54 protein-coding genes (2 of these 54 running past the window's edge) are annotated in these 55633 nt (G+C 73.7%); 27 read left to right on the top strand and 27 right to left on the bottom strand.

Annotation, left to right across the window (positions count from 1 at the left end):
- The 4 genes in view from D1J63_RS02565 to D1J63_RS02550 are tightly spaced (at most 55 nt apart) and all read left to right on the top strand, a layout consistent with a single transcriptional unit that may run on beyond the window.
- Positions 1 to 660 carry the 3' portion of an alpha/beta fold hydrolase gene (locus D1J63_RS02565; RefSeq protein ID WP_125627535.1) on the top strand. It extends 642 nt beyond the left edge of the window, so 660 of the gene's 1302 nt are visible here — the last part of the coding sequence; its start codon lies off the left edge, out of view; its stop codon occupies positions 658 to 660.
- Positions 661 to 715: 55 nt separating this feature from the next.
- Complete coding sequence (locus tag D1J63_RS02560) at positions 716 to 1459, top strand: PIG-L deacetylase family protein (protein WP_125627534.1); 744 nt, start codon at positions 716 to 718, stop codon at positions 1457 to 1459.
- A gap of 4 nt (positions 1460 to 1463) precedes the next feature.
- Positions 1464 to 2411: an RNA polymerase sigma factor SigJ gene (gene sigJ, locus D1J63_RS02555; RefSeq protein WP_125627533.1), complete on the top strand. Its 948-nt coding sequence runs from the start codon at positions 1464 to 1466 to the stop codon at positions 2409 to 2411.
- A 55-nt stretch (positions 2412 to 2466) separates the two neighbouring features.
- Complete coding sequence (locus D1J63_RS02550) at positions 2467 to 3309, top strand: pentapeptide repeat-containing protein (protein ID WP_125627532.1); 843 nt, start codon at positions 2467 to 2469, stop codon at positions 3307 to 3309.
- Here the strand turns inward: D1J63_RS02550 and D1J63_RS02545 are convergent.
- Positions 3277 to 4869, bottom strand: coding sequence for a cytochrome P450 (locus D1J63_RS02545; RefSeq protein WP_125627531.1), 1593 nt, complete (start codon positions 4867 to 4869; stop codon positions 3277 to 3279). The genes D1J63_RS02550 and D1J63_RS02545 overlap by 33 nt on opposite strands.
- Positions 4870 to 4990: 121 nt before the next feature.
- On the opposite strand from D1J63_RS02545, the gene D1J63_RS02540 reads away from it, so the two are divergent.
- Positions 4991 to 5599, top strand: coding sequence for a TetR/AcrR family transcriptional regulator (locus tag D1J63_RS02540; RefSeq protein WP_125627530.1), 609 nt, complete (start codon positions 4991 to 4993; stop codon positions 5597 to 5599).
- Positions 5600 to 5707: 108 nt separating this feature from the next.
- Positions 5708 to 6433, top strand: a complete 726-nt coding sequence (locus D1J63_RS02535) for a DUF2470 domain-containing protein (protein ID WP_125627529.1) — start codon at positions 5708 to 5710, stop codon at positions 6431 to 6433.
- Here D1J63_RS02535 and D1J63_RS02530 read toward each other — a convergent pair.
- From D1J63_RS02530 to D1J63_RS02515, 4 genes are all read right to left on the bottom strand, one after another.
- Entirely contained in the window at positions 6401 to 7621 is a 1221-nt protein-coding gene (locus D1J63_RS02530; RefSeq protein ID WP_125627528.1) for a lactonase family protein, read from the bottom strand. The two genes, D1J63_RS02535 and D1J63_RS02530, sit on opposite strands and share 33 nt — an antisense overlap.
- A 63-nt stretch (positions 7622 to 7684) precedes the next feature.
- The gene (locus D1J63_RS02525; RefSeq protein WP_125627527.1) at positions 7685 to 8734 is read right to left on the bottom strand and encodes a hypothetical protein; all 1050 of its coding nucleotides are present in this window, start codon (positions 8732 to 8734) and stop codon (positions 7685 to 7687) included.
- Positions 8735 to 8788: 54 nt separating this feature from the next.
- The gene (locus D1J63_RS02520) at positions 8789 to 10045 is read right to left on the bottom strand and encodes an FUSC family protein (protein ID WP_176152862.1); all 1257 of its coding nucleotides are present in this window, start codon (positions 10043 to 10045) and stop codon (positions 8789 to 8791) included.
- Between the two features lie 105 nt (positions 10046 to 10150).
- Positions 10151 to 10645, bottom strand: coding sequence for an FBP domain-containing protein (locus tag D1J63_RS02515; RefSeq protein WP_125627526.1), 495 nt, complete (start codon positions 10643 to 10645; stop codon positions 10151 to 10153).
- Positions 10646 to 10797: 152 nt separating this feature from the next.
- Here D1J63_RS02515 and D1J63_RS02510 point away from each other — a divergent pair, with 152 nt between their 5' ends.
- Together D1J63_RS02510 and D1J63_RS02505 are read left to right on the top strand one after the other, a co-directional pair.
- A complete protein-coding gene (locus D1J63_RS02510; RefSeq protein ID WP_125627525.1) occupies positions 10798 to 12087 on the top strand; it encodes an ROK family transcriptional regulator in 1290 nt (429 codons plus the stop codon).
- 102 nt (positions 12088 to 12189) lie between these two features.
- Positions 12190 to 12498 (top strand): hypothetical protein, encoded by a 309-nt coding sequence (locus D1J63_RS02505; protein ID WP_125627524.1) that lies wholly within the window; start codon positions 12190 to 12192, stop codon positions 12496 to 12498.
- Positions 12499 to 12595: 97 nt separating this feature from the next.
- On the opposite strand, the gene D1J63_RS02500 is transcribed toward D1J63_RS02505, so the two are convergent.
- The 4 genes from D1J63_RS02500 to D1J63_RS02485 all read right to left on the bottom strand — a co-directional run bounded on the left by D1J63_RS02500 (position 12596) and on the right by D1J63_RS02485 (position 17008).
- A complete protein-coding gene (locus D1J63_RS02500) occupies positions 12596 to 13627 on the bottom strand; it encodes an SDR family oxidoreductase (protein WP_125627523.1) in 1032 nt (343 codons plus the stop codon).
- 323 nt (positions 13628 to 13950) lie between these two features.
- Positions 13951 to 15162, bottom strand: a complete 1212-nt coding sequence (locus D1J63_RS02495) for an FUSC family protein (RefSeq protein ID WP_164712692.1) — start codon at positions 15160 to 15162, stop codon at positions 13951 to 13953.
- 106 nt (positions 15163 to 15268) lie between these two features.
- A complete protein-coding gene (locus D1J63_RS02490) occupies positions 15269 to 15925 on the bottom strand; it encodes an HAD family hydrolase (RefSeq protein ID WP_125627522.1) in 657 nt (218 codons plus the stop codon).
- Positions 15926 to 15976: 51 nt separating this feature from the next.
- Positions 15977 to 17008, bottom strand: coding sequence for a PHP domain-containing protein (locus D1J63_RS02485; RefSeq protein ID WP_125627521.1), 1032 nt, complete (start codon positions 17006 to 17008; stop codon positions 15977 to 15979).
- Between the two features lie 195 nt (positions 17009 to 17203).
- On the opposite strand from D1J63_RS02485, the gene D1J63_RS02480 reads away from it, so the two are divergent.
- Complete coding sequence (locus tag D1J63_RS02480; protein WP_061440857.1) at positions 17204 to 17440, top strand: hypothetical protein; 237 nt, start codon at positions 17204 to 17206, stop codon at positions 17438 to 17440.
- Positions 17441 to 17474: 34 nt separating this feature from the next.
- On the opposite strand, the gene D1J63_RS02475 is transcribed toward D1J63_RS02480, so the two are convergent.
- Positions 17475 to 18731, bottom strand: a complete 1257-nt coding sequence (locus tag D1J63_RS02475; protein WP_125627520.1) for a glycoside hydrolase family 16 protein — start codon at positions 18729 to 18731, stop codon at positions 17475 to 17477.
- Between the two features lie 125 nt (positions 18732 to 18856).
- Positions 18857 to 19402: a VanZ family protein gene (locus tag D1J63_RS02470; protein WP_125627519.1), complete on the bottom strand. Its 546-nt coding sequence runs from the start codon at positions 19400 to 19402 to the stop codon at positions 18857 to 18859.
- Between the two features lie 357 nt (positions 19403 to 19759).
- Here D1J63_RS02470 and D1J63_RS02465 point away from each other — a divergent pair, with 357 nt between their 5' ends.
- Genes D1J63_RS02465 through D1J63_RS02440 form a run of 6 tightly spaced genes read left to right on the top strand, consistent with a single transcriptional unit; the run spans position 19760 to position 23685 of the window.
- The gene (locus D1J63_RS02465; protein WP_125627518.1) at positions 19760 to 19942 is read left to right on the top strand and encodes a hypothetical protein; all 183 of its coding nucleotides are present in this window, start codon (positions 19760 to 19762) and stop codon (positions 19940 to 19942) included.
- Complete coding sequence (locus tag D1J63_RS02460; protein ID WP_125627517.1) at positions 19939 to 20391, top strand: MrpF/PhaF family protein; 453 nt, start codon at positions 19939 to 19941, stop codon at positions 20389 to 20391. The genes D1J63_RS02465 and D1J63_RS02460 overlap by 4 nt, the downstream gene beginning before the upstream one ends.
- Positions 20384 to 20674 carry a hydrogenase subunit MbhD domain-containing protein gene (locus tag D1J63_RS02455; RefSeq protein ID WP_125627516.1) on the top strand — a complete coding sequence of 97 codons (291 nt, stop codon included), beginning with the start codon at positions 20384 to 20386 and terminating at the stop codon, positions 20672 to 20674. Before D1J63_RS02460 ends, D1J63_RS02455 begins: the two co-directional genes overlap by 8 nt.
- Entirely contained in the window at positions 20671 to 21537 is an 867-nt protein-coding gene (locus D1J63_RS02450; RefSeq protein ID WP_125627515.1) for an MnhB domain-containing protein, read from the top strand. The genes D1J63_RS02455 and D1J63_RS02450 overlap by 4 nt, the downstream gene beginning before the upstream one ends.
- 7 nt (positions 21538 to 21544) lie before the next feature.
- On the top strand, positions 21545 to 21904 hold the full coding sequence (locus D1J63_RS02445; RefSeq protein ID WP_125627514.1) for a cation:proton antiporter subunit C: 360 nt from the start codon (positions 21545 to 21547) through the stop codon (positions 21902 to 21904).
- On the top strand, positions 21904 to 23685 hold the full coding sequence (locus D1J63_RS02440) for a complex I subunit 5 family protein (protein WP_125627513.1): 1782 nt from the start codon (positions 21904 to 21906) through the stop codon (positions 23683 to 23685). Before D1J63_RS02445 ends, D1J63_RS02440 begins: the two co-directional genes overlap by 1 nt.
- Positions 23686 to 23710: 25 nt before the next feature.
- Here D1J63_RS02440 and D1J63_RS02435 read toward each other — a convergent pair whose 3' ends face one another.
- Both D1J63_RS02435 and otr(A) read right to left on the bottom strand, forming a co-directional pair.
- On the bottom strand, positions 23711 to 24394 hold the full coding sequence (locus D1J63_RS02435; protein ID WP_125627512.1) for a DUF4230 domain-containing protein: 684 nt from the start codon (positions 24392 to 24394) through the stop codon (positions 23711 to 23713).
- Between the two features lie 108 nt (positions 24395 to 24502).
- On the bottom strand, positions 24503 to 26374 hold the full coding sequence (otr(A), locus tag D1J63_RS02430; RefSeq protein WP_125627511.1) for a tetracycline resistance ribosomal protection protein Otr(A): 1872 nt from the start codon (positions 26372 to 26374) through the stop codon (positions 24503 to 24505).
- Positions 26375 to 26578: 204 nt separating this feature from the next.
- On the opposite strand from otr(A), the gene D1J63_RS02425 reads away from it, so the two are divergent.
- The gene (locus D1J63_RS02425) at positions 26579 to 27532 is read left to right on the top strand and encodes a ribose-phosphate pyrophosphokinase (protein WP_102927656.1); all 954 of its coding nucleotides are present in this window, start codon (positions 26579 to 26581) and stop codon (positions 27530 to 27532) included.
- Here D1J63_RS02425 and D1J63_RS02420 read toward each other — a convergent pair.
- Both D1J63_RS02420 and D1J63_RS02415 read right to left on the bottom strand, forming a co-directional pair.
- Positions 27498 to 27884 (bottom strand): anti-sigma factor antagonist, encoded by a 387-nt coding sequence (locus tag D1J63_RS02420; RefSeq protein ID WP_164712691.1) that lies wholly within the window; start codon positions 27882 to 27884, stop codon positions 27498 to 27500. The two genes, D1J63_RS02425 and D1J63_RS02420, sit on opposite strands and share 35 nt — an antisense overlap.
- 185 nt (positions 27885 to 28069) lie before the next feature.
- Complete coding sequence (locus D1J63_RS02415; RefSeq protein ID WP_206436747.1) at positions 28070 to 29002, bottom strand: NADP-dependent oxidoreductase; 933 nt, start codon at positions 29000 to 29002, stop codon at positions 28070 to 28072.
- A 184-nt stretch (positions 29003 to 29186) separates the two neighbouring features.
- Here D1J63_RS02415 and D1J63_RS02410 point away from each other — a divergent pair, with 184 nt between their 5' ends.
- Both D1J63_RS02410 and D1J63_RS02405 read left to right on the top strand, forming a co-directional pair.
- Complete coding sequence (locus tag D1J63_RS02410; protein WP_102927653.1) at positions 29187 to 29651, top strand: pyridoxamine 5'-phosphate oxidase family protein; 465 nt, start codon at positions 29187 to 29189, stop codon at positions 29649 to 29651.
- Between the two features lie 77 nt (positions 29652 to 29728).
- Positions 29729 to 30124 (top strand): VOC family protein, encoded by a 396-nt coding sequence (locus D1J63_RS02405; RefSeq protein WP_125627508.1) that lies wholly within the window; start codon positions 29729 to 29731, stop codon positions 30122 to 30124.
- A gap of 15 nt (positions 30125 to 30139) precedes the next feature.
- Here D1J63_RS02405 and D1J63_RS02400 read toward each other — a convergent pair whose 3' ends face one another.
- Positions 30140 to 30454 (bottom strand): DUF4235 domain-containing protein, encoded by a 315-nt coding sequence (locus D1J63_RS02400; protein WP_125627507.1) that lies wholly within the window; start codon positions 30452 to 30454, stop codon positions 30140 to 30142.
- Between the two features lie 65 nt (positions 30455 to 30519).
- Complete coding sequence (locus tag D1J63_RS02395) at positions 30520 to 31545, bottom strand: glutathione S-transferase C-terminal domain-containing protein (RefSeq protein WP_125627506.1); 1026 nt, start codon at positions 31543 to 31545, stop codon at positions 30520 to 30522.
- Between the two features lie 215 nt (positions 31546 to 31760).
- Here D1J63_RS02395 and D1J63_RS02390 point away from each other — a divergent pair, with 215 nt between their 5' ends.
- A complete protein-coding gene (locus tag D1J63_RS02390) occupies positions 31761 to 32681 on the top strand; it encodes a cation diffusion facilitator family transporter (RefSeq protein ID WP_164712690.1) in 921 nt (306 codons plus the stop codon).
- A gap of 65 nt (positions 32682 to 32746) precedes the next feature.
- Here D1J63_RS02390 and D1J63_RS02385 read toward each other — a convergent pair whose 3' ends face one another.
- A complete protein-coding gene (locus D1J63_RS02385; protein ID WP_102927657.1) occupies positions 32747 to 33196 on the bottom strand; it encodes a nitroreductase family deazaflavin-dependent oxidoreductase in 450 nt (149 codons plus the stop codon).
- Between the two features lie 382 nt (positions 33197 to 33578).
- Between D1J63_RS02385 and D1J63_RS02380 the strand changes: the two genes are divergently transcribed.
- The 4 genes from D1J63_RS02380 (at position 33579) to D1J63_RS02365 (ending at position 36695) form a co-directional block, all read left to right on the top strand.
- The gene (locus D1J63_RS02380; protein ID WP_125627504.1) at positions 33579 to 34814 is read left to right on the top strand and encodes a cytochrome P450; all 1236 of its coding nucleotides are present in this window, start codon (positions 33579 to 33581) and stop codon (positions 34812 to 34814) included.
- A 12-nt stretch (positions 34815 to 34826) separates the two neighbouring features.
- The gene (locus D1J63_RS02375; protein WP_102927647.1) at positions 34827 to 35027 is read left to right on the top strand and encodes a ferredoxin; all 201 of its coding nucleotides are present in this window, start codon (positions 34827 to 34829) and stop codon (positions 35025 to 35027) included.
- Between the two features lie 72 nt (positions 35028 to 35099).
- Positions 35100 to 35648, top strand: a complete 549-nt coding sequence (locus D1J63_RS02370; protein ID WP_125627503.1) for a flavoprotein — start codon at positions 35100 to 35102, stop codon at positions 35646 to 35648.
- A 78-nt stretch (positions 35649 to 35726) separates the two neighbouring features.
- Positions 35727 to 36695 (top strand): aldo/keto reductase, encoded by a 969-nt coding sequence (locus D1J63_RS02365; protein ID WP_125627502.1) that lies wholly within the window; start codon positions 35727 to 35729, stop codon positions 36693 to 36695.
- Between the two features lie 29 nt (positions 36696 to 36724).
- On the opposite strand, the gene D1J63_RS02360 is transcribed toward D1J63_RS02365, so the two are convergent.
- The gene (locus D1J63_RS02360) at positions 36725 to 37390 is read right to left on the bottom strand and encodes a DUF4232 domain-containing protein (RefSeq protein ID WP_125627501.1); all 666 of its coding nucleotides are present in this window, start codon (positions 37388 to 37390) and stop codon (positions 36725 to 36727) included.
- A gap of 190 nt (positions 37391 to 37580) precedes the next feature.
- A complete protein-coding gene (locus tag D1J63_RS02355; RefSeq protein WP_164712689.1) occupies positions 37581 to 39962 on the bottom strand; it encodes a SpoIIE family protein phosphatase in 2382 nt (793 codons plus the stop codon).
- 278 nt (positions 39963 to 40240) lie between these two features.
- On the opposite strand from D1J63_RS02355, the gene D1J63_RS02350 reads away from it, so the two are divergent.
- From D1J63_RS02350 to D1J63_RS02340, 3 genes are all read left to right on the top strand, one after another.
- Positions 40241 to 43327, top strand: coding sequence for a glycoside hydrolase family 2 TIM barrel-domain containing protein (locus D1J63_RS02350; protein WP_125627499.1), 3087 nt, complete (start codon positions 40241 to 40243; stop codon positions 43325 to 43327).
- 158 nt (positions 43328 to 43485) lie between these two features.
- Positions 43486 to 45729 (top strand): cellulase, encoded by a 2244-nt coding sequence (locus tag D1J63_RS02345; protein WP_125627498.1) that lies wholly within the window; start codon positions 43486 to 43488, stop codon positions 45727 to 45729.
- Positions 45730 to 46071: 342 nt separating this feature from the next.
- Positions 46072 to 47679 (top strand): RICIN domain-containing protein, encoded by a 1608-nt coding sequence (locus D1J63_RS02340; protein WP_102930643.1) that lies wholly within the window; start codon positions 46072 to 46074, stop codon positions 47677 to 47679.
- Positions 47680 to 47722: 43 nt separating this feature from the next.
- On the opposite strand, the gene D1J63_RS02335 is transcribed toward D1J63_RS02340, so the two are convergent.
- On the bottom strand, positions 47723 to 48892 hold the full coding sequence (locus D1J63_RS02335) for a lactate 2-monooxygenase (RefSeq protein ID WP_125627497.1): 1170 nt from the start codon (positions 48890 to 48892) through the stop codon (positions 47723 to 47725).
- Positions 48893 to 49250: 358 nt separating this feature from the next.
- Here D1J63_RS02335 and D1J63_RS02330 point away from each other — a divergent pair, with 358 nt between their 5' ends.
- Positions 49251 to 49685, top strand: coding sequence for a protease inhibitor (locus tag D1J63_RS02330; RefSeq protein ID WP_061440834.1), 435 nt, complete (start codon positions 49251 to 49253; stop codon positions 49683 to 49685).
- Between the two features lie 167 nt (positions 49686 to 49852).
- Here D1J63_RS02330 and D1J63_RS02325 read toward each other — a convergent pair whose 3' ends face one another.
- The 6 genes from D1J63_RS02325 to D1J63_RS02300 all read right to left on the bottom strand — a co-directional run.
- Entirely contained in the window at positions 49853 to 50119 is a 267-nt protein-coding gene (locus D1J63_RS02325; RefSeq protein ID WP_176152842.1) for a CDGSH iron-sulfur domain-containing protein, read from the bottom strand.
- Positions 50100 to 50744, bottom strand: a complete 645-nt coding sequence (locus D1J63_RS02320) for a HemK2/MTQ2 family protein methyltransferase (protein WP_176152841.1) — start codon at positions 50742 to 50744, stop codon at positions 50100 to 50102. The genes D1J63_RS02325 and D1J63_RS02320 overlap by 20 nt, the downstream gene beginning before the upstream one ends.
- A 30-nt stretch (positions 50745 to 50774) precedes the next feature.
- A complete protein-coding gene (locus D1J63_RS02315) occupies positions 50775 to 51806 on the bottom strand; it encodes an iron-containing redox enzyme family protein (protein ID WP_125627495.1) in 1032 nt (343 codons plus the stop codon).
- Positions 51807 to 51861: 55 nt separating this feature from the next.
- Positions 51862 to 52041: a hypothetical protein gene (locus tag D1J63_RS02310; protein ID WP_125627494.1), complete on the bottom strand. Its 180-nt coding sequence runs from the start codon at positions 52039 to 52041 to the stop codon at positions 51862 to 51864.
- A 75-nt stretch (positions 52042 to 52116) separates the two neighbouring features.
- Positions 52117 to 53127, bottom strand: a complete 1011-nt coding sequence (locus D1J63_RS02305) for a Ppx/GppA family phosphatase (RefSeq protein ID WP_125627493.1) — start codon at positions 53125 to 53127, stop codon at positions 52117 to 52119.
- A 30-nt stretch (positions 53128 to 53157) separates the two neighbouring features.
- On the bottom strand, positions 53158 to 55633 hold the 3' portion of the coding sequence (locus D1J63_RS02300) for an NHLP bacteriocin export ABC transporter permease/ATPase subunit (protein ID WP_125627492.1). It continues 347 nt past the right edge of the window; only the last 2476 of its 2823 coding nucleotides appear in the window; its start codon lies beyond the right edge, outside the window; it ends in the stop codon at positions 53158 to 53160.

Here is a 55633-nt window from a genome sequence, read left to right as displayed (position 1 = left end):
ACCCACGACGTGGTCCTGCCGAACGGCTACCGCCTCACCGTGGAGGCCTTCCAGTCCCTCGGCATCATGCTCGGCGGCGGGGAAGGCAGCCACCAGCTGCACTTCCTCCTGGAGGACGCCTTCGTCCGCACCCCGAACGGGCACGAGCTCTCCGACGCCTTCCAGGAACAGGTCCAGGGACTGCTGTCGTACGCGAGCCGCCCGCTGTACGCCCTCGTCCACGAGGCCATCTACGGCCAGGACGCGCGCCCCACCGCCTGGTCCGCCGAGCGGGTCCGTGCCGAGTTCCCGCGCTTCGACGCCGCCAAGGCCCTCGCGGGCGACGACCCGCTCCTGTTCACCGGCGAGACCATCCACCCCTGGATGTACGACTGCGACCCGGCCCTGCGCCCGCTGCGCGAGACGGCGGAACTGCTCGCCGCCCGCACCGACTGGACCCCGCTGTACGACCCCGCCCGCCTCGCCGCCAACGAGGTGCCGGCCGCCGCGGCCGTCTACCACGACGACATGTACGTCGACACCTCGCACGCGCTGACCACCGCCCGTGCGATCCGGGGGCTGCGCACCTGGGTCACCGACGAGTTCGAGCACGACGGCGTACGGACCGGCGGCCCCCGCGTCCTGGACCGGCTGCTCGCACTCGCCCGCGACGAGGCATGACGGCACCCGCCGAATTACCGGGTGGGATGTCGGTGGCGCGGGTTAGTGTGCGGGCATGACGGAGCCGACGATCACGCAACTGGAGCCCATGCCCGGCGACTGGCGCCGCGCCCTCGCCGTCGTGGCCCACCCGGACGACCTGGAGTACGGCTGCTCGGCGGCGATCGCGGCCTGGACCGACGAGGGCCGCGAGGTCGCCTACGTGCTCGCGACCCGGGGCGAGGCGGGCATCGACACGCTGCCGCCGGACGAGTGCGCGCCGCTGCGTGAGCGGGAGCAGCGCGCCAGTGCCGCCGTCGTCGGGGTGAGCGAGGTGGAGTTCCTGGACCACCGGGACGGTGTCATCGAGTACGGCACCGCGCTGCGCCGCGACATCGCCGCCGCGATCCGCCGGCACCGGCCCGAGCTGGTCATCACCCTGAACCACCGGGACACCTGGGGCGGCGTCGCCTGGAACACCCCGGACCACGTCGCCGTCGGCCGCGCCACCCTCGACGCGGTGGCCGACGCGGGCAACCGCTGGATCTTCCCGGAGCTGACCGAGCAGGGCCTCGAACCGTGGAACGGCGTGCGCTGGGTCGCGGTCGCCGGTTCCTCCTCGCCCACCCACGCCGTGGACGCCGCCCCGGGCCTCGAACGCGCGGTGCGCTCGCTGCTGGAACACCGCACCTACATCGAGGTGCTGACCGAGGAGGACCCGGAGACGTACGTACGCGGCTTCCTCACCGGCTTCGCCCAGGCCGCCGGGGAGCGGTTCGGCGGGAAGCCGGCGGTGACCTTCGAAGTCTTCGGACGGTAGCGGCATGGCTGGGGAGCGGGGTCGGCAGGACGTGCGGGACGTGCGGGACGTACGGGGTCAGCAGGGGCTCGCGGAGCGCTTCGAGGAGCACCGCGGGCAGCTCCAGGCGGTGGCCTACCGCATGCTCGGCTCGCTGACCGAGGCGGAGGACGCCGTGCAGGAGGCCTGGCTGCGGCTCGACCGCTCCGGCGAGGAGGGCATCGACAACCTCGGAGCCTGGCTGACCACCGTGACCGGCCGGATCTGCCTGGACCTGCTGCGCTCCCGCACCGCACGCAGGGAGGAGCCGATGACCGAGGGCTTCGACAGCTTCGTGCCGGACCCGGTGCTGAGGGCCCTGCCGCAGGCCGACCCGGAGCAGGAGGCCCTCCACACCGACTCGGTCGGCATCGCCCTGCTGGTCGTCCTGGAGACCCTGGAACCGGCCGAGCGACTGGCATTCGTCCTGCACGACATGTTCGCCGTGCCCTTCGACGACATCGCACCGGTCGTCGAGCGCAGCCCGGCCGCCACCAGGCAGCTCGCCAGCCGGGCCCGGCGCCGCGTGCGCGAGGCGACCCCCGCCGCCGAACCGGACCTGGGCCGCCAGCGCCAGGTGGTCGACGCGTTCCTGGCCGCGAGCCGCGCCGGTGACTTCGACGCCCTGGTGTCCGTCCTCCACCCGGACGTGGTGCTGCGGGCCGACGCCGGCGCGCTCGCCCGGGGCATGGCGGCGTCCAAGGTGGTGCGGGGAGCACGGACGGTCGCCACCGGGGCGTTCCACTTCCGCCACCTCGCCGGGCTCGCCCGCGTCGTCCTGGTCAACGGCGCGGTCGGCACCGTCGCCGTCTCGGAGGGGGAGCCGCGGTCGGTCACCTACGTCACCGTCGCCGACGGTCTCATCACGGGCCTGTACATCCTGTCCGACCCGGAGCGGCTGGCCCGGCTGGACCTGTCCGCGCTGGAGGCCTGACCGGCCGCGCGGGGCCGGTCGGGCCCGCGCGGTGACGGCCCGTATCCTCGACGACATGCGAGAGGACACGGCGGACCGGTCGGACGCGCGGGCCGGAACGGAACTGCGCGGCGACTGCGCGAGCTGCTTCGGCCTGTGCTGCGTGGCCCTGCCGTTCGCCCGCTCGGCGGACTTCGCGCTCGACAAGGACGCCGGCACACCCTGCACGAACCTCCGCACCGACCACCGGTGCGGCATCCACGCGACACTGCGGGAACGCGGCTTCACGGGCTGCACGGTCTACGACTGCTTCGGCGCCGGGCAGCGGGTCTCGCAGGTCACCTTCGGCGGCGCGGACTGGCGCGGCGGCCCGCCCGAGCACCGGCGCCGCATGTTCGACGTGTTCCCGGTCGTCCGCCAACTGCACGAGCTGCTCTGGTACCTGACCGAGGCGCTGACCCTGCCCGCCGCCCGCCCGGTCCACGCCGACCTGCGCCGCGCCCTCGCCGACACCGAGCGCCTCGCCGGGGGCACCCCCGAGGAGCTGGCCGCCCTCGACGTGCCCGCACACCGGCAGCGCGTCAACGCGCTCCTGCTGCGCACCAGCGAGCTGGCCCGGGCCGGTACCCGCGGCCGGAAGAAGAACCGCCGCAACGCCGACCTGATGGGCGCGCGCCTGAGGGGCGCCGACCTCGCCGGCGCCGATCTGCGCGGGGCCTACCTCATCGCCGCCGACCTCACCGGAGCCGACCTGCGGGGCGCCGACCTGATCGGCGCGGACCTGCGCGACGCCGACCTGACCGACGCGGACCTGACCGGAGCCTTCTTCCTGACCCAGCCCCAGGTCAACGCGGCCCGGGGCGGCCCCGGCACCAGGCTGCCGGGCTCAGTCACCCGCCCGGTGCACTGGGCAGCGTGACGCCGGGCCGGCCTTCCCGGAGCCTTCCTTTCCCGCTTCCCCGGTGCCGTCCGCGGCTTCCCCGGTGTCGTCCGCGCGGGAAGCGGGCGTCGGCGCCGACGCGGTCCGCCGGTCCAGGTGCAGGCGCAGCCCCTCCGGCATCAGCGTCAGCCGCTCGGTCACCCGCAGCCGGTAGCCGGGGTCCGGCCGCAGCTCGTAGCGGCGCAGCAGCAGCCCGAGGACCAGCGTCGCCTCGTGCAGCGCGAACTGCCGCCCGATGCACGCCCGCGCCCCCGTCCCGAACGGCTTGAACGTGTGCGGGGCACGCGCGCGTACGGCCTTCGCGTCGAAGCGGTCCGGGTCGAACCGCTCGGCGTCCGCCCCCCACACCTCCGGATCGCGCTGCAGCATGCCCGTGAGCACCAGCGCCCAGGCCCCGCGCCGCATCGGATACGCGCCACCGAGCACCGTGTCCTCGCGGGCCTCCCGCGCGAACCCGGGCGCGGTCGGCCACAGCCGCAGCGACTCGTCGAGCACCCGGCGCACGTAGCGCAGCTTGGCCACCTGCTCGTAGCCGGGCGCCTCCGTGCCGCCCCACACGCGGTCCACCTCGGCCCGGGCCCGGGCCGCGACGTCGGGGTGGCGGGCGAGGTAGTGCAGGGCGAAGGAGAGCGCGCCCGAGGTCGTCTCGTGCCCGGCGACGAGGAAGGTGATGACCTGCCGGCGCACGTTCTCGGGCGACAGCCGCTCACCGGTCTCCGGGTGGGCCGTCTCCAGCATCCGGTCGAGCAGGTCGCCGTCCCCGCCCCTGACGCCGCCACCCGCCCGGCGTTCGCGGACGAGGTCGTCGACCGTGCGGTTCAGGTAGGCGATGTCGGCGGCGTTGCGGCGGCTCGCCTCGCGCAGCAGCCACGGGGCGAGCGGCGCGGGCACCGTGTTCAGGCGCTGCGCGTACCCGAGCGTGCCCACCATCGCGGTGACGAAGGGGTGGAGGCGGGAGCGTTCGAAGGAGCCGAAGTCGTGCCCGAAGCCGGTGCGCGCGATGGTCTCCAGCGTCAGCTTGGTCATGTCGCCGGGCACGTCCACCGCCCGGCCCGCCGCCTCCGCCAGATCCCAGTGGGCGGTGAGCCGCGCGGCCACGTCCAGCATCATCACGTGGTACCCGGCCATCGCCTCGCGGCTGAACCCGGGGGCCAGCACATCGTGCGCGAGCTGCCAGTTGGGCTCGTGGTTGTACGCCGTGAACAGTCCGTCCCCGGCGACCGGCCGCAGGTTGGCCACCCCCAGGCCGACGTGCTTGGCGAACCGCGTCTCGTCCGCCAGGTCGGCGGCGAGGGCGGCGCCCCACACGAACACGAACTCCTTGCCGAAGGCCCGCCGCCTGAATATCGGCCCCAGCTTCCGCGCGTACCGCAGCGAGTCCTGCATGGGAGTGCGCCTGCTCGCCCCCACCACGTCCCCGAGCAGGGGCAGCCGGTACGGCGGGTGCGGGATGCGGCGCAGTTCGGGCCAGCCCAGCTCGGCGCTGCGGAAGCCCTTCGGCAGGCCGTCCCGGGCCGTTTCCCTCGCTGTCCGGGCCATGACGCGATCTCCCTTGACGCAGCGGCGTGTTGCACGACCGAGGCGAGCGTGTTGTACATGGATTCAATAACGCGTCACAGTCTCGACCCGTTGTTGAACCGGCGTCAAGTAAGGTGCGGGCATGGCCGTGAACCAGGGCGAGCGCACCCGCCGCCGGCTCAGCACCGCCGAGCGCCGGGAGCAGTTGCTCTCGGTGGGCGCGCGGCTGTTCTCGGACGGTCCCTACGACGAGGTCCGGATCGAGCGGGTCGCCGAGATCGCCGGGGTCTCCCGCGGGCTGCTGTACCACTACTTCCCGAACAAGCGGGACTTCTTCGCCGCGGTCGTCGAGCGGGAGAGCGAGCGCATGCTGCGGATGACGGCGGCCGTGCCCGGCGTCCCGGTGCGCGAGCAGCTGACCGCGGGCCTCGACGCGTACCTGGAGTACGTCCGGGCGCACGCGCACGGCTACCGCGCCTTCCACCGCGCCGACGCGACCGGCGACCAGGCCGTGCGCCGCGTCTACCGGAAGGCGCTCGCGGCGCAGGAGCGGCAGATCCTCGCCGCCCTGGCCGCCGACCCCGAGTTCGGCCCGGCCTTCGAGGAGCGCGGCGACGTACGGCTGGCGGTGCGCGGCTGGCTGGCCTTCACCACCGCGGTCTGCCTGGAGTGGCTGCGGGATCCGGAACCGGCCCGTGAGCAGGTGCGGGACCTGTGCGCCCGGGCGCTGCTGGGGGCCATCGCGCCCTGACGGCGCCTGTCCGGATGCCGGTTCGAGGAGGTGTCGTGGTTGGCGTGCCCCCCGATCTCCGATAGGTTAGGTGAGCCTTACCTAATGAATTGCCGAACGGAGGTTGGGATGGGTGACAGCCACGTCTGGACGGCCGCGCCGGCCGCGGCGGAACAGGCCCGGTCCGTGCTCGCCGCCGCCTGGTCCTGCGCGGTGACCGCGGAGGGCGGCCGCGAGGAGTTCGTCGGCGCGCACACCGTGGCCGACGACGGCCGGGTGCTCCTGCACGTGCCCGAGGACAGCACGCTGCTCGCCACGGCGCTGTGCGCGCCCCGCGGGGAGCCGTCCGCCGTGCTGGAGTTCGCCGACGTGGCGCCCGTCCCCGTGCGGGGCCGGATCAGGGCCAGACTCTGGCTCGCCGGCTGGATGGCGGTGGAGGACGGACACCTCGCCTTCCGGCCCACCCGCGTGGTGCTGCGGCGCCCCTCCGGGGCCGTGGTGGTCGATGTCGACGAGTTCACCGCCGCCGCGCCCGACCCGCTGGCCCTGGCCGAGGCACGGCTGCTGACCCATCTCGCCGACTGCCACGACGACGCCGTCCAGCGGCTGACCCGGCTCGTCGACCCGGACAGCCTGCACGGTGCCGTCCGGGTGCGGCCCCTCGCCGTCGACCGGCACGGTCTGACCCTGCGCATCGAACGCGTCCGCGACCACGGCGACGTACGCCTGCCGTTCCACGCGCCCGCCGACGAGATCGCGCAGCTCACCGAGCGGGTGCACGTGCTCCTCGCGCAGGCGGGCACCGCCTCCTGCCCGCGGGCCCTACAGCGGCAGCGCGCAGACGGCGACGGGTGAGGCGAACGGCTCTCCCGCGAGGCGCAGTTCGCCACCCTCTCCGCTCACGCGGAACACGCTGACGGTGCCGGAGCGCTGGTTGGCCGCGAACAGCAGCCCGCCGTCCGGGGAGAAGGCGATCTGCCGGGGGAAGTCGCCGCCCACCGGCACCGTGCCGAGGAACCGGAGCCGGGCGCCCCGGTCCTCCACCGCGTACCGCGCGATGCTGTCGTGCCCCCGGTTGGCGAGGAAGGCGTACGCGCCGTCGGACGTGACCAGGAACTGCGCCGGGTAGTTGGTGCCGGACCCCGGGCCCGGCTCCGCACCGGTGGACTGCGCCTCGCCCACGGTCAGGCGTCCCGTTCCCGGGTCGTACGCGCAGACCGCGACGGTGTTGTCGACCTCGTTGGCGAGGTAGGCGTGACGCCCGCCGGGGTGGAAGGCGAGGTGCCGGGGCCCGGCGCCCGGCCGGGTCCGTGCCCGCGAGACCTCATCGAGGGTCCCCGCGTCCTCGTCCAGGCGGTAGGTGTACACGGTGTCCGTGCCGAGGTCCACGGCCAGCACATGGCCCCCGTCCGGAGCGGTGAGCACCTGGTGGGCGTGCGGGCCCTGCTGTCCCGGGCCCGGCGGGGGAGCGGAGTGCGTGACCAGGCCGGTGCGCTCCCCGAGGGCGCCCGAGGCGTCGATCGGGTGCACGGCGACGCTGCCCGAGCCGTAGTTGGCGCTGAACAGCCAGCGTCCGCCCGGATGCACGGACAGGTGGCAGGGCGCCGCTCCCGAGGTGCTCCGGCTGCCCAGCACCCTGCGGTCCGACAGCCGGACGGCGGTCACCGCCCCGTCCGCGCGCTCGTTCACCGCGTACAGGGTGCGGCCGTCGGGATGGACCGCCAGATACGAGGGGTCGTCCATCTCGGCGAGGACACCCCGGCCGGTGATCCGGCCGGTGCCGGGGTCGTACTCGGCGAGCCCGACGCCCCTGCCGCCGCCCTCGGCGGAGGTGTAGGTGCCCAGGAGGAGCCGCCGGGGTCCGGGGGACTCCCGCTGCCTCCCCGACGCGCCTTCGCTCGCCCCCGGCCCGGTGGCCGTCGGGGACGGCCCGTCCGGCTCCGACGGCCCGCCACAGGCCGCCGCCGGAAGCGCCGCTGCCGCGCCGGCCGCCCGCGCCAGCACCCCGACGAACCGCCGCCTGCTCCACCCGTCGCCGCTCATGCCGAGTCCTCCCGTCCCGGTCCCGACGGCCGCGCGCGTCGTCCCCGCAGCTCCACGCCGCCGCTACCAGTCCCCGTCCCGCACCGGCTTGCCCGGAGCGTCCTTGAGGGGGTGGACCTGGTGGGGCGTGGGCGCCTGCCACGGCTCGTGGTCGTCGCCGACCCAGTCCCCGACCGGCCTGACGTCCTGGAGCGGCTCGGCGGGCGCGAGATCGTGGGCGTCCTGGTCGTAGTAGTCGTACCAGGGCAGACCGGCCCGGGTGTACGCGGCCCGGTCCACGGGGGTCGGCGGCGGCGCCTCCCCGGTGATGCGGCGCCACTCGGGCGGCGTCACCAGGTGCACGAAGACCCGGCCGGCCGGCTGCTCGGCCCAGTCCGTCGGCGGCCGTTGGTCGCGGTACACCTCCTGGCGCATGGAGCCGCCCACCCCGAGCCCCATGGCGGGCGCGGACCGGCGCCGGATCGTCCCCCCGTAGCCCGGGGCCGCGCCGGGGGCGGCCGGGGCCGCTCCCGGCGCCGGAACCCCGAAGGCCCCGGCCGAGCGTGCCCGGGGAGCCGCCTCCCTGCGGCGCCGCTCCTCCTCGCGCCAGCGGGCCAGCGCGGGGGCGCTCAGGGTGAACGCCTGCAACTGGACGCCTCCCCAGACCTCCTCACCGGTGACCTGGCCCTCGACGGTCGCGCCCATGCCGAGGGGCACCGCCACGAACTGACGGACCGTGCCGCAACCGGAGTTGATGCCGTCCAGCCAGGGCTGGCGGGGGAGGACCACGTAGTTCTGCGGATCGCGGGACAGCCGGTCGCTCCACGGCCTGCCCGAGACCGCGCACACCTTGCCCACCCCCACCTGGAGGGCGGCGGGCTCCAGCGTGCCCGCGAAACTCAGCCACATGGCCTCCCGCAGGTACACCGGCAGCATCACACCGCCGCGCGCACGCCACTCCTCGGGCACGGTGTCGGCGTAGTCCGACACCCGGCGGACCGGGAACTCGCCGAGCCCCGGCGGCAGCGGATGCGTTCCCGTCTCGGGCAGCCGCAGGGTGCGTACGAAACGCACCGTCGCACCGCCCGGCAGCATCAGCCGGTTCCCGTCGATCCGCACACTGGTGCCGGTCATCCGAACGCCCCCTCACTCGCCGCGAACCGTTCCTCGTGAACCGTTCCTCGTCCTTCAAGAGGAACGCCGGGCGGCGGTGCCGCGGTTCCGCCGACGCAGCCGGGACCGTACCCTGTCCCGCAACCGGGTCAGCCGCGGCATGCGTTCGCGCTGCTCGCGCGTGTGGCGGTCCAGCTCCTCCAGGAGCCGGCGGGAGCGGTGCTCGGTGTCCATCTCGTCGATGATCCGGTTCACCTCGGCCAGCACCGCGCCCCGCAGCTGCCACTGCCTCGCGTCGCGCCGCACCTCGTCGAGCAGCAGGTCGGCCAGCCTGTCCCGGGTGGCCGCGGCCTGGCGCAACTCGGCGGCCAGCCGCTCCTCCGCGGACTCGGCGTTCTCGCTCACGCTGCTGGTGACCAGTACCGAGAAGCTCACCACGGCGTCCGCGATCTCGGACAGCAGCTGCTGGATCGCGACTCCCGTCTCCGGGGCGAACAGCGGCTCCGGCTCCCGCTCCTTGGCCAGGTCGGTGAAGCTGCGTGCGAGGACCCGCATGACCACCGTGCAGATCTCCAGAGTGTCCAGGCCGGTGCGCAGCACGACCCGGTGCAGCAGTCCCTCGCGCACCCGGGGGTTGAACCGCAGGCTGTCCTCGGCCTGGCGGAGGTCCTCGTCCACCTCGCCGATGTCGTGGTCGAGCCGGCGCGCCTCGTGCAGCCGGGCCGCCGCCTCGTGGAACGGCGTGCTGCCGGCGGCCTCCTCGCCCATGCGCAGCAGCAGTTGCCGCACCTGCCGGGCCAGCCCCACGACGGACTCACCGGCCTGCTCCACCCACACGGGAGGCGCCAGGATCAGGTTGAAGACGAGGCCGACGATCGCCCCGATCAGCGTCTCCACCACCCGGGCCCACGCCAGGCTCCCGTGCGAGGTCACGCCGAGCACCAGCATCGCGCTGATCGCCACCTCGGCGGTGAACTCCTCGGCGCGCACCAGGTGCCCGACGCCCAGGGCCGCCACGATGATCAGGGCCAGGCTCCACCAGCTCAGCCCGACCAGCTGACTGAAGGCGATGGCGACCAGAACACCGGCCACCACGGCGTTCACCCGGCGGAAGCTCATCTTCAGCGTGGCGTACAGGGTGACCTGGACGACCAGCAGGGCGGTCAGGGGAGCGGTGAGCGGCGCCGCCGACTTGTCGGGGGTCAGCCGCACCGCGATGACGTAGGCGATCGAAGCCGCGGCGGCGGAGCGCAGGGCCTGCACGACCATGGGGTCCCTGAGCCACTTCACCCGCCGCAGAGCCGCCCTCGCGGCCTCCAGCACATCCCGCATCCTCGGGCTGTTCCCTTCCGCAGGCGCCTCGAACGTGTCCGATCAGGACGGTAGCCGGACGCGGGCGGCCGGGCCCCTCTCACGCGCCGCGCGCCGCCGGACGGGTCAGCCGGTCACCTTGGCGACGAACGCGGAGAGATTGCCCAGCGCGCGGGCGATCTGCTCCTCCACGGTGAGGCTCTCCTCGAACCTGCCGCCGCCCTCCGGCGTCTTCCTGCCCCGCAGGTACAGCGAACAGGCGAGGTCCGTGCACATGTACAGGCCGACCGAGTTGCCCTCGCGGCCCGCCGCCCCCGCTCTGCGCGCGGTCATCAGCGACACCCCGCCCCGGGGGTGCGTGGTCAGGCACAGCCCGCACATGCTGCGCCGGAAGGAGCCGGCGCGGGCCTGCTGGAACCGCAGCGCCACACCGGTGGTGCGTCCGTCGAGTTCGGCGACCAGGTAGCTGCGGTCGGGCGCACCGGGATCCCGCCAGCCGAAGAAGTCGAGATCGTCCCACGGACGCTCGTCGAGGTCGCGGGGCACGGTCAGACGCTTGGCCTCGCCCTTCGAGCAGTTGATGAAGGAGGTGCGGATGGCCCGCTCGTCGAGTGCTCTCATGGGAGCCTCCTCGGGGTCGAAAGTCGTCCTAGGGTTCCTAGGTTTTCGCCTAGCGTAGATAGCCTGCGGGTGAGTCGCCACCGAATTCCGGGGAGCGCGGCCGTCCCGCAGAGGTAGGTTGCAGACCGGAAACACAGCAGGGGAGGAGTCACATGGCGGGGCGGAACGGGCGCACGGTACGCGACCTCAGAAGGGCCAACCGTACGGCCGTGCTGCAGCGGCTCTACTTCGACGGACCGCTCAGCCGCTTCGAACTGGGCCCGGCCACCGGCCTCAGTTCCGGTTCCGTCAGCAACGTGGTCGCCGACCTGGTCGCCGACGGCCTGGTGGAGGAGGCCGGCAGCGTCGAGTCCGACGGCGGCCGGCCCCGCACCCTGCTGCGCGTCGCCCCCACCAGCGGCCACATGATCGGCGTGGACGTCGGCGAGACCCGGGTACGGGTCGAACTGTTCGACCTGACGCTCACCGAACTCGCCCGCGCCGAACGCCCCCTGGCCCAGCAGCGCTACGACGTCGACGTCATCGTCGGCCACATCCGTGACGGCATCGCCGAGGTGCTGGCCACGGCCGGGCTCCCGCCCGAACGGCTGCTCGGCGCCGGGATCGGCGTCCCCGGCATCGTCGAGCACACCGCCGACCGCGGCGCCGTGGTGCACGGCCAGACCATCGGCTGGGACGCGGTCCCGCTGGAGGCGCTGCTCCGCGCCGGCTCCCCGCTGCCCGACGGCGTCCCCTACCTCGTCGACAACGGCGCCAAGACCCTCGGCCAGGCCGAGATGTGGTTCGGCGCCGGACGCGGCGCCCGCAACGCGGTCGTCGTCCTGTTCGGCTCCGGTGTCGGCGCCAGCCTCGTCACCCCCGAGGTCGAGCAGGGCCGGGCGGTGGAGTGGGGGCATCTGACGGTCCGGGTCAGAGGCCGCCGCTGCCGCTGCGGGGCACTCGGCTGCCTGGAGGCGTACGCGGGCGCCGAGTCACTGCTGGCCCGCTGGCGGGAGGAGGGCGGCCGGGTGCCGCGGGGCACCGACGAGGAGAGCGGCCTCACCGCGCTGCTCGCCGCCGCCCACCCGTCCGGCGGCGAGGCGGCCGACCCGGTCGCGCTCGCCGTCCTGGAGGAGACCGCCGAGTACCTGGGCGCCGGTCTGTCCGACCTGATCAACCTCTTCCAGCCCGAGCGCATCCTCATCGGCGGCTGGGCCGGCCTGCAGCTCGGCACCCGCTTCCTGCCCGCCGTACGCCGGCACGCCGTGGCGTACGCGCTGCGCCACCCCGCCGGGAAGGTGACGATCGGCCTGGGCCGGCTCGGCCCGGACGCCGTCACGGTGGGCGCCGCGATCCTGCCCCTGGCCGACTTCTTCGCGCGCGGCGGCAGGCGGCCCGAGCCGGCCCCCGACCAACCGGTCCCCGCCTGGCGCACGGCGCTCGACGAGCGGGCGCCGCACTGAGGTTTCGCCGGTCACCGGGGAGGTACCCGACGCCGCTCCGAAGACCGTCGGAGCACTGCCGACGGTCTCGGACGAACGGAGAACCACGGGAAGGAGCGCGCCGTGTCCGACCACCGCCACGAAGGGCCGGGGGAGAACGGTGCCCCCGTCCCGCGCGACATGCCGGACCAGCAGGCCGGGGACCACGACGACCCGTGGGAGGCCGCCGCGCCCACCCGCGAGCAGCGCGAGCACCTGCAGGGCCCGGGCAACGAGCGGCCCGAGGACGACGGGGAGGCCGCCGGCGACGCGGAGACCGGGCCCGCGACCGATGTGCCCGACACCGACGAGGCGGGCACGGGCCGGCAGGGCGCACCCCACTCGGGAGCCGTCCACCCCGAGCACCCGGTGCCCGACGAGTCCTCCGGCTGAACGAGGCACCGGAGCGAGCCACCCGGGCGAGCCGCAGGGGCGGCGGACACCCGCCCGCCGCCCCCGGGCGCGCCGCGCTCAGCCTTGGGCGCCGCCCTCAGCCGACCTTGCGCCCGCGCATCGGCTCCGTGGCCGCCCCGGCGCCCTCCCGCAGACCCCGCAGGAACTCCTCCAGCACCTCCGTGGACGTACGCGTGGCGCGCCAGCCCAGCTCCACCCGCGCCCGCGTGCAGTCCATGATCGGCAGCCGCAGCACCGCGTCGAACAGATGCGGTGAGGCCGGCAGCAGCCGCAGCCCCCACGCGGCGGCGACGGCCGAGCGGGCCGCGGTGCGCGGCAGCCGTACGGGCCGCTTCCCGGTCAGCTCGCCCAGCAGCGCGGCGTCCACCGGCGGCTCGGCCGCGAGGTTGAACGCGCCCCGGGCCTCCTCGGAACGCGCCGCCAGCCGGTAGGCGTCCGCCGCGTCGTCCGTATGGAGGGCCTGCACGCGCAGGCCGGGGACGTCCGGCAGGAACGGGAGCAGTTCCGGACGCGCCGCGGGACCCGGCAGGAACCGGCCGCCGAAGATCCGGCGCTGCTCGCTGGCCGACTCCCGCTTGAACAGGAAGGCGGGCCGCATCCGCACCACCCGGATCCCCGGATGGTCGCGTTCGAAGGTGTCCAGGGCCCGTTCCAGATAGGCCTTCTCCCGGCAGTACGCGGCGTCCGGCCAGCCGTGCGTCGGCCACGACTCGTCCACCGCGTGGTTCTTCGGCCCCGGCGAGTACGCGCCGACCGACGAGGCGTGCACCAGCGCGGGCACCCCCGCCGCGGCCACCGCCTCGAAGACCCGGATGGAGCCGAGGACGTTCGTGCGCCAGGTCGTCGCCGGATCGTGCGTCGGCTGGAACGCCCAGGCCAGATGGATCACGGCGTCGGCGCCGGCGAAGTGTCCGGCCAGGTCGCTCTGCTCCGAGGCGAGGTCGACCGCGGCCCACTCCGTCCCGGCGGGCGACCACTCGGGGACGCGCCGGGCCAGCCCCAGCACGGACCCCACCTCCGGATCCTCGGAAAGGACGCGCACCACGCTGGTGCCCACGTTGCCCGTGGCGCCCGTGACCACGATCCTGCTGCCCGTTGCGCTGCTCACCCTGTGCTCCTCTCGGCCGCCTGCCCGTACGGAGAGCACCGGGTACCCGCCACCGGGGAAAGGCACGCGCGGGGGCGGGCGCCGCGAAGGCGCGCAAGGAGAAGCCCCGACCGCGACGGGGGAATCACGGCCGGGGCGGCTGGTGGTGGATACGGATGGCGGTCGCCTCTCGGCGAAAGGCTCCACAGGGCTTCAGCCGAACGATCGTCCCTGTGGGCAATAGGTGAGGCCCGGGGACACTGTCCCATCCGTACCCACGGTCTGTTCAACGGCGAACGACCTGCCGGTGTTCCACCGTGTGTCGCGGTTTGGGGTGATGTGTGTCACTGCTCCCGCGGGTCGGCCGAGTCGTGGGGCTCGGGCACGATCTCGGCCCACAGGTTCTCCGCCTGGAGCAGCAGCGTGCCCAGGACCGCGGTCCGCGCCGCCGCCTCCCGCCCGGCGTGGTCCCGCAGCCCTTCTTGAAGCCGTCGGTGCAGTTCCTCCATCGTCTCCTCGGTGGCCTCCTCCGTGTCGCCGTCGGGCCGCTCGCCCACCAACCGGTCCGCCTCGGCGTGACAGGCCTGGCCGATCAGCCGCAGCAGGCGTGCGTACAGGTCGAGTACCGGGCCCTCTGGCGGCGCGGGGGTCCGGTGCTCGTCGGCCGCGACCGCCAAGGCCCGGGTCAGCGCCGTGAGGTTTCCGGTGACCCGGCTCCACCGCTGGTCCTCGTCCTCCGGCGGCGCCACGGTGGGGCCGCGGTGCAGCCGGCGCAGGGGGCCCGAGGTCAGCCGCAGGCTCTCCCGGCTCCACGAGCGGGCCGAGTACAGCGCGTCGAGACGTCGCTGGAGCCGCGCGGCACCGCTCGACCAGGAGGCCGCGCTCTGGGCGTCCCACCGGGTCTCCCGCAGGTCGCCGGCGACGGTGCACAGGAGGTCGCCCGACTCCCGGGCCAGCGCCGCGAGGTTCTCCCGTACGTCCCTCAGGTGGATCGGCGGCAGCACCAGGGCGTTGACGGCCACGCCGATGACCGCGCCGAGCGCCGCCTGTCCCACCCGGTGGCCGACCGCCGCGGCCGACACCGCCGTGCCGGAGGCCAGGACGAACACCGCCGTGGTGGCCGCGTAGATGCCCTGCCGGCCGAACCGGGACCAGTTCGCCACCAGCATCAGCAGCGGCAGGGACAGCACCAGCGCCCCCGTGTTGTCGTCCGTGATCGCCTGCGCCACCGACGCCACCAGCGCACCGGCGCAGATCGCCGCGAACTGCTGTCCGGCCTGGCGCACCGAGCTGTAGACGGTGGCCTGCACGAGGACGAGCGCCACCCAGGGCGCCATCAGCGCCATCGGGTCGCCCAGCCAGACCCCGGCCACGGCCCAGGCGATCAGCGCCGCGCCCGCGGCCTTCAGCGACTGCACGATCAGGTCGCGTTCGCGCCCCGGGCCTCGCCAGGCGGCCCGCACGGCTCGTCCGACGGCACACGCCTCCCACCACACCGCGGCCGCCGGCCGCCTTCCCCGGAGCGCTTCCCGGAGGCCGTGGACCACAGCGGTCATGCGGTGCCGGCGGTCCGCACGGCCGGCGGACCCGTCTCGCAGCGGAACGTCTCGCATCGCAGTGCCTCGCGGTGGAACCTCCCGCGGTGGCACACGGACCCGCGGCTCATGCGAACGGGCTCCCGTCGAGGGAGGCCAGCAGGTCGGCCGGGTCGGCGTAGACCGCCCGGGCGCCCGCCTGCTCCAGGTCGGCGCGCGGCAGACCGCCGCAGAGCACGCCCACGCAGCGCACCCCGGCCCGGCTGCCCGCCCGCATGTCCCACACGGTGTCGCCGACGAAGACGGCCCGCTCGGCCGGCACCCCGGCCAGTTCCAGGGCGTGCTCGACCGGCTCCGGCGCCGGCTTGCCCGCGGCCACGTCGTCGGCGCTCGCGGTGGCGGCGATCGCGTCGTCCGCGTCGATCGCCCGCCGCAGCGCGCCCAGCTCCGCCCCGCCCGCCGAGGTGGCGAGGACCACCTTCCAGCCGTCACCGGCCAGGCGGCGCAGCAGGTCCCCGGCGCCCGGCAGCGCGGGCAGCCGGTCGAAGTACTGGCCGTACAGCGCCTTGTGGGCGGCGCTCAGTCCGGCGTCCCGGTCCGTGTCCCGGTCCTCGCCCAGCAGATGGGCGATCAGGTCGGTGGAGGCCAGCCCCACCGCCCGGTGGACCGCGTGCATCGGCACCCGGTGACCGGCCTGGCGGAACGCCTCCCACCAGGTGGTCACATGCAGGTGATTGGTGTCGACGAGGGTTCCGTCGACGTCGAACACGGCCGCCCGTTCCATGCACTGTCCCTTTCCGGTCCGCGGAGTCTGGTTCGACGGGCGGGTACCACGTCAGCGCCCCGCCACTCCGGACGGTGTACGGCCCTCGCGCGTCCAGTCCAGCAGCTCGTCCAGCGACCACGTGGTGACCACGCGCTCCGGGGGCACCCCGCACTCCTCGGCCCGGGCGCACCCGTGGATCTGCCAGTCCAGCTGGCCGGGGGCGTGCGCGTCGGTGTCGATCGAGAACAGCACGCCGGCCGCCACCGCCCGGCGCAGCAGCCGCCGGGGCGGGTCCAGCCGCTCCGGCCGGCTGTTGATCTCCACGGCCGTGCCGGACTCCGCGCAGGCGGCGAAGACCTCGTCAGCGTCGAACTCCGACTCCGGCCTACCCCGCCCGGTCAGCAGCCGGCCGGTGCAGTGCCCGAGGACGTCGGCGTGCGGGTCGCGGACGGCGGTCACCATCCGGCGGGTCATCGAGCGGGCGTCCATGCGCAGCTTGGAGTGCACGGACACGACCACCACGTCGAGCCGTTCCAGCAGCTCCGGCTCCTGGTCGAGCGAGCCGTCGTCGAGGATGTCGCACTCGATGCCGGTGAGCAGCCTGAAGGGCGCCCAGGTCGTGTTGAGCTCCGCCACCACGTCCAGCTGCTCGCGCAGCCGGGCCGGAGAGAGCCCGCGGGCCACCGTCAGGCGCGGCGAGTGGTCGGTCAGGGCCGCCCACTCGTGCCCCAGCGCCGCCGCGGTCCGGCCCATCTCCTCGATCGGGCTGCCGCCGTCGGACCAGTCCGAGTGCAGGTGGCAGTCTCCGCGCAGCAGCGCGCGCAGCCGTTCCCCGCCCCGGGCGAGCGGGGTGTCCGCCTCCTCCTCCAGTTTCGCGAGGTAGCCGGGCACCTGTCCGTCCAGCGCCTCGCGCGCCACCTGCGCCGTCCTGGGCCCGACACCCTTGAGCGACTCGAGCGAGCCGGCCCGCTCGCGCAGCTCGGCGGAGGAGAGCCCCCCGAGCACACCGGCCGCGGTGCGGAAGGCGCGGACGCGGTACGTCGGCGCCCGGGTCCGCTCCAGGAGGAACGCGATCCGTTCCAGCGCCTCGACGGGGTCCATCGCCGCCTCCTCGTCCCACCTCGGCCGGCCCTCCCACCGACCTGCACCGGCACGTCCAGGGTTCCCCAGAGCGGGGGGAACCGCACCACGGGACGGGGCCCTGTCCGTGCCGGGACCGGGGGACGGTGCCCCGTTTCGGCGCTTCCCCGCCTCCGCGGTTCCTCGCTTCAACGGGTTCCGGCCTACCCTCGATGCATGACCGAGATCGACAGCCCGCACATCGGCAATCCGCGGATCCTCGTCTTCGGGGTGCAGGCGGGTCCGCCCCCGTTCCGGATCGTGGAGATCGACGGCCAGGTGGTCGGCGAGGCCAGGACCGTCGTCGACGTGCTGGAGGCCGCCGCCGCCTTCGGCATCACCGTCCATGACCTGGACGACCCGGAGGTCGTCCGCTGGGTGGGCGGGGACAAGTTCACCTGGACCGCGCACTAGGACGGGTCCGGGCCGCCCCGCCCGGCGCGGTGCCTCAGCCGACCGTCCACTTCTGGTTGGCGCCGCCCGTGCAGGTCCAGATCTGCAGCCGGGTGCCGTTGGCCGAGTTGTTGCCGGTGACGTCGAGGCACTTGTCGGCCTGCGGATTGACGATGTCGTGCGCGGCGGTGACGACCCACTGCTGGGCGGCCGTGCCGTTGCAGTCCCACAGCTGGACCACCGTGCCGTCCGCCGTGCCGCCGGCGTCGACGTCCAGGCACTTGCCGAGCGCCCGGACGGTGCCGTCGGAGCCCACCGTCCACCGCTGGGCCGCGGTGCCGTTGCAGTCGTAGAGCTGGACGGGCGTGCCGTTGGTGGTGTTCGCCGCGGCGACGTCCACGCACTTGCCGGCCAGGCCCCGGATCGCGCCGCCGGAGGAGGAGTCGCCCGTGGTCACCGAGACGTGGTCGACGACGAGGGTCTGCGGAAAGACCGTGGAGCCGTCCGGGTCGCCCGGCCAGTAGCCGCCGACCGCGAGGTTGAGGATCAGGAAGTACGGCTTGTTGAACACCCACTGCCTGCCGCCCAGGTCGGCCGGGGTGCGCCGCTGGTAGACGTTGCCGTCGACCGACCAGGTGATCGAGTCGGGCGCCCAGTCGACGGCGAAGGTGTGGAAGGCGTCCGCGAAGGCCTGGCCGCCCGGCAGGGTGTAGCCGGCGCCTATGCCCCCGGACCCGGAGTAGCCGGGGCCGTGGATGGTGCCGTGCACGGTGGAGGGTTCGAAGCCGACGTTCTCCATGATGTCGATCTCACCGGAGTCCGGCCAGTTCACCGGGGTGCCCAGCATCCAGAAGGCGGGCCACATGCCCTGTCCGCGCGGCACCTTCATCCGCGCCTCGACGTGCCCGTACTGCGCCGTGAACTTCCCCGAGGTGTTCAGCCGGGCGGAGGTGTACTGACAGGTGCCGTACCAGCACTGGTAGTTGGCCGGGTTCTCCTTGCGGGCGGTGATGACCAGGTGGCCCTGGCCGTCCAGGGCGGCGTTCTTGTTGCCCGAGGTGTAGTACTGCCGTTCGTGGTTGTTGACGTTGTCGCCGGTCTCGATCTGCCACTTCGAGGAGTCGACGGCGGCGCCGGCCGGGCCGTCGAAGGTGTCGGAGAAGGTCACGGCGGCGGCCGTCGAGGACGAGGAGCCGACCGCGGGGGAGTCGTCCGGTTCCGCCTGGGCGGGGCCGGTCACGAGGGACGCGGCCAGCCCGGCGGACAGGGCGGCGGCGAGGAGACATCTGCGGAGCAGGCGTGGGCGGGCCACGGCTCTCCCTTCCGTACGGCGCCCGCGAGGGCGCCGACCGAGGTGGGGGTGGAAGTGTCGCCTCTTTATTCAAGTAGTGAGGTAAGGGTCGGTCAATATCTTGGTACGGACCAGATGTGCCGCTCTCAGGTGCGCGCCCGCCGCGCGTGCACCGTGCGGCTCATCCGCCGGCCCAGAAGCAGGTAACCGATCAGCGCGCCGCCCGTGTTGAGGATGACGTCGTCGATGTCGAAGGCCCGCCCGGTGACGAGGGCGCCCTGCGCGAACTCCACCAGCAGCATCACGACGGCCGTCAGCAGCAGCACCCGCAGCACCCCGCGCGTGCGCGGGGCGACGACCGGGACCAGGACGCCGAACGGCACCCCCAGCAGGATGTTCCCGCCGATCTGCTTGACGGCGTCGCGCAGTGCGGGCTGGTCCAGATACGCCCTCAACGAGCGCCCGGGGTGCAGGTTGGTGTGGGCCAGGGCCTCGGAGGCGGGGGAGGGGTGGAGGGTCAGGCGTGCCAGCACCACCGCGAACGCCACCATGAAGACGAACGCGCACGCCGTCGCCAGCAGCCGCAACGGCAGGGCGAGCGCGTGCCGTTCGCGACGGTCGGTCTCCCGCGCCGCGGCGGCGCGGGGGCGCGGCCGCAGACGCTGACGCAGCCCTGAGACGGCACGAGCCATGTCGGTCCTCCAGTCGTCAACTTCCCCGCGTGGTAGGGCGGTTACCCGCCCAGCCGCCGAGGATGCCCCGGGAGGGCGCACAACGAGCCGTGCCCGTCGATGCCGCCGTATCGCATCCCGCGCCCGGTTTTCCCTCGCCCGGCCGGGGCACTCCGGCCGGGGGTGCCACCGCGCGCCGCCGTCGGCCGTCCCTCGCGCGGTGCTTGGATGACGGCGAAGCCGAACGAACAGCAACAAGAACGGCACACGGGGCATCACGGACGTGACGTCCCGGACAGCCGGGCCGTGAGGGCCGAGAGGGCCGTGAAGGGTCGCGCCGGGGCCGTGAACGGTCGAACGGGGCCGTGGAGGTGGCGTGTGAAGAGCCGTAGGACACTCCTCGCCGTGGCCGAGGTGGCCGCGTGGTGGGTCCCGCTCACCGCGCTCTGGCTGGTCCTCGTCAGCACCGTCGACCCCCTGGAACTCGCCGTGGGCGCGGGCGCCTCGGCCCTGACGGCGGTCGTGGCCCGCGGCGCGCGGCGGGCGGTGACCGGACGGTGAACGGCTGGATCCTCGCCGCGGTCGTCGTCCTCGTCTCTGGGGTGGGCGTCACCCTGTGGGGGGTCGCGACCGGGCCCCTGCGCCGCCGCGCCACCGCCCAGAACCTCTGCACCGCGCTGGCCTGCCCGGCGCTGCTGCTGCTCGCCCAGGGCTACGACCGCCCCGCGTACGTCGACCTCGCCCTGGTGCTCGCCGTCCTCGGTCCGGTCGGCACGCTCGTGTTCGCCCGGCTGCTCGCCGACGAACTGGCCGACGATCCGCCGCATGCCCGGGGCCCGACCTGGACCGCCGCGGCCCTCGGCGCCGCGGTCGTGGTGGCGGTGGGCGTCGCCACCGGGCCGGGCAGGGCCCTGGTCAAGCTGCTGGTGATCGGGGTGCTGCTGGTCGGCGGCAACCTGGTCGCCTCCCGGGCGCTCGCGGGCGGGATGCAGGAGGTCCGTCGTGACTGAAACCGTGATCGTCGTCGCGCTGCTGCTGGTCGCCGCGTCCGCCACGGCGGCGGTGGCCGTCCGTGACCCGGTGCGCCAGTCCCTGGTCCTGGCCGTCCTCGGCGTCGTCCTCGCCGTGCTGTTCACCGTGCTCCAGGCGCCCGACGTGGGCCTGTCGCAGCTGGCGGTGGGCTCCGCCCTGACACCCCTGTTGCTGCTGCTGACGGTCCGCAAGGTGCGCAGGCGCGGCCGGCGCGACCAGGGTGGGCAGGCCGGTCCGGGCGGACGGGGGAGCGCACCGTGAGTTCACGCATGCGGCTGTGGCTGGTGGCCGTCGGCGGCGCCGGCCTCGCCGCGCTCCTCGTGGCCGCCTGCCTGCGCCTGCCCGCCTTCGGCGGCGACCGGCACCCCTACGGCGACCGGGCCGTCGAGGTGTCCCTGGGCCGGCACACCGCCAACACCGTCGCCTCCGTCACCTTCGACCAGCGGGCCTTCGACACGCTCGGCGAGATGAGCATCCTGTTCGCGGCGGTCCTCGGCAGCGTGGTCCTGCTGCGCCAGACCCGGGACGAACACCGGGCGGCTCCCGAACCCGCCGCCGTCTCCCGGCCCGTGCGCCGCTACACCCTGCTCGTCCTGCCCGTCGCCCTGCTGACCGGCCTCTACGTCGTCGCCCACGGCCAGGTCAGCCCCGGCGGCGGATTCCAGGGCGGCGTCGTCGCCGCCACCGCCCTGCACCTGCTGTACCTCGGCGCCGACTACCGGGCCCTGGAACGCGTGCGGCCCATCGGCCCCTACGAGGCGGGTGACGCGCTCGCCGCCTGCGCCTACCTCGTCACCGGCCTCGCCGCCCTGCTCGCGGGCTCCGCCTTCCTCGCCAACACGCTGCTCCCGTACGGCACGTTCAACACCCTCGCCTCCGGCGGCACCGTCCCGCTGCTGAACGCCGCGATCGGCATGGAGGTCGCCAGTGCGGTCGTCGTCCTGCTCGCCGGATTCCTGGACCAGGCCGTGGAGATCGTGGACGAGGGCGAGAAGGACGACAGCGACGACAGCGACGAGAGCGGCAAGACCGGCAGGACCGGCAGGACCGGCAGGACCGGCAAGAGCGACGAGACCGGCAGGACCGGCGAGCAGCACGACGACCCCGACCAGCGCGGGAAGTGAGAGCGCCATGACCGCCCTGACACACGTACTGCCCTACCTGGTGGCCGCCTGGGTCTTCCTGGCCGGCTGCTACGGACTGGCCACCAGCCGCAACCTCGTCCACGCCGTCGGCTGTCTGTCCGTGTGCCAGGCCGCCACCTACGTCCTGCTGCTGGCCGTCGGCTACCGCGACGGCGCCACCGCACCCGTGTTCTCCGACATCACCCCCGGCTCCCGGCCAGTGGTGGACCCCGTCGTCCAGGCCCTCGCCCTGACCGACGTCGTCGTCGGCGCCACCGTCACCGCCCTCCTGCTGGCCCTGGTCGTGCAGGTCGCCAAGCGGCACGGCACGGTCGACCCCGACGAACTGAGCGAGCTGCGCGGCTGATGCACCATCTGCTGCCCCTCCTCGTCGCCGGCCCGCTGCTCGGCGCCGCCCTGCTCGCCGCCACGGGCCGGCATCTGCCCCGCCCCGTCGCGGACGGCGCGGCCTGTGCCGTCTCGGCCGGCACCGCGACGCTGGCCGTCGTCCTGCTGACGCACTCCTCGCCGCCCCTGACCGAGTGGGTGGGCGGCTGGGAGCCGGTGGAGGGACACAGCGTCGGCATCGCCCTGACCGGCGACGGTCCCGGACTCGGCACGGCCGCGCTGGTGTCCGTGCTGACCCTCGCCGCCCTCGCCTACTCCTGGCGCTCCTTCGACGAGCCGCCGCACGGCCACGCCGGGGCGTTTCCGGCGCTCGTGCTGGTCTTCCAGGCGGGCATGTGCGGCTTCGCGATCGCCGGGGACCTGTTCAACGCGTTCGTCTGGTTCGAGCTGATGAGCGTCGCCGCGTACGCCCTGACCGGCCACCGCGTCGAGGAGGCGAGGGCCGTGCAGGGCGCGCTCGCCTTCGCCGTGGTCAACTCGCTGGGCGCCTACGCCCTGCTCATGGGCATCGCCCTGCTCTACGCCCGCACCGGCGAACTCGCCCTGGCACACATCGGCGACGCCCTCGACGCCGACGGCCCGCCCGACGCACTCGTGCTGGCCGCCTTCGTCCTCGTCCTGACCGGACTGCTGGTCAAGGCGGCCGCCGTCCCCTTCCAGTTCTGGCTGCCGGACGCGCACGCGGTGGCCCCCACCCCGGTGTGCATGCTGCTCTCCGGTGTCATGGTCGAGCTGGGTGTCCTCGGCGTCTGGCGGGTCTACGACACGGTCTTCTCGGGCCCGGGCGGAGTGCCCGCCGCCGACGCGGAGCGGGTCCTGACGGTGCTGGGCGCGCTGACGGCGGTGATCGGCGCCGTGCTGTGCTGGCACCAGCGGCACATCAAACGGCTCCTCGCGTACTCGACGATCGCGCACACCGGCCTGTTCCTGCTCGGCATCGGCACCCTCACCCCCGAGGGCGACGACGGGATCGCGCTGTACGTCGTCGGGCACGCCGGGGTCAAGGCCGCGCTGTTCGCCTGCGCGGGCATCCTCCTGGACCGCTACGGCAGCGTCGACGAACACGTCCTGCACGGCCGGGCCCGCCCGCTGCGCGGCGTCGCCGTGATGGTCTTCGTCGGCGCGCTGGGTCTGGCCGGACTGCCGCCGTTCGGCACGGCACTGGGCAAGTCGGTCGCCGAGGAGGCGGTGGGCGGCCCGCTCACCGCGCTCTACGTCCTGGCGAGCGCGGTGACCGCGGCCGCCGTCCTGCGGGTCGCGGCCCGGGTGTTCCTGGGCCTCGGCCCGGCCCCGGAGGAGGCGGGCGGGAAGGGGGACGGCGACCCGTACGAGACGACCGGTTCGGGCGAGGAGCCCGAGACCGAGGGGCAGCTCGGCCGTGTGCCCGACACCATGACGGCGGTGCCCGCCCTGCTGCTCGCCGGGGCCTTCGCCGCCGGTGCCGTCCCAGGCTTCGGCGACGCCGTGGCCCACGCCATGAGCGAGGCCACCACCGCCGGGCTGCTCCACACCTCCGTGCGGTGGACGCCGCTGGGCGTCGGCCTGGGGGTGCTGTCGAGCGTCCTGGCCGTCGCGCTGGCCGCCGTCGCCGTCGCCCGGCCCGGGCTGCTCGTCGCGCCGAACCGGGCGCTGCCGCTGCGGCGGCTGCAGTCCGGGCACATCGGCGACTACGTGGCGTGGCTGCTGGTGGGCGCCACCGTGCTGGGAGTGCTGGCCCTGCCGGCGGTCGTGTCCGGGTGAACCGGACGGTGTCCACGGGCGGGGCTCACGTCCCGTAGGTCACCCGCACCTTCTCGAAGCCCAGGGACGTCAGCAGCCCCCGCAGCATGGCGGTGGTGTTGCTCTCGGCCCGCGCCTTCAGCTCGCTGTCCTTCGCCGCCGCACCGATGTGCCGGGCCGCGAGCTTCTGTACGGCCTGCTCGCCGTTCGGATTGTCCGAGAACAGGTCGCCGAGCCGGTCGAGCAGCCCGCGCTGCTTGGAGACGGCGTAGGAGCGGTCGGGGTCGAGAGCGGGCTCACCCAGCGCGGCGTGCGGCAGCCGCAGCGTCGCCGACGTCCGCTCCTCGTCGACCGTCACGTCGTCCTCGCCCACCTTGCCGAGGTCGACGTAGGCGTCGACGGTGCCCGCACCGACGTACAGGGTGCGGGTGCCGCGGATCGCGTCGGGCAGGAATTTGGCGTCCTTCTCCAGGTCCACGACGACCTGGAAGTTGCCGGAGGCCGCGTCGTAACGGCTGATGTCCTGGACGGACTTCAGCAGCGCGGGCCCCGAACGGTCCCGGGTCTCGGAGCCGAACAGGTCCTTCAGCCCCGGTACGAGACTCAGCCGCAGCCCCGCGAAGAGCACGACGAGCACCAGCACCACCGCGATCAGCGCCTTGGCCCAGCCGGGCATGCGCCGCGCGGGCCGTTCGACGGAACTCGTGGGCTTCCCTACGGGAGTCGTCATGGCGACGGCCCTCCTTCCTACAGACCGGATGCCCGCCATCTCCCGCGCCAGACCGGGCAGTTGGCGTACGACGCCGGGAGAGGGAGCCCACGGGCGCACGGCGCCGGCTCAGCGTCCCGGCTTGACCGGACGGTCGGCGCACGGGCGCGAGGACCAGACCGCCTCCCCGCGCGTGAGCCCCGGCAGCCGCAGCTCGGCCTCCCGCGCCCGCCGGGCGGGCAGCTCGCCGGTGACGAACCACGCGGGCTCGCCACCCGCCGTCCCGGTGATGTCCGCGCCCAGCGAGGCCAGCAGACCCGTCACGGCGGCCAGCGCGTCCGGCGGTACCTCCGCCTCGAAGGTCAGGTACGGCTCGTACAGCACCGTCCCCGCCCGGGCGAGGGCACGGCGCAGCACGATCGGCGTCAGCCCGCGGAAGTCGGCGGCGGTGCTGAGCACCGAGTTGAAACCGGAGCGGATCAGCGTCACCCGGCAGTCGGTGACCGCCGCCCCGGTGAGTCCGGCCGTCAGGGCGGCGTGGACCGTCTCCTCGACCGCCTGGTGGAAAGCGCGGGGCAGCGCGCCGAGTTCCGTCTCGTACCCGAAGACCGCGCCCGAGCCGTACGGACCCGGTCCGACGCGCAGCCCGATCGTCGCCCAGTACCGGGTGCGGTCCAGCCACGGCATCTCCTCCGCGGCCTCACCCGTGCCCGCCGGGCGCTCCAGGAGCCGGACCCGGCCGGGTGCGAACTCCGCCTCGATGCCGAATTCCTCGGCCAGCGTCGCCGCGAGCACCTCCATCTGGACCTCGCCGTACAGGAGCAGCGCGGTGGTGCCGGACGCCGCCGGGCGGGCGTGCAGCAGCGGATCCCGGTCGGCCAGCGCCAGCAGGGCCGAGCGCAGCGGCGCCGCCTGCTCCGGGCGCCGGGCCCGGACCAGCGTCTGCAGGGTCGGCGGCGCGAACCGCGGTGCCCGGTCGGCCGGTTCACCGAGCCGGTCGCCGACGCGCAGGCCCTCGGGCACGGTGACCGCGGCGATGTTCCCGGCGGTGAGGGTGGCGTCGCCGCCGACCACGTCGAGGCGGGTCACCCGGCCGGAGACCTCGGTGGTCCGCCCGTCGGACTCGCGCCGCAGGAAGGTGAGCCGCCGGCGCGGGCGCACCTCACCGGCGTACAGCCTGAGGTAGGCCCTGCGCTCGCCGGCGGGCCCTGGGCGTACGGCGAAGACCGTGCCGCGCGGCTCCGGACTCCCGGCCGCCGTTCCACCGGCGGCGGCCGGGACCAGCGTCACCAGGCCCTCGACCAGTTCCGCGACGCCCTGGCCGCCGAGCGCGGAGCCGTGGAACAGCGGGTGGAACGAGCCGTCGGCGGTACGCGCGGCGAGGGCGGCGGCCAGGTCCCGCGCGGTCGGCTCGGGGCCGTCGACCAGCGCGGCCAGGACGTCCGGGTCGACCTCGGCGAGCGCCTCCGCCAGCCGCCCGTCGGGCGGGCGAGGGGCGACCCGGGCCTGCGCGGAACCGGCGTCCGACACCTCGGTCAGCGGCGCGACGTGCGGTGTCAGCAGGCGCCGGACGTCGTCGAGCAGGCCGTCGGTGCGGGCGCCGGCCCGGTCGATCTTGTTGACGAACACGAGCGTGGGCAGCCGCAGCCGCCGCAGCGTGCGCATGAGGACGCGGGTCCGCGCCTGTACGCCCTCGACGGCGGACAGCAGCAGCACCGCGCCGTCGAGCACCTCCAGCGCGCGCTCGACCTCGGCGACGAAGTCGGAGTGTCCCGGGGTGTCGATCAGGTTGACGCGTGTGTCGCCGACGGTGAAGCCCGCGACGGCGGAACGGACGGTGATGCCGCGGCGGCGCTCGATGCCGCCGTCGTCGGTGACGGTGTCGCCGGCGTCGACGCTGCCGAGCCGGTCGACGGCCCCGTGGTCGAACAGGAGCCGCTCGGTGAGGCTGGTCTTACCGGCGTCGACGTGGGCCAGAATGCCGATGTTCAGGGTGTGCATGCGGGGAGGAGTCCTCGAAAGCCGTGGGCCGGAAGGGGCGCTGGGGGATTTCGAGGAGTCGGCGCATGCTGGGGATTCCTGACGTCGAGAGGGCGTGGAGGGAGCACGGACGGCGTCATCATGACCCGGGGCCCCGGGCGCGGCGCAACAGGATTTCCGTAAGCTGGGGCTCCCGGCCGGACAGGATCACGCGAGGAGCGGTCCGTGCGAGACATCGCCGTGTTCAGCGGTAGTGCCCACCCCGAGCTGGCCGAGGAGGTCTGCGCCCAGCTGGGCGTGCCGCTCAGCCCCACCCGGGTGAGCCGGTTCGCCAACGACTGCCTGGAGGTGCAGCTGCTGGCCAACTGCCGCGAGCGGGACGTCTTCCTCGTCCAGCCGCTGGTCAAGCCGGTCCAGGAGCACCTCGTCGAGCTGCTGATGATGTGCGACGCGGCCCGCGGGGCGTCGGCCGGCCGCATCACCGTGGTGATGCCGCACTACTCCTACGCCCGCTCCGACAAGAAGGACGCCCCGCGCATCTCGCTGGGCGGGCGCCTGGTGGCCGACCTGCTGGTGGCGGCGGGCGCGAGCCGGGTCCTCGCCATGACCCTGCACTCGCCCCAGGTGCACGGCTTCTTCTCCGTCCCGGTCGACCACCTGCACGCCCTGCGGGAACTGGCCGCGCACTTCCGGCAGTACGACCTCTCCCGTGCCACCGTCGTCTCGCCGGACCTGGGCAACGCCAAGGAGGCCGCCGCGTTCGCCCGGATGCTCGGCGCCCAGGTGGCGGCCGGGGCGAAGCAGCGGTACGCGGACGACCGGGTCAGCATCAGCTCCGTGATCGGGGACGTCGCGGGCCGGGACGTCATCGTGCTGGACGACGAGATCGCCAAGGGCAGCACCGTGCTGGAGCTGCTCGACCGGCTGCGCGAGGCGGGCCCGCGCACCATCCGCGTCGCCTGTACGCACGGGCTGTTCGCGGCCGGGGCGCTGGGGCGGCTCAGCGAGCAGCCGGACGTGCTGGAGATCGTGTGCACCAACACCGTGCCGGTGCCGGTGGACGACCACACGGACAAGCTGCGGATCCTGTCCATCGCCCCGGCGCTCGCGGAGGCGGTGCGCCGCATCCACAACGGCGAGTCGGTCAGTGCCCTGTTCGACGCCCCGCCGGCGGGGTGACGCCGAGGGCCTCGTCCAGGGTCGGCCGGGGCGGCAGCAGCCGTCCCAGGCCGGTGATCCGCAGCATGCGCAGCGTCAGCGGGTGGGCGCACACCAGGTGCAGCTGCCCGCCCTGTTCGAGCACCTGACTGCGGGCCCGGTACAGCAGGCGCAGCCCGGAGCAGTCGAAGAACTCGATGCCGCCGAGGTCCAGGACCACCCGGGCGCCGGGACGCCGTGTCTCCCGGTCCAGGTGCGGGGTGATCTCCGCCGCCGAGGCGATGTCGATCTCGCCCCGGAACTCCAGCACCGTGTGCCCCCGGTGGTGGCGCACACGGAGGTGCCGGGTGGGCGACGCCGATTCCTGCCGCACGAACCTTGCCTCCAGCCTGTCCCGGCCTCCTGGGCCTGCTTCCGGGGGCTCAACTACCCAATCCGCTCGGAAAGTTACCCCGATCGAGCGAGTTTGAGCATGTTCGATTGACATATGTCATCGAAATCTCACAGCTGCACCGACGGTTCGCCGCCGAGCCGGGGGAGTCCGCGCCGGCCGGCCACTCAGTCGACCACGAGGACCAGCTTGCCCGTCGTACGACCCGTCTCGCCCCGCTCGTGCGCCCGCGCCGCCTCCGCCAGCGGGAACGTCCCCGCGATCTCGGCCCGCAGCTTCCCCGACTCGACCAGACGGGCGATCTCCCTCATGTCCGCCCGGTCGGCGTCCACCAGCATCCGCACCGCCCGTACGCCCAGCCGGTCGGCCTCCTCGAAGAAGTCGTCCGACCCGACCGGCAGGATCGACACCACCACGCCCCCCGGACGCAGCACCCGCAGGGACCGCAGCGACGTGTCGCCGCCGATCGTGTCCAGGACGACGTCGACGTCCTTCACGGCCTCGGCGAAGTCCGTCTCCCGGTAGTCCACGGCCTCGTCCGCCCCGAGCGAGCGCAGGAACTCGTGCTTGCCCGCACTGGCGGTACCGATCACATGGGCGCCCCGGGCCTTGGCGATCTGCACCGCCACGTGGCCCACACCGCCGGCCGCCGCGTGGACGAGCACCCGTTGCCCCGGCCGCACGTCCGCCCTCTCCACCAGGGCCTGCCACGCCGTCAGCGACACCAGCGGGAGCGCGCCCGCCTGGACGTGGTCGATCCCGGCCGGCTTGTGCGTGAAGGTGCGCGCCGGGGCGGTGACGTACTCCGCGTGGGAGCCGTAGCCGAAGGGGTAGGACAGCATGCCGAAGACCTCGTCGCCGGGCCGGAACGCGGCGACGCCGATCCCCACCGACTCCACCACGCCCGACACGTCCCAGCCCAGGACGAAGGGCGGCTCGCCCAGGAAGCCGCCGGTCGCCCGGTGCTTCCAGTCGGTCGGGTTCACGCCGGCCGCACGCACCCGGACCAGCACCTCGTTCGGGCGCGGCTCGGGGCGCTCGAGTCGTACTTCCTTCAGGACCTCGGGACCGCCGAGTACGTCCTGGCTGATGGCGCGCATCGTGTTCAACGGGACCTCGCAACTCCGGGAGGGGACGGGTGGCACGGTCTGCAACCTCCGACGTGATCGTGCCATTCCCGGCGCCGCCCGGCATCGCGGGCGGCCCGGGCCGCGACGGCGCGAGGCCGCTGTGGCACGATCGTCACCCACTGTTCATGACATCGTGTCAGGAGGCCGCTCTCCGATGACCCCGCCGCCCGCCCGCACCGCCGAACAGCGCAGAGACGACACCCTGCACCGTCTGGACCACGACGAGGACGCCTGGGTGGCCACGGCCGACGGCGAGTCCGGCGAGCCCTACCTCGTGCCCCTGTCGTTCTACTGGAACGGCTCGACCCTGCTGTTCGCCACGCCCGCCGCCAGCCCCACCGGGCGGAACCTGGCGGCGAGCGGCCGGGCGCGGATCGGTATCGGCCCGACCCGTGACGTGGTGATGGTCGAGGGGACCGTCGAGACCGTGGAGCCCGCCGACCTGCCCGAGCAGGACGGCGAACTGTTCGCCGCCAAGACCGGCTTCGACCCGCGCCGGCTCACCACGCCCTACCGGTACTTCCGCATCCGCCCGCAGCGCGTCCAGGCCTGGCGCGAGGCGAACGAGCTCGCCGGACGCGAACTGATGCGTGACGGCCGCTGGTTGCCCACCGACTGATTCGGCCGGGCCGGGATATCCGCAAGGCAGAGGGCACGGGGACGACGTCCCGCGCCCCGGAATCCTTCGGAGGAGACATGGCACTGGTCAACGCGGGCGTCGTGGTGCTCGACTGCGCCGAGCCCGAGCGGCTCGCGGAGTTCTACAAGGGGCTGCTGGGCGCGGAGGAGAGCGACGTGAGCGCCAACCGGATCGAGATCGAGGGCCCCCGCGGCTTCCGCATGGCCTTCCGGCGGGACGTGAACGCCACCCCGCCGAGCTGGCCGCGCCCGGAGAACTCGCTCCAGGTCCACCTGGACTTCGTGGTGGCGGACCTGGACGAGGCCGAGCGGGTGATCGTGGGGCTGGGCGGACGGCCGGTGGAGGCGAAGGACCCGGTCGGCCCGCACGAGGAGCGCGGCTTCTCCGACCCGGCCGGCCACTCCTTCACCCTCCGCCGCGCCCTCGCCCCCACGGCACCCAAACAGGGCTAGAGATTTACTGCGGGCTCAGTCCCGGCCGCCCTTCCCGGCGACCGGCCAGGCACCGGTGGAGCGCTGGATGACCTTGGCGCCCGTGCGGTCCACCGCGCTGCGCACCGCGGCGAAGATGGCGCCCTGGATCGCCGCGGCCAGCAGGATCTCGCCCCAGCCGCGGTCCGGGTCCAGGGCGTCCGGCGCGTCGTCCTCGTGCCGGATCACCTTCCAGGTCTTCTGGAACGTCATCCCGGCCAGCGTGCCGCCCAGCCAGCCGAGCACGAACCCGACGGGCTTGTAGGCGAGGGGGAGCTTCTGCTTCTTCGCCTTCTTCGCCTTCTTCGCCATGGGAATCTCCTTGCCTCGTGTGTGCCGCGCGGTCGTGCGCGTCGGGTGGTCGGGTGCGTACCGGCTCAGGGCCTGCCCCGCGCCGGTACTTCCTCGTCGGCCCGTACCGGCCCCGGCGGGGTGCCGTCGCCGAACGGGCGGCCGCCCAGCTCCCGCCGGTGGTGGGGCGTGAGCCAGCCGGTCAGGTCCGGGCCCAGGGGGACGATGCCGGTCGGGTTGATGCCGGTGTGCACCTGGTAGTAGTGGCGTTTGATGTGGTCGAAGTCGACGGTGTCCCCGAATCCGGGCGTCTGGAACAGGTCGCGGACGTATCCCCACAGCACCCGGTTCTCCGTCAGCTTCCAGCGGTTGCACTTGAAGTGGCCGTGGTAGACCGCGTCGAAGCGGACCAGCGTCGTGAACAGCCGGATGTCCGCCTCGGTGATCGTGTCGCCGACCAGGTAGCGCTGCCGCTCCAGCCGGGGCGTCAGCTCCTCCAGCCGCCGGAACACCCCCGCGCACGCGGTCTCGTACTCGTCCTGGCCGGTGGCGAAGCCCGCCCGGTACACGCCGTTGTTGACGTCCTCGTAGACCCCGGCCATCACCTCGTCGATCTCCTCGCGCAGAGCCCGCGGATACAGGTCGGGGGCGCCGGGCCGGTGCAGCTCGGTCCACTCGGTCGCGAGGTCGAGCGTGATCTGCTGGTAGTCGTTGGTGACCAGCTCCCCGCTGGGCACGTCCACGATCGCGGGCACGCTCACCCCGCCCGGGTACCCCGTCTCCCGCCGGTCGTAGGCCTCGCTCAGGTGGCGGATGCCGAGGACGGGGTCCCGGCCGTCCGGGTCGAGCGTGAAGCGCCAGCTGCGGTCGTCCTGGATCGGGTCGGCGACCGCCAGGGACAGGGCGTCCTCCAGACCGAGCAGCCGCCGGGACACCAGGGCCCGGCTCGCCCACGGACAGGCGCGGCTCACCACCAGGCGGTAGCGGCCGGCCTCCACCGGCCAGCCGTCCCTCCCGTCCGCGGTGATCCGGTCCGCGAAATGACTCCGGGAGCGTTTGAACGACTTCTTCCCGTAGTCGTCGTTGCCCGGGGTTCCCTGGTCACCGCTCATGGCCCTGCCCTTCCGCCGTCCGTGTGTCCCTGTGCAGCCGTTCCCGTTGTCCGTACGTCCCTGTGTAGGCGTTCCCCGATTTCGCCCGTCGGCACTGCTGGCCACCCGCAAGGCGGGGTGTGAGTCGCGCCGGCCGGGGCAGTCGGGGCTTCGTGAGTGGGACAGCCGGAGAAGAGAACCCGGGCCGGAAGGCCGACCGCAGGACACGCGTCACCGTGCTCGTGGCCCTGGCGGCCAATGTGGTGATCGCGGTCGCCAAGGCGGTCGGCGGGCTCGTCGCGGGCTCGCCGGCGCTGCTGTCGGAGGCTGCCCACTCGGTCGCGGACAGCATGAACGAGATCTTCCTCCTCGCCGCACTGCGCCGCAGCCGCCGCCCCGCCGACCGCAAGCATCCCTTCGGCTACGGGAAGGAACGGTTCTTCTGGTCGCTGCTCGCGGCCGTCGGCATCTTCGTCATGGGCGGCTGCTTCTCCTTCTTCCAGGGCGCCGAGGCCCTGCGCAACGGAGCGGAGGAGAGCCTCAGCGGCTACGTGGCCGGCCTGATCGTGCTCGGTGTCGCCCTGCTGGCGGAGGGCGGCTCCCTGCTGCGCGCCCTGCACCAGGTACGGGGCCAGGGCGGGCTCGCCGACGGGCTGCGTGACCCGGCGCTGCGCACGGTCGTCGCCGAGGACGGCACCGCGGTGCTCGGCGTCACCCTCGCCATGACCGGCATGGTGCTGCACATGGTCACCGGACAGGTGGTGTGGGAGGCCTGCGCCTCGCTCGCCATCGGCGCACTGCTCGTCTACGTGGCCTACCGGCTGGGCCGCGAGGCCCGCGACCAGCTGATCGGCGAAGCCGCCGACCCCGAGGCCAGCGGCCGCATCCGGGCGCTGCTGGGGGCCCAGCCGGAGATCGACAGCGTCGAGGCGCTGTTCACCATGAAGACCGGCCTGGACTCCGCCCTGGTGGCCGCGCGCGTCGACCTCGTGCCCGGCCTGGACAGCGAACAGGTGGAGGAGGTCGCCGTGCGCATCAAGAGGTCGATCACGCACACCGTCCCCGAGGCACGCCAGGTCTTCCTCGACGTCACCGACCGGGCCATGAGGCGGGCGGCGGAAGGCCCCGCCGCGACGGGGGAACGCGGCGGGGCCTGAACGACGTGTTCCCGGCACCCGCCGGTCCATGCACGCCGGCCCGAGAAACTTTCGCGCGCCCGGGTTCAGCCCGCGTCGGCCGGCTCCAGGACGAAGACCGGGATCTCCCGCTCCGTCTTCCTCTGGTAGTCGGCGTACGGCGGAAACGCCGCGACCGCGCGCTCCCACCACTCGGCCTTCTCCGCGCCGGTGACCTCACGGGCCGTCATGTCCCGCTTCACCGGGCCGTCCTGGAGCTCCACCCGGGGATCGGCGAGCACGTTGAAGTACCAGACCGGGTGCTTGGGAGCCCCGCCCAGGGAGGCGACCGCGGCGTAGCGGCCCTCGTGCTCGACGCGCATCAGCGGCGTCTTGCGCACCTTGCCGCTCCGCGCGCCCCGGGTGGTCAGCACGATCACCGGCAGGCCGGTGTCCCTCAGAGTCGTGCCCTCGGTGCCGCCCGAGCTCTCGTACAGCTCGACCTGTTCGCGCACCCACTGCGTGGGGCTGGGTTCGTACTCGCCGTCAAGAGGCATGTGCATCCGTCCGTGTTCGTCGTTCGTCGTGACCTGAGGCCGGTCGGGTGGGCACCGACGACCGGCGCATGACCATCCTTACCGCATCCTTCCCCACCTGCCCCGCGGAAGCGGGGAGATCCGGACGCGATCGCTCCGCCCGCCGTCGTCACACCGTGCCGCTCGGCCAGTTCCGGGGCCCGGCAGCGGGCTCCGGAGGTCCCGATCGCGCCACGCGCGCCGCCTGTCCGTCCGGCACGGCAGTGTTCCCGCCGCCCCCGAGCGGTGATCCCCGGCCAGTCTGCCCGCGCCACCGATCTGGCCGAACTTGCCGTCGCCCCATAGATGCCCGAGGCATCTAATGAAGATCGGCACGACGCACTCTTCGTCTGCGAGGTCTTCCATGACGGACACCCCCACGACGGACGCGGTCCCTGCAACGGACCAGAGGGCCGCGTCCCCCGTCGCCTTTCCGCAGGACCGGACCTGTCCCTACCACCCGCCCGCCGCCTACGACCCGCTGCGCGCCGCCCGGCCGCTGGCCCGGATCACGCTCTACGACGGCCGCCCGGCCTGGCTGGTGACCGGACACGCCACCGCCCGCCGGCTGCTGGCCGACCAGCGCCTCTCGACCGACCGCACCCGCGACGACTTCCCCGTGACCACGGCGCGCCTGGCCGGGGTACGCGGACGCAGGACCGCCCTGCTCGGCGTCGACGACCCCGAACACCGCACCCAGCGCAAGATGGTGCTGCCGGAGTTCACCCTGAGGCGCGCCGCCGCACTGCGCCCGCACATCCAGCGCATCGTCGACGAACGGCTCGACGCGATGGTCGCGCAGGGCCCGCCCGCCGATCTGGTGACGGCCTTCGCGCTGCCCGTGCCCTCGATGGTGATCTGCGCCCTGCTCGGGGTGCCGTACGCCGACCACGAGTTCTTCGAGGAGCAGTCCCGTCGGCTGCTGCGCGGCCCCCTCCCCGCCGACACCCTCGATGCCCGCGACCGACTGGAGGAGTACCTGGGCGAGTTGGTCGACCGCAAGCGCGAGGCCCCAGGTGAGGGCCTGCTGGACGACCTGGTCCGGCGGCAGGCGGCCGAGGGCGGAATCGACCGGGAGCAGCTCGTCTCGTTCGCGGTGATCCTGCTGGTCGCGGGCCACGAGACGACCGCCAACATGATCTCGCTGGGCACCTACACCCTCCTGACCAACCCCCGGCGGCTGGCCGAACTGCGCGCGGACGCCGAGCTGCTGCCCGGCGCGGTGGAGGAGCTGATGCGGGTCCTGTCGATCGCGGACGGGCTGCTGCGCCTGGCCACCGAGGACATCGACGTGGACGGGCAGACCGTCCGGGCCGGCGACGCGGTCGTCTTCTCGACCTCGGTCATCAACCGGGACGAGTCCGTCTACCCCGACCCGGACGCCCTCGACTGGCACCGCCCCGCCCGCCACCACGTCGCCTTCGGGTTCGGCATCCACCAGTGCCTCGGCCAGAACCTGGCCCGCGCCGAACTGGAGATCGCCCTGCGCACCCTCTTCGAGCGGCTGCCCGCGCTGCGCCTGGCCGCCCCGGCGGAGGAGATCCCCTTCAAACCCGGCGACACGATCCAGGGGATGCTGGAACTCCCCGTGACCTGGTAGGAGGCTGCGGACATGCGGATCGGCATCGACAAGGACACCTGTATCGGCGCGGGCCAGTGCGCCCTGACCGCCCCCGACGTCTTCACCCAGGACGACGACGGCTACAGCACCCTCGTGCCCGGCCGGGAGGACGGAGGCGGCAGCGCGCTGGTACGGGAGGCGGCCCGTGCGTGCCCCGTGCGGGCGATCACCGTGTCGGAGCCGGTGGGCTGACCCCGGCACCCGCGTCTCGCCCCGCCTCACCCGGCCCGACGCCGGAGTCCGGCGGTTGAGTAGGGTGCCGGGGTGAGTGAACAGGCGGGAAGTGACGACGTCGCAAGGCCCTTCCTCTACGTCGTCGTCTGCGGCGCGGGCGTGGCCGACGGCGTCGGCCGGCTGATCGACGCGGCGCGGGAACGCGGCTGGGAGGTCGGGGTCATAGCGACACCGGTCGCCATGGGCGGCTTCTTCGACGTGGCCGCCGTCGAGGCCGGGACCGGCCGCCCGATCCGCTCGGCCTGGCGCACCCCGGACGATCCGCGGCCCTTCCCCGCGCCCGACGCCGTCGTGGTCGCGCCCGCCACCTTCAACACGATCAACAAGTGGGCCGCGGGCCTGGCCGACACCCTCGCCGTGGCCACCCTGTGCGAGGCGAGCGGCCTCGGCGTGCCCGTCGCCGTCCTGCCGTGCGTCGCCGACGCGCTGGCCGTCCACCCCGCCTACCGGGAGAGCCTGGCCCGGCTGCGCGGGATGGGGGTGCGCTTCGGCGACCCGTACACCGGAGACGCGCAGGAGGGCGGAGGGCGCCCGGACTTCGGCTGGGAGAGCGCCCTGGACCTGCTCGAACGGCGCTGACCCGCAGGCGGTTCGAGCCCGCGCGACGACGTACGCTCGCTCTGGTACCGATGATCGGCGAAGACAGGAGCGGCAACGATGCAGTACGTGAAGCTCGGTTCGACGGGCCTGGACGTGTCGCGGATCTGCCTGGGCTGCATGACCTACGGCGTTTCCGACCGCGGCGCACACGAGTGGACCCTCGACGAGGAGGCCTCGCGCCCGCTGATCCGGCAGGCACTGGAGGCTGGGATCACCTTCTTCGACACGGCCAACGTCTACTCCGACGGCACCAGCGAGGAGATCGTCGGCAAGGCGCTCGCCGACTTCGCGCGCCGGGACGACATCGTGCTCGCGACCAAGGTGCACGGCCGGATGCGCCCCGGGCCGAACGGCGCCGGACTCTCCCGCAAGGCGATCATGACCGAGATCGACCACAGCCTGCGCCGCCTGGGCACCGACTACGTCGACCTCTACCAGATCCACCGCTTCGACCCGCACACCCCGGTCGAGGAGACGATGGAGGCCCTGCACGACCTGGTGAAGGCGGGCAAGGTGCGCTACATCGGGGCCAGTTCGATGTACGCCTGGCAGTTCTCCAAGATGCAGCACACCGCCGAGCGGCACGGCTGGACGAAGTTCGTGTCCATGCAGAACCACTACAACCTCGTCTACCGCGAGGAGGAGCGCGAGATGCTGCCCCTCTGCGCGGACCAGGGCGTCGGCGTGCTGCCCTGGAGCCCGCTCGCCCGCGGCCGGCTCACCCGTGACTGGGACACCGCCACCGAGCGCAGCGCCACCGACAACTTCGGCAGCACCCTGTACCAGGAGGGCGACCGCGCCGTGGTCGAGGCGGTCACCCGCATCGCCGGCGAGCGCGGTGTCCCGCGCGCCCGGGTGGCCCTGGCGTGGCTGCTGCACCAGGACACGGTGACCGCGCCCATCGTCGGCGCCTCCAGGCCGGGCCACCTCGAGGACGCCGTGGCGGCGGTCGAACTGACGCTCGGTGACAAGGAGATCGAGGAGCTGGAGCGGCCCTACGCGCCGCACCCCATCGCCGGTCACTGATCACCGGGCCGGCGCCTTCGGCGCCTGCCTCAGGGGCCGGTGCCCGGGGACAGGACGGTGACGGACACCGACGACGCGTTGCCGCCGACCGGAACCTCGCCGGCCGTCCACTTCACCTTCAGCGGCTCCCGCTCGTCCGGCGGGGTGACGAGCAGCGTCGCCGGAGTGGCCGTGCGGGCGCCGCTGATCTGCGGACTGGAGAAGGACAGCCCGGACCACGCGCTCTTGCCCGGCGTCAGCGTGACCGTCCGCGGGGAGCCGGGCGCGCGTTCGGGGTCCGGGCCCAGCTGCTTGCCCGAGGCGTCCACGAAGGCGGCGCCGGGATAGCCGTACACCGTGCAGGTGCGCTCCGAGGTGTTGGTCAGCACGACGGGGAAGTTGCGCTGACCGGCCCCCGGGTCCACGCGGCCGACGGAGGCCCGCAGTTCGAAGGTGTGGCAGCGGCCGTCGGTGCGGGCCGAGGCGGAGGCCGAGCCGGCGGTGTCGCTGGGCGCGGCGCCGACCGCCGGGTCGGTGTCGCCGGGCGTCGTGCTGCCGCCGCCCGGTTCCGCACCGGTGCTGCGGGCGGCCTTTCCGGGCTCCGGCGTGCCGCTCGACGAGGCGCTCTCGCTGCCGCAGGCGGTCAGCAGACCGAGCAGCGCGACCCCGCTCGCGAGCAGGGCCGCCCGGCGCAGCGGCTGGGACGTGTCAGCCATCGCTTCTCCACACTCCCGTCGGGTTCTCGCACACGGCCCGGTGAACGGCACCGTGTGGTCCGTCCCTTCGAGTGTCCCGCCGCGCGGTCCGGGAAACGAGGGGGCGCACTCCGCATCGGAGCGGGGCGCCGACGCGAGGCGTGGAAGTGGGGGACCGGCGCAGGGCGCTCGCGCCCCGCGCACGCCCGGCTCACTCCTCCTCGTCGAGCAGCCCCAGCTCCGCCCAGATCGTCTTGCCCTCGGTCGTGTGCCGGCTGCCCCAGCGCTGGGTGAGCTGGGCCACGAGGAGCAGGCCGCGCCCGCCCTCGTCCCAGGTCCTGGCCCGGCGCAGGTGCGGCGCGGTGTGGCTGGTGTCGGAGACCTCGCAGATCAGCGTGGCCGTGTCGTGGATCAGCCGGAGCCGGATCGGCGGGGAGCCGTACCGGATGGCGTTGGTGACCAGCTCGCTCACGACCAGCTCGGCGGTGAACGTCGCCTCCAGCAGGTTCCAGTCGGAGAGCTGGTCGAGGACCTGCTTGCGTACCGGCGCGACCAGTGCCGGATCGGCGGGGATGTCCCAGGTGGCGACCTGTCCGGTGGGCAGTCCCCGGGTCCGGGCCAGCAGCAGGGCCACGTCGTCGGCGGCGCTGCCCGCGGGGAGCAGGGTGTGCAGGACGCGGTCGCAGGCGGCGTCCAGGGAATCGACGGGGGCGGCCAGCGCCTCGCGCAGCAGTGCCTGGCCGGCGTCGGTGTCCCGCTCCCGGCTCTCGACCAGGCCGTCGGTGTAGAGCGCCAGCACACTGCCCTCGCGCAGCTCCAGCTCGGCCGACTCGAACGGCAGCCCGCCCACCCCCAGCGGTGGCCCGGAGGGCAGCTCGACCTGCTCGGGCGGGCCGTCCGGCGGGATCAGCACCGGCGCCGGGTGGCCGGCCCGGGCCATGGAGCAGTGCCGCGACACCGGGTCGTACACCACGTACAGACATGTCGCGCCGACCTCGCCCGCCCGGTCGTCCCCGGACTCCTCGGACAGCCGCACCACCAGGTCGTCGAGGTGGGTGAGCAGCTCCTCGGGCGTCAGGTCGATGTCGGCGAGGGTGCGTACGGCGGTGCGCAGCCGGCCCATGGTGGCCGAGGCCGGGATGCCGTGGCCGACGACGTCCCCCACGACCATGGCGACCCGCATGCCGGACAGCGGGATGACGTCGAACCAGTCGCCGCCGACGCCCGAGCGGGCCGCCGGAAGGTAGCGGGAGGCCGCCTGCACCGCGGCGGTGGGCGGCAGCCACCGGGGCAGCAGGCTGCGCTGCAGGGTCAGCGTCGCCTCGCGCTCGCGCGAGTACCGGCGGGCGTTGTCGATGCAGACGGCGGCGCGGGCGCTGACCTCCTGGGCCAGCAGCACGTCGTCGTGGGTGAAGGGGTCGGGACGCCGGAACCGGGTGAAGACCGCGACCCCGAGGGTGGTGCCGCGGGCCTGCAACGGCACCGACATCGTGGAGTGGATGCCGTACTCCTCCACCCGCCGCAGGCGGACGGGGTCCCACCGCAGCCAGCGTTCGAGGTCGCCGTAGGCCACCGAGGCCACGATCGCCTGCCCCGAGAGCAGGCACTCGGCCTGGGGGGACCCGGCCGGATAGACGTCCAGGCGCCCGATCTCGGACACCGACTGCGGGCAGTCCTCGGTGACCGACCGGTGCGCCGTGCGGCGCAGGCCGACCGGCGGCTCGACCACGGCGGCGGGCTCACCGCCGTGCTCGTGCGGGTCCAGCAGGTCCACGCTGACGAAGTCGGCGAGCGGGGGCACGCACACGTCGGCCAGCTCCTGCGCCGTACGGGTGACGTCGAGGGTGGTGCCGATGCGCACACTGGCCTCGTTGACCAGTTGCAGCCGCTCGCGGGCGCGGTGCTGCTCCGTGAAGTCGTGGGCGCTGACACACACGCCGCGCACCCGGCCGTCGGCGTCGGTGAGCGGCGCGATCCGGGCGTTCCACGCGTGGGCGCGGCTCTCGCCGACCGCCCTGAGGCGGGTCTGCAGGTCGTGCCGGCGGCCGGTGGCCAGCACGCGCCGCATCTGGCGTTCCAGTTCCGCGTTCTGCGGCCGGTCGCCGAAGTCGGTGGCCCGCAGGCCGCGCAGGCGGTCGGGCGGGAGCCCCAGCAGCCCTGCCATGGCGTCGTTGACGCCGCGCAGCAGGAGCCGGTCGTCGAAGATCATGGTGGCGCAGGGCGACTGGGTGAGGGCGGCCCTGACCAGGGGGTCGTCCTCCGGTTCGGGACCGGATTCCAGCGGGGTGACGGCGAGCCACGTGGCCGGGGTGTCGTCCGCGGCCGGTCTGCGGTGCGCGAGCACCCACACCGACACGGTGTGTCCGTCGCGGTGCCGCAGGGCCAGGGTGCCGCTCCACCGGTCGTCCCCGCGCCCGGGAGGTGTGCCGTCGCGATCGCCGGCGAGCAGGTCGGCGGCGGGGCGCCCCACCACCTCGGAGGCCGGATGGCCGAGCAGCAGGCGGGCCCCCTCGTTCCACTCCCGCAAGGTGCCGGAGCCGTCGACGACGGCGCGGGCCGTGGCGGCATCGTCGAACGGGTTGACCGGACTCATCGTCGCCACTCCATTGCGCACACCCACAGTGATCAGCGCGTCACCTTGTTCCCAGCCTAGTGGGTTCGGGCCCGGTGCGGACCCGAACCCACCGGCCGCACGGAGACCGGCCGCCCCGCAGGTCACCGGACGGCCCGGGGGGCACAAGACAGAAAGTGCTTTCCGCGGCCTTGACGGGCGCGTATGGCTCGACGTCAGAATCTGTTTGTTCACGATCGCTTGTGAGTACTTCTGATGTTCTGTTGAGCCTCGACGCATTCTTGTGAGGGAGATCCGCCATGACGGTCACGCGCAGATCGGTTCTGATCGCCTCCGCCGCCACGCCCGCGGCCGGGATGGCGCTCGCGGCCCCGTCGGCGTGGGCCGCGGATGCGAGCGGCGGTTTCGCGGGGCGCGGCACCGTCGCCCTGCGCGACGGCTGGCGCTTCCGGCTGGTCGACCCCGACGGAGCGGCCGAGGACTCCACGGACGCCGCCGATCCCGCCCACGACGACTCGAAGTGGCGCGAGGTCGCCGTCCCGCACGACTGGAGCATCGAGCAGACGCCCACCACCGAGCACGGCACCACCAGTGGGACCGGCTTTCTGCCGGGCGGCCTCGGCTGGTACCGGTTCGCGTTCACGCTGCCGCGCGCGTTCACCGGGAAGCGGATCTCGGTCGAGTTCGACGGTGTGTACATGGACGCCCGCGTCCACTGCAACGGCCGGGAGGCCGGCCACCACCCCTACGGCTACACCGGCTTCGCCCTCGACCTCACCGACCTGGTGCACACCGACGGCCGCACCGAGAACGTCCTCGCGGTGCAGGTGCGCAACCGGCTGCCCAGCAGCCGCTGGTACTCCGGCAGCGGCATCTACCGCGAGGCCCGCCTCGTCGTCACCGAGCCGGTGCACGTACGGCGCTGGGGCACGTACGTCACCACGCCCCGGGTGGGCGAGGACAGCGCGGTCGTCCGGGTGGAGACGTCGGTCGTGAACGCCTCGGGCGCCGCGCGCGAGGTCGAGATCCGCTCGACGGTCGAGGACGCCGACGGGCGCACCGTGGCCCGCGCCGCCTCCACGGTGGACGTCACCGACGCGACGACCGGGACCCACGAGCTCACCGTCCGGCACCCGCGCCGGTGGGACTTCGCCGACCCGCACCGCTACACCCTGCACACCGAGCTGCGCGTCGGCGGCCGGACCGTCGACACGTACCGCACCCCCTTCGGCATCCGCACCTTCCACGTGGACCCCGACGAGGGATTCCACCTCAACGGCCGGTACGCCAAGATCAAGGGCGTCGACCTGCACCACGACCTGGGCGCGCTCGGCGCCGCCGTCAGCATCGACGCGATCCGCCGCCAGATGACCCTCATGAAGTCGATGGGCGTCAACGCCTTCCGCACCTCCCACAACCCGCCCTCGCCCGAGATGATCGAGGTCTGCGAGGAGATGGGCATCATCATGCTGGTGGAGGCCTTCGACTGCTGGCGCACCGGCAAGAACCGCTACGACTACGGCCGGTTCTTCGACGAGTGGTGCGAGCGGGACGCCACCGAGATGGTGCTCGCGGCCCGCAACTCGCCCGCCGTCGTCATGTGGTCCATCGGAAACGAGGTCCCCGACTCGACCGCCACCGCCGGGCTCGCCATGGCCGACCGGATCATCGACGCCATCCGCGCCGCCGACGCCACCCGCCCGATCGTCATCGGCTCCGACAAGTACCGCCGGCTGCCCGCCAAGGGCTCGGCGGCCGACCTGATGCTGGCCAAACTGGACGGGCTCGGCCTCAACTACAACACCGCCAAGTCGGTGGACGACCTGCACGCGGCCTATCCCCACCTGTTCCTCTTCGAGTCCGAGTCGTCCTCCGAGACCTCCACGCGCGGCACCTACCAGGAGCCCGAGCACCTGAACACCGGCGAGAACCACACCCCGGGCGGGCGGGCCACCTCGTCCTACGACAACAACCTCGCCTCCTGGACCATGAGCGGCGAGTACGGCCACAAGAAGGACCGGGACCGCCGGTGGTTCGCCGGGCAGTTCCTGTGGTCCGGCATCGACTACATCGGGGAGCCCACGCCGTACGACGTCTTCCCGGTGAAGGCGTCCTTCTTCGGCGCCGTCGACACGGCCGGCTTCCCGAAGGACATGTACCACCTGTTCCGCAGCCAGTGGACGGACGAGCCCATGGTCCACCTGCTGCCCACGACGTGGAACCACCGCGAGGGCGACACCGTCGAGGTCTGGGCGTACAGCAACGTCGACACCGTCGAGCTGTACCTGAACGGGACGTCGCTCGGCACCCGCCGCTTCGACCGGAAGAAGACCGTCGACGGCCGGACCTACCTGGAGACCACCGAGCCCACCGGCGACGACAAGACCTTCACCGACGGCCCCTACCCCGGCAGCTACACCAGTCCCAACGGCAGCGCGGGCAAGCTGCACCTGACCTGGAAGGTGCCCTTCGCGGCGGGCGAGCTGAAGGCCGTCGCCCGGCGCGGCGGCAGGACGGTGGCCACCGACGTCCTGCGCACCGCCGACACGCCCCACGCCCTGCGCCTCACTCCCGACCGCGAGAGCGTCGACGCGGACGGCCGCTCCCTCGTCTTCGTGACCGCCGAGGTGGTCGACCGGCACGGAGTCGTGGTGCCCGGCGCCGAGCACCTGATCTCCTTCGACGTCGCGGGCGGCTCGCTCGCCGGACTCGACAACGGCCGCCAGGAGAGCGCCGAGCGCTACCAGGCGAGCACCCGCACCGCCTTCCACGGCAAGGCGCTCGCGATCGTCCGGTCCGGCACCCGGCCGGGCACGGTACGGGTGACGGCCCGCGCGGACGGGCTGCGCACCGGCACGGCGACGGTCCGCGCCCGGCGGGCCGCGGACCGGGCGACCACGCCGGCCCCGGAGTTCCGCCCCGAGCACCCCGCTTCCGTGGACCACCCGCACGCGGACGCGAGCTACTCCGGGCGGCCCGACACCCTGCCCGCCGCCGTGCTGGACGGCGACCCGGCCACCGGCTGGTCCAACGGCTTCCACAAGGCGGCCACCGCGCTGCTGCCCGCCTTCGACGGGGCACGCCCCGAGGACTGGATCTCGGTCGACCACGGACGCACGCGCGGCTACGACCGGGTCGAGGTCTCCTTCACCGTGGACGACGGACACAGCCTGCCCGCCGCCGTCGAGGTCGCGGTCTGGGACGGCCGTGCCTGGCGTGCCGCCAAGGGGACGCGGACCGGCTGGGCCACCGCGTCCGACGCGCCCACGGTCATCACCTTCGACCGGCTGCGCGGCTCCCGCATCCGCCTCACGTTCACCAGCCGCCACCCCGGCGAGCCGCGGGGAGCGATCCGGGTGAGCCGGCTGGAGACGCCCGCCGCCTGAGCCGCCGCACCACCACGCTCCGGACGGGACCGGTGGGGAAACCGGTCCCGTCCGAACCGTTGACGGCATGTCATGTCTGCCACAAGCATGTCCTGCGACCGCATTTGGGAGCGCTCCCATTTCCATGGTGGGCGCCACCTCCCCCGAGGAGCCCGGACGTGAAAAGACGCAGAACCGCGCTCGTCTCCCTGACGGCCCTGCTGGCGGCGGCCGTCACCGCGCTGCCCGCCGCCCCGGCCGGCGCCGAGGAGACCGAGCAGGTCAGGAACGGCACCTTCGACAACGGCACCGACTCCTGGTGGACGAGCAGCAACGTCACCGCGGCCGTGACCGACGGCCGGCTGTGCGCCGACGCCCCCGGCGGCACCACCAACCGCTGGGACGCCGCCCTCGGCCAGAACGACGTCACCCTGGTGGCGGGGGAGTCGTACAAGTTCTCCTTCACCGCCACCGGCACGCCCGCCGACCACGTGGTCCGGGCGATCGTCGGTCTGTCGGTGTCCCCGTACGACACCTACTACGAGATCAGCCCGCAGCTGAGCGTCTCCGGCAACACCTACTCGTACACCTTCACCTCGCCCGTCGACACGACCCAGGGCCAGGTCGGCTTCCAGTTGGGCGGCACGCCGGACGCCTGGCGGTTCTGCGTGGACGACGTGTCCCTGCTGGGCGGCGTCGCGCCCGAGCCGTACGTGCCGGACACCGGGCCGCGGGTGCGGGTCAACCAGGTCGCCTACCTGCCCTCCGGCCCGAAGAACGCCACCCTCGTCACCGACGCGACCTCGCGTCTGCGCTGGCAGCTGAAGAACGACGGCGGACGGGTCGTCGCCCACGGCTGGAGCAGACCGCGCGGCGTCGACGCCTCGTCCGGACAGAACGTCCACTCGATCGACTTCGGCCGCTACAAGAAGCGCGGCGAGGGCTACACGCTCGTCGCCGACGGCGAGACCAGCCGTCCGTTCGACATCGGGACGGCCGCCTACGAGCGGCTGCGCCTGGACTCGGCGAAGTACTACTACACCCAGCGCAGCGGCATCGCCATCAGCGACGAACTCCGCCCGGGCTACGGCCGCCCGGCCGGCCACGTGGGCACGGCACCCAACCAGGGCGACACCGAGGTGCCCTGTCAGCCGGGCGTGTGCGACTACACCCTCGACGTCTCCGGCGGCTGGTACGACGCGGGCGACCACGGCAAGTACGTCGTCAACGGCGGCATCTCCACCTGGGAGCTGCTCAGCACCTACGAGCGCTCGCTGCACGCCCGCACCGGGGAACCGCGCAAGCTGGGCGACGGCTCGCTCGACATCCCCGAGAGCGGCAACCGGGTGCCGGACATTCTCGACGAGGCCCGCTGGGAGCTGGAGTTCCTGCTGAAGATGCAGGTGCCGGACGGGCAGCCGCTGGCCGGAATGGCCCACCACAAGATCCACGACGAGCAGTGGACCGGGCTGCCGCTGCTGCCGAGCGACGATCCGCAAAAGCGCGAACTGCACCCGCCGACCACCGCCGCGACCCTCAACCTCGCGGCCTCGGCCGCCCAGGCCGCCCGCCTGTACCGCCCCTACGACCGGGAGTTCGCCGCGAAGGCGCTCGACGCGGCCCGTACCGCCTGGAAGGCGGCGCTCGCCCACCCGGACCTGCTCGCCGACGAGAACGACGGCATCGGCGGCGGCGCCTACCCCGACGCCAAGGTCGCCGACGACTTCTACTGGGCCGCGGCCGAGCTGTACCTGACGACGGGGGAGCGGGACTTCAAGGAGTACGTGCTGAAGTCCCCGGTGCACACCGCCGACATCTTCGGGCCGATCAGCTTCGACTGGGCGAGCACCGCCGTCCCCGCCCGCCTCGACCTGGCGACCGTCCCCAGCCGCCTCCCCGGCCGGGACCAGGTCCGCCGCTCCGTCGTCCGGGGCGCCGACGGCTACCTGGCCACCCTGAAGGCGCACCCGTACGGCATGCCCTACGCCCCCGCCGGCAACGTGTACGACTGGGGCTCCAGCCACCAGATCCTGAACAACGCGGTCGTCATCGCCACCGCCTACGACATCACCGGCGGCTCCAAGTACCGTGACGGCGCCGTCCAGAGCATGGACTACATCCTCGGCCGCAACGCGCTGAACATGTCGTACGTCACCGGATACGGCGAGGTCAACGCGCACAACCAGCACAGCCGCTGGTACGCCCACCAGCTCGACCCGGCGCTGCCCGCCCCGCCCGACGGCACCCTGTCCGGCGGCCCGAACTCGAGCATCCAGGACCCCTACGCACAGAGCAAACTCCAGGGCTGCGTCGGTCAGTTCTGCTACATCGACGACATCCAGTCCTGGTCGACCAACGAGCACACCATCAACTGGAACGCCGCGCTGGCCCGCATGGCCTCCTTCGTGGCGGACCAGGGCTGACCCGCCGGCCCCGCCGGCTCCAGGCCGAGGGCCGCGCCGCTTCCGCAGCAGAAAAGCGGAATGCCGGTGCGGCCCTCTTGGCATGCCGGGATTCTGACCTTCTTTCAAAGGCGGCCGAGGTTGCCCGGTCGCCTTGTTGACCATGAGTGGTTTGTGCGAGAGTGAAGCACCCGTGCGGGGGGTAAAGGCCGGGTCTCGCACGCGCTTTGACGGGCCGGGTCCGATTTCGCCATGGCGAATTCACGCCTTCCGCGCCTCGCCCAAGAGGTACACACCACTCCGTGGGTCCTTTTCGGCGATCCGAACTTCTGAGTCACCTGCGCGTGGGAAGGAAACATCTCAGTGCCCACCCCCCACCCCCCTCGGCCCGCGTACCCGCCCTCGGGCGGGGACCCCGGGGAGTCCGACGAGCTGCTGGCCGCACGGCTGCGGGACGGTCCGCAGAGCGAGGCGCCCCGGATCGCCGCGCTGCTGATGGCCCGCCACTGGCAGCCCGCGCACGACTACTCGACCATCTGCCTGGCCACGTCGGCCGAGGTCACCGGCATGGTCACCGCCGCCGCCTGGCACCGGGTGCTGGCGCGGCTCGCCCAGGGCGAACCGGCCACCGCGCTGCGCCCGCTGCTGCTGGTCGCCGTGCGCGACACGGTCCGGCAGTGGTCCGCCGACGACGCGATATCCGGCGTCCTGCCGCAGTTGCTCAAACCCGCCGGCGGACGCGGTATGCGGGCGGCGAAGTCCCTGACCCCGGAAAACCGCACGCTGGCCGCCCGCGCATTCGCCTCTCTTCCCGGACCGGCCCGGTGTTTGCTGTGGCACACGGAGGTCGAAGGAGAGTCGATAAGTGTCCCGGCCGGTCTGCTCGGCATGGATACCGACACCGCGTCGGCCACTCTCGAACAGGCGCGTGAGAAATTCCGCGAAGGTTGTCTGCACGCCCACAGGCAGCTCGCGCCGAGTCAGGAGTGCCGCTTCCAGAGCCGGCTGCTCGACGTCCCGATCCGCCGGGGCGGCGCCCTGTTGCCGGACGTCCGCAAGCATCTGGCGGACTGCCGTCACTGCCGGCACGCCGCCGACCAACTCGGTCACTTCGAACGCGAGTTGGGCACCCTGATCGCCGAGGCGGTGCTCGGCTGGGGCGCCCGGCGCTATCTCGACTCCCGTCCGGGGCGCGCGACGCTGGGCGCACTGGCCAAGGGCGCCGCCCGGCACCGCGGCTCACGCCCCGGACTGCTGGGCCGGCTCCCCGTACCCGTGCGCCGGACGCCGGGCCGGCCGCGCTCGGGGCGGTCGGTGCTGCGGCAGTTCGGCGCGGCCTCCGCCGGAGTGCTGGCCGTCGTACTGGTGGTGAGCGTGTGGTCCTACGACGGGGACGGCGCCGATCCGGCCGCCTCCACCAGCGCCGTCGACGGCAAGGGCGAGACGTCCGCGACGAGCCGCCCGAAACCGCCCGGCACCGCCGGGATGCCCACGTCCGCCGACCGCACGCGGCTGCGCAACGTCGCCGCGGACCTCTGCCTCGACGTGCGCGGCGAGCCCAGGGCCGGAGCGGGCGCCCGGCTGGCGAAGTGCTCCGAGGCGTGGACCCAGCAGTGGACCCACGAGGACGACGGACTGCTGCGCAGCGTCGCCGACCCGGGCCTGTGCCTGGACTCGCGGGCGGACGCCGGAGTCGTCGTTCTCGGTACCTGCGCCGACGAGGGCACCGAGCGGGGCGACGACGTGCGCTACGACCTCACCGAGGAGGGGGAGCTGGTGCCGCGCGGGCAGAAACTGCTCGCGCTCGCCACCACCACCCGGGCGCCGGACGCCGACGTCGTCGTCAAGGTGCACGACGGGTCCGACGACCAGCGCTGGCGCACCGAACCGGTACCGGCGGCGGAGGGCTCCCTGTCGATCGACCGCACCGACGCGCCGGGCGCGCGAGCCGTGGACCTGTCCGCCGGCTGACGGAACCGGCACACTCCTGGGGGACGGCGGCGTCGCCGTCCCCTCACGCCGGGTCCTCGACGAGGTCGGCGGGGCCCGGCGTGGCCGGGGAGGCGTGCCCGGACAGGGCCAGCGTGAGGTCGAGTTCGGCGAGCAGGCAGCGGATCACGTGCTCGACGCCGGCCTGTCCGTCCAGGCCGAGGCCATAGACGTAGGGGCGGCCCAGGAGCACCGCCTCCGCACCGAGCGCGAGAGCCTTGAAGACGTCGTCGCCGGTGCGGACTCCGCTGTCGAACAGCACGGTGAGCCGGTCGCCGACCGCCTCCATCACGCGCGGCAGGGCGTCGGCCGCCGCGACGGAACCGGCCACCTGCCGGCCGCCGTGGTTGGAGACGACCACGCCGTCCATCCCGGCGTCGGCGGCGAGCCGGGCGTCGTCCGGGTGCAGGACGCCCTTGAGGACGATCGGACCGTCCCAGTTCTCCCGCAGGAACGCCAGGTCCGGCCACGACTTGGCGGGATCGGAGAACATGCCGACGAAATGCATCACCGCCGCGTTCGGGTCCTCGTGCACGGGCTTGGCCAGACCGGCCCGGAAGGCGGGGTCCGAGAAGTAGTTGGCGGTGCCCACCCCGTGCAGGAACGGCAGGTACGCCTGGTCGAGATCGCGCGGGCGCCAGGACAGCAGGGGCGTGTCCAGCGTGACGAACAGCGCCGTGTATCCGGCTGCCCGGGCGCGGTTCAGGAAGCTGCGCGCCACCTCACGGTCCTTCGGCCAGTACAGCTGGAACCAGCGCTCGGCGTCGCCCATCGCCTCCGCGACCTGCTCCATGGGCGTGCTGGAGGCGGAGGACAGGATGTACGGCACGCCCTGCGCGGCCGCGGCCCGGGCGGCGGCGGGCTCCGCGTCGGGATGCATGATCGACAGGACGCCGACCGGTGCCAGCGCCAGCGGGGCGGGCAGGTCGCGGCCCAGCACCTCGACGCTCAGGTCGCGCTCGTGCACGTCGCGCAGCATGCGCGGGACGATCCGGCGCCGGGTCAGCGCCGCCCGGTTGGCGCGGGCGGTGCTGCCGTCCCCCGCGCTGCCCGCCACGTATCCGAAGGGGCCTGGGCCGAGGCGCCGCTCGGTGAGCTCCTCCAGCCGGGTCAGGTCGGTGGGCAGTCGCGGAACCGCGCCCGTCATGCCGTTCAGGTAGATCTCGTACTGGAAGTCCGCCCAGTGCTTCGGCATCCCACGTCCGCCTCTCGTCGTCGAGCTCGCGCTGCGGGCACCATACCCGGCGGTATGCGGGGGGTGGCCGTCAGGGGCGGCGGGGCTGTTTCAGGGGTGTTTCAGGCCTATTGGCGAACGAGCGGATCACGCCATTCGGCCAGTTCTGCTCTCGATAATCGATCAAGAAACGCCCAGTTCCGGACTTGGAACGTTCTAACTCCGTAACTTCACGCCACTGATTGAATACCCAAGGTTACCGAAATCCGTGGGGTCGAGATGAGTTTCGGTGCCGGACTCGGCAGACTCGCGCTCGCCGTTCCGGCACCGACCGAGCCGGGCCGGCACCACCCTCGAAACGAGCGGAAGGATGCACACAATGCGGAACACCGCGCGCTGGGCAGCGACTCTGGGCCTGACGGCCACCGCCGTCTGCGGGCCCCTCGCCGGGGCCTCCCTCGCCTCCCCGGCCACCGCCCCCGCGTCGCTCTACGCCCCCTCGGCCCTGGTGCTGACCGTGGGGCACGGAGAGAGCGCTGCCACCGCCGCACCCCTGCGCGCGGTCACCCTGACCTGCGCCCCGACCGCCTCCGGTACCCACCCGGCGGCCGACGCGGCCTGCGCCGAACTGCGCGCCGCGCACGGGGACCCGAGCGCCCTGGCCGCCGACGACGCCGTGATGTGCACCCGGGAGTACGCCCCCGTGGTCGTCACCGTGGACGGGGTCTGGCAGGGCCGGCGCCTCTCCTACGAACGCACCTTCGCCAACGAGTGCGTGAAGAACGCGGGCAGCGCGAGCGTCTTCACGTTCTGAGGGACCGGGACCGCCGGAACCGTGCGGCGTGACCGGCTGCTCGCTACTGGGGAGTGCGAGCGGCCGCCGTACGGGTCCCGCGGGCCCGCACCGGGGACGGCGGACGGAGTGGGGCCGTCCGCCGTCCTCCCGGTTCGCGACGCTTCCGGTCCGCACCGCACCGCCGGTCACTCCGTCCCGGGCCGCCCCTCACCGGTCCCGGACGACCGGGCGCGGTGGCTGGTGTCGCACCAGGGGTAGCGCCGGCTGCGACGGCACGTGCACAGCGCCACCCGGAAGCGGTCGGAGGACACCGTCGTCCCGTCCTCCAGCTCCACCTCCACCGGCCCTTCCACCAGCATCGGTCCCCGGCGCTGGACCTTGATCCGGCGCGGGGCGTCCGCCGGGCGCGGCTCACCGGCCGGGCGCGGGGCGTCAGACGGGGAGTTCGGCACGGACCACCACCAGCTCCTCCTCGTGCTCGGCCCCGGACAGCAGCCCGTGCTGCCGCAGCCAGCGCTCCCGGCCGCGCACCACGGGACCGAACGCGATCCGCCGCCGCCGGGTCACCGCGGCCTTCAGACCCGCCTCGCGCAGCAGCGCCTCGGTCCTCGCCGGGTCGCTGAGCGCCGACTGCACCAGCAGCAGTACGCCGCCGGGGCGCAGCAGCCCCGGCACCTCCAGGCAGATCCGGTCCAGGACCATACGGCCGTCGCGGCCCGCGTCCCAGGCCCGGGCGGCACCCCGCGGCCGGCGGCCGCCGGCCGGCGCCGGCACGTACGGCGGGTTGGCCAGCACCAGGTCGAACCGCTGACCGCGGACGGGAGTGAAGAGATTGCCGTGCCGGACGCGGATCCGCACCCCGGCCCGGGCCGCGTTGAGCCGCGCGGCCCACACCGCGCGCCACGACACGTCCACCGCGGTCACCCGGCCGCCCCGCAGCGCCGCCGCCAGGGCGAGCGCGCCCGTGCCGGTGCCCACGTCGAGCACGGCCGCGCCCGGTGGGAGCGACTCGTCGGACAGCGCCCCGACCAGCAGGGCGGTGTCCTCCTGAGGGGCGTACACGCCCGGTAGCACCATGAAATTCACGGACCCCAGGTACCCCGGCGGTCACGAAGTATGAGCAGTCCGCGCACGCGCGCGCGGCGCGGGCGGCAGCACCGTGCGCAGCGACGACCTTCCCGCCCGCCAGTCGGCGAGCAGCCGGGCGCCGAAGCGGTCGTCGAGGTGCCCGGTGGCGTCGATGCCGAACACGACGTCCGCCTCGAGGTGCGGTTCCTGCTCCAGCAGCCCCTCGATCACCTCGTGCCGGACGATCTGCTCGTGCACCGCGTCGGCCTCGACGTGCTCGTCGTAGAAGTGCTCGGCGGCCGGTCCGGCACCGGTGCGGCGCATCGCCCCGGCGAGCCGCCGGGAACCGGGCGACGAGGTGATCTCCACCGCCGCGAAGTGCCCCACCAGCGCGCCGCGCAGCGACCGGTGCAGACCGAACAGCGACATCATGTTCACGGTGGCCAGGCACTCGGCCGAGGCGGCGTCCAGATGGGCGCCGTACGTCGTGTCCAGGCCCAGGTCCGTCATCAGGTCGGCGAACAGGCGGGCGTGCACCCGGTCGGCGCGGCCGCCGCCGTACTCGTCGAACTCCACGGCCGCCATCGCCGCCTTGGCGCGGCCCCACAGCCGCGGCAGCACCCACGCGTGCGGGTCGGCCTCCTTGAGGTGGTACAGGGAACGCTGGGCCGCGTACTCGCGCAGCTGCCACAACTCGCCCTCGTCCCGCAGGAAGTGGCTCACGCCCTCGCCGTGCACGGGTTCGACGAGCAGCGCCCCGACCGCGTCCGCGACGCTCTCGTGGACCGGGGTGTCGGCCCGCAGGGCGGCCAGGAAGCGCCGCTCCAGCGCGGCCCGCACGCCCAGCAGTCCGGGGTCCCACTCCAGGTCGGGACCGACCCCGGCGAAGCCCCGGTAGTGCAGCTCGTAGCACTGGTACAGGGCGAGCTGCAGGTCGTCGCCGTACACCGGGGCGGCGGCGACGGCCTCGGGGGCCGGCAGCGGGCCCGTCCCGCGCAGATGAGCGCCGACGGCCCCGGAGACCGGTCCCCGGGGCGTCGGCAGGCGTGGTCCTTCACGGTCGTACTCCATGGACCGCGAGTACCCGGACGCCGCCGCGGCACCCCCGGCCGCGCTCAGCGGCGCGTCACTCGCCCTCGACGTCCTCCTGGGCGCCGGTGTTCGGCGAGGTGGCGTCCCCCGCCTCGCCCCGGTGCTCGCCCCCGTCGGACTCCGCGTCGCGGGGCCTGGCCTCCTCGATCTCGCGCAGCACCTCCTCGATGGCGGTCTCGGGCTGCTTGTGGTCGTGCTCGCCGTTCTGGGACACGGAGTCCTCCTTCGTGCTTCTCGTCGTACGGTTGCCTGCGGCCGCTCTCGTCCTCGGTTCGTGCGTCCGGCCGGTTCAGTTCGACGCGGACGCCAGGCGCAGCGGCACCGGCGCCGGGACCGCGGCCTCGTCGCTGCGGCGGACCATCTCGGCCCACCAGGACGGGCCGTCCTCGATCTGGCGCAGCAGGACCCCCTCCCGGATCGCCCAGGGGCAGAGCGTCACCGACTCCAGACCGGTCAGCTTCATCGCCGTGTGCCCCACGACGGCGCCGGCCAGACTCTGCGCCGAGCGCGGTGCGGAGATGCCGGGCAGCCGGGCCCGCTCGGCGGCGGACAGGGCGGCGAGCCGGCCCACCGCGTCCCCCAGGTCGGAGCAGAGCATCCGCCGCTCCGTGAAGGGCCCGTGCCGGCCCGGCGGGGCGCCGCACAGCCGCCCCAGCTGCTGGAACGTCCGCGAGGTGGCCACGGCGGTCCGCGGCCCCTCCCAGCGGATCCGCGCCGCCACGTCCCGCAGCTGGTGGCGGACCTTGCGGCGCAACGCCTTGACCTGGTCCCGCGACGCCGGGTCCGTGCCGCCCGCCAGGAACTCGTGGGTCAGCCGGGCCGCCCCCAGCGGCAGCGAGGCCACGAAGTCGGGCAGCCGGCCGCGCCCGAACGCGACCTCCAGCGAGCCGCCGCCTATGTCGAGCAGGGCGAGCGGCCCGGACCGCCAGCCCATCCAGCGCCGGGCCCCGAGGAACGTCAGCTCCGCCTCCACCTCGCCCGGCAGGGTGCACAGCGGCACACCGGTGCGGGCGTGCACGGTGCGCAGCACCTCGCGCCGGTTCGGCGCGGCGCGCACCACGGCGGTCGCGAAGGCCAGCGGCTCCGACGCCCCCCACCGCTCCGCGGTCCTGCTCGCGCCGGCGACCGCCTCGACGAGCCGCTCCAGTGCCTCCTCGGGGACCGGGCCGCCCGGCCCGACCTGCTCGGAGAGCCGCAGCCGCCACTTGGCGGTGTGCACCGGCAGCGGGACCCCGCCCTCGGCGTCCGCCACCATGAGCCGGACCGTGTTCGACCCCACATCCACCACGCTGATCCGCATGAGGGCAACAGGTACCCATTCGAGCGCCGGTCAGGCCAGCTGCCGCCGCACCAGCTCGTGCAGCCGGCCGTTCGTGTCGGCGAGCAGCTCGGCCGGCGGGCCCTGCTGGGCGACCCTGCCGTCCTCCATCACGATCACGCGGTCGGCGTCCAGCACCGTGGACAGACGGTGCGCGATCACGACCCGGGTGGCGTTCAGCGCCTTGGTGGACTCGATCACCGTGCGCTGCGTCTCGTTGTCGAGGGCGCTGGTGGCCTCGTCGAAGAAGAGGATGCGCGGCCGGCGGATCAGCGCCTGCGCGATCATCAGCCGCTGCCGCTGGCCCCCGGAGACCGCGCCGCTGCCCGAAACGATGGTGTGCAGGCCCATCGGCATCCGCTTGATGTCCTCCGCGAGCCCCGCCATCTCGGCCGCCGCCATCGCCTCCTCGGGCGTGTACGGCTCCGTGCCGCAGATGACGTCCAGGATCGAGCCCGTGAACGGCTGCGCGTGCTGGAGCACCACCCCGCACTGCCGGCGCACCGCCGACTGGTCGAGCGCGGCCAGGTCCTGGCCGTCGTACAGCACGCTGCCCGACAGCGGACGGTCGAAGCCGATCAGCAGCCGCAGCAGGGTCGACTTGCCGCAGCCGCTGGGCCCGACGACCGCGACGAACTCGCCCGGACGCACGTCGAAGGAGACGTCGTCCAGGACCAGCGGACCGTCGTCGGTGTACCGGAACGACAGCCGGCGCGCCTCGATTGCCCCCGTCAGCGGTCCCGGCCGGGTGCTCGCCGTCCGCACCTCGGGCGTCGCGTCCAGCACCGGCCGGATCTCCTCGAACAGCGGCAGCGCCGCCACCCCGGACACGAACGCGCCGGTCAGCTGGGTGACCGAGGTGAGCAGCATCGTCACCGAGGCGTTGAAGGTGAGGAACTCGGCCGCCGACATCGAACCGCGTGCCGGACCGGCCAGGAGCATGAACATCAGCAGCGTGCACAGCGGCAGGTAGACCGCGCCGAGCACCGCGTTCAGGTTCTTGATCCGCCCCGCCCGCCGCTGCAGCTCGCGGCTGTGCGCGAACCGTTCCGCCCACGCCGCGTAGGCGTAGTTCTCGGCCGCCGCCACCCGCAGCTTGGGCAGCCCGCGCAGCGTCTGGAACGCCTGGTTGTTCAGCTTGTTGGTGAGCTTGACCAGCCGCCGCTGCCAGCGCACCTGCCACAGCCCGAGTCCCAGGAACACCCCGGCGACGACCACCAGCATGCCGATCGCCGCCAGCGCCATCGGCACGCTGAACCAGAGCAGCAGCACCAGGTTCACCGCCCCGACGGTCACCGACTGGGCCACCGTCGGACCCACCCCCGCAAGGAGTCTGCGGATCGCGCTGATGCCCATGGCCGCGCTGGCCAGCTCGCCGGTGGAGCGCTCGGTGAAGAACTTCGTCGGCAGCCGCAGCAGCCGGTCCCACACGGCGGGTTGCAGCGTCGCCTCGATCCGGCCCTCCAGGCGCAGGATGGTGAGGTTCTGCAACAGCATGAAGGCCGCCGCGACGACACTGCTCAGCATCACCGCGAGACACACCTGCACGATCAGCCCGGTCTGCGCCTTCGGCACGAACTCGCCGAGCACCTTGCCCGTCGCGACCGGCACCAACGCGCCGAGCCCCACCGTCACCAGACCGGCGAGCAGCAGACCCGTCAGGTCCCCGCGGGTGCCCGCCAGACAGAACCGCAGCAGTCTGAGCGGGCCGAGCCGGCGCTCGGGCAGCGGACGGTAGAACATCACCGCGCGCGGCTCGAACTCCCCGGCGTTCGCCTTCTCCACCGGCGTCTCACGCCCGGTCGCCGGATGCACGGCCACATAGCCGCCGCGCCGCCACAGCAGCGCCACCGGCGCGCCCGACAGGGTCCGCTGCCCGACCAGCGGCCCCACGTCGTCCCGCCACCAGTGGTCCTCCAGCCGCACCGACCTGGTCCGCACGCGCGAGGCGAGCGCGACGCGCTCCACCGGGTCGAGCCGGTCGCTCTCCGTGCCGCCCTGGGCCGGCTCGGCGAGGGGGATGCCGGCGGCGCGGGCGACCAGCCTGCAGGCCGCGTACGTGGCATCGGCGTCGGCCGCCGTGGTGCGCTGTCCCGACCGCTTGCCGATGGAGGCCAGCAGCGTCCGGTCGGCCTGGGCGCGCACCGCCTCACCGGCCTTGATGCCGGCCGCGGTACGCGTCTCGTGGGTGCGCTCCAGCTGCTCGATCCAGCGGTCCAGGGTGGTCAGCAGCCGGTACTGCTGGTCGACCATGCTCTGCCACAGCGCCGGGTCCATCAGCAGGTCGGCGGCCGCCTCCTCGCCGTACACCGCCCCGTACTGCACGCTGCCCGGCGGCACCTGCATCCAGAAGACGTCGTCGTCCGTGGGCGCGTCGGCCCGCTCGCCGGCCATCGGGGCCTGGAAGAGAACGGTGAGGCCCCGGCCCACACCGAGGGCGAGGGCGTACTCCAGCGGGCTCGTCGTCGGCGGCACGTACTGCGGGTTG

Source organism: Streptomyces sp. KPB2 (assembly GCF_003950055.1).
Lineage (GTDB): Bacteria > Actinomycetota > Actinomycetes > Streptomycetales > Streptomycetaceae > Streptomyces > Streptomyces salinarius.
This window is presented reverse-complemented; position numbering and strand designations above follow the sequence as displayed.

Excerpts from the sequence above, each read along its gene's own strand:
- D1J63_RS02560 (WP_125627534.1), top strand. The coding sequence starts at position 716 with ATGACGGAGCCGACGATCACGCAACTGGAGCCCATGCCCGGCGACTGG.
- sigJ (WP_125627533.1), top strand. The coding sequence starts at position 1,464 with ATGGCTGGGGAGCGGGGTCGGCAGGACGTGCGGGACGTGCGGGACGTA.
- D1J63_RS02550 (WP_125627532.1), top strand. The coding sequence starts at position 2,467 with ATGCGAGAGGACACGGCGGACCGGTCGGACGCGCGGGCCGGAACGGAA.
- D1J63_RS02545 (WP_125627531.1), bottom strand. The coding sequence starts at position 4,869 with ATGGCCCGGACAGCGAGGGAAACGGCCCGGGACGGCCTGCCGAAGGGC.
- D1J63_RS02540 (WP_125627530.1), top strand. The coding sequence starts at position 4,991 with ATGGCCGTGAACCAGGGCGAGCGCACCCGCCGCCGGCTCAGCACCGCC.
- D1J63_RS02535 (WP_125627529.1), top strand. The coding sequence starts at position 5,708 with ATGGGTGACAGCCACGTCTGGACGGCCGCGCCGGCCGCGGCGGAACAG.
- D1J63_RS02530 (WP_125627528.1), bottom strand. The coding sequence starts at position 7,621 with ATGAGCGGCGACGGGTGGAGCAGGCGGCGGTTCGTCGGGGTGCTGGCG.
- D1J63_RS02525 (WP_125627527.1), bottom strand. The coding sequence starts at position 8,734 with ATGACCGGCACCAGTGTGCGGATCGACGGGAACCGGCTGATGCTGCCG.
- D1J63_RS02520 (WP_176152862.1), bottom strand. The coding sequence starts at position 10,045 with ATGCGGGATGTGCTGGAGGCCGCGAGGGCGGCTCTGCGGCGGGTGAAG.
- D1J63_RS02515 (WP_125627526.1), bottom strand. The coding sequence starts at position 10,645 with ATGAGAGCACTCGACGAGCGGGCCATCCGCACCTCCTTCATCAACTGC.
- D1J63_RS02510 (WP_125627525.1), top strand. The coding sequence starts at position 10,798 with ATGGCGGGGCGGAACGGGCGCACGGTACGCGACCTCAGAAGGGCCAAC.
- D1J63_RS02495 (WP_164712692.1), bottom strand. The coding sequence starts at position 15,162 with ATGACCGCTGTGGTCCACGGCCTCCGGGAAGCGCTCCGGGGAAGGCGG.
- D1J63_RS02490 (WP_125627522.1), bottom strand. The coding sequence starts at position 15,925 with ATGGAACGGGCGGCCGTGTTCGACGTCGACGGAACCCTCGTCGACACC.
- D1J63_RS02485 (WP_125627521.1), bottom strand. The coding sequence starts at position 17,008 with ATGGACCCCGTCGAGGCGCTGGAACGGATCGCGTTCCTCCTGGAGCGG.
- D1J63_RS02480 (WP_061440857.1), top strand. The coding sequence starts at position 17,204 with ATGACCGAGATCGACAGCCCGCACATCGGCAATCCGCGGATCCTCGTC.
- D1J63_RS02470 (WP_125627519.1), bottom strand. The coding sequence starts at position 19,402 with ATGGCTCGTGCCGTCTCAGGGCTGCGTCAGCGTCTGCGGCCGCGCCCC.
- D1J63_RS02445 (WP_125627514.1), top strand. The coding sequence starts at position 21,545 with ATGACCGCCCTGACACACGTACTGCCCTACCTGGTGGCCGCCTGGGTC.
- D1J63_RS02440 (WP_125627513.1), top strand. The coding sequence starts at position 21,904 with ATGCACCATCTGCTGCCCCTCCTCGTCGCCGGCCCGCTGCTCGGCGCC.
- D1J63_RS02435 (WP_125627512.1), bottom strand. The coding sequence starts at position 24,394 with ATGACGACTCCCGTAGGGAAGCCCACGAGTTCCGTCGAACGGCCCGCG.
- D1J63_RS02415 (WP_206436747.1), bottom strand. The coding sequence starts at position 29,002 with ATGCGCGCCATCAGCCAGGACGTACTCGGCGGTCCCGAGGTCCTGAAG.
- D1J63_RS02410 (WP_102927653.1), top strand. The coding sequence starts at position 29,187 with ATGACCCCGCCGCCCGCCCGCACCGCCGAACAGCGCAGAGACGACACC.
- D1J63_RS02405 (WP_125627508.1), top strand. The coding sequence starts at position 29,729 with ATGGCACTGGTCAACGCGGGCGTCGTGGTGCTCGACTGCGCCGAGCCC.
- D1J63_RS02400 (WP_125627507.1), bottom strand. The coding sequence starts at position 30,454 with ATGGCGAAGAAGGCGAAGAAGGCGAAGAAGCAGAAGCTCCCCCTCGCC.
- D1J63_RS02395 (WP_125627506.1), bottom strand. The coding sequence starts at position 31,545 with ATGAGCGGTGACCAGGGAACCCCGGGCAACGACGACTACGGGAAGAAG.
- D1J63_RS02385 (WP_102927657.1), bottom strand. The coding sequence starts at position 33,196 with ATGCCTCTTGACGGCGAGTACGAACCCAGCCCCACGCAGTGGGTGCGC.
- D1J63_RS02380 (WP_125627504.1), top strand. The coding sequence starts at position 33,579 with ATGACGGACACCCCCACGACGGACGCGGTCCCTGCAACGGACCAGAGG.
- D1J63_RS02375 (WP_102927647.1), top strand. The coding sequence starts at position 34,827 with ATGCGGATCGGCATCGACAAGGACACCTGTATCGGCGCGGGCCAGTGC.
- D1J63_RS02365 (WP_125627502.1), top strand. The coding sequence starts at position 35,727 with ATGCAGTACGTGAAGCTCGGTTCGACGGGCCTGGACGTGTCGCGGATC.
- D1J63_RS02360 (WP_125627501.1), bottom strand. The coding sequence starts at position 37,390 with ATGGCTGACACGTCCCAGCCGCTGCGCCGGGCGGCCCTGCTCGCGAGC.
- D1J63_RS02355 (WP_164712689.1), bottom strand. The coding sequence starts at position 39,962 with ATGAGTCCGGTCAACCCGTTCGACGATGCCGCCACGGCCCGCGCCGTC.
- D1J63_RS02350 (WP_125627499.1), top strand. The coding sequence starts at position 40,241 with ATGACGGTCACGCGCAGATCGGTTCTGATCGCCTCCGCCGCCACGCCC.
- D1J63_RS02335 (WP_125627497.1), bottom strand. The coding sequence starts at position 48,892 with ATGCCGAAGCACTGGGCGGACTTCCAGTACGAGATCTACCTGAACGGC.
- D1J63_RS02330 (WP_061440834.1), top strand. The coding sequence starts at position 49,251 with ATGCGGAACACCGCGCGCTGGGCAGCGACTCTGGGCCTGACGGCCACC.
- D1J63_RS02320 (WP_176152841.1), bottom strand. The coding sequence starts at position 50,744 with ATGGTGCTACCGGGCGTGTACGCCCCTCAGGAGGACACCGCCCTGCTG.
- D1J63_RS02315 (WP_125627495.1), bottom strand. The coding sequence starts at position 51,806 with ATGGAGTACGACCGTGAAGGACCACGCCTGCCGACGCCCCGGGGACCG.
- D1J63_RS02305 (WP_125627493.1), bottom strand. The coding sequence starts at position 53,127 with ATGCGGATCAGCGTGGTGGATGTGGGGTCGAACACGGTCCGGCTCATG.